Source organism: Pseudomonas sp. Sample_16 (genome assembly GCF_004307665.1).
GTDB lineage: Bacteria > Pseudomonadota > Gammaproteobacteria > Pseudomonadales > Pseudomonadaceae > Aquipseudomonas.
In genome coordinates this window covers 1-56,440 of the sequence record NZ_RCOB01000066.1, presented here as the reverse complement: position 1 = coordinate 56,440, position 56,440 = coordinate 1, and the positions used below count along the sequence as shown (strand labels likewise).

Below are 56,440 nucleotides of genomic sequence, written 5' to 3'. Positions count from 1 at the left end.
AGCTGTTGGCCTGCTTGCAACAATCGGCGTCCAAGATGCCCTTTGCCCGAGCACCAATCCAGCCAATGCCCGGGAGCATCGGCGAATTGCAAGCGGCTGGCGAAGGCTTCGATTTGTTGCCACTTGCGTCCCGGTACGTCGACATTCAATCGATGACCCGCTGTGGCGAGAGTATGGGCGGGCAGTTCACCCACGGCACTGAGTGCAGCAGACATCGCCGCCAATGATGCAAAGGGTTCCGGCGCGTTCAGAAGGGCTGGTTGGTTGTGAGCGTGTTCCGCATCTTCCAATGACCGCCCGCGTAGCCAGGCTGCCAGTTCCGGGTGGGACATTTCCCACGGCAGCTGAAGATGTGTGAACGGTCGAGGCTTCCACAGGGCCTGATGTTCTATCAGAAACGCATCCAGGCGCATGAAACGGGCGAGCAGGGCCTCGCCCGTCAATACTTGTGAGTCAACGTCCCTGGCAGGCATCGACGCGCAACCAGCGCTCCAGCAGCTTGAAGCCGCGTACCAGCACATAAGCCATCAACAGGTAGAACATGCCGGCGGCGAAGAAGATCTCCACCGGCAGGTAGGTCCGGGCGATGATGGTTCGCGCCATGCCGGTCAGTTCGAGCAAGGTCACGGTGCTGGCCAGGGCGCTGGCCTTGAGCATCAGAATCACTTCGTTGCTGTAGGCCGGTAGGCCGATACGCGCCGCGCGCGGCAGGATGATGTAGATCAGCGCCTTGGTCTTGGACATGCCCAGCGCTCGGGCGGCTTCGATCTCGCCCGGTGGAATCGCCTGAATGGCGCCGCGCAGGATCTCGGCGATGTAGGCAGCGGTGTGCAGGGTCATGGTCGCGGTGGCGCACCAGAACGGATCGCGCAGGTACGGCCACATCGAGCTGTTTCGGATCACATCGAACTGCGCCAGGCCGTAGTAGACCAGGAACAATTGAACCAGTAGCGGCGTACCCCGGAAAAAGAAGATGTAACCGTAGGGAAACGCCCGCACCCACCACAGGCGCGAAGAGCGGGCGATGCCCAGCGGAATCGCCAGCAGCAGGCCGGCGATCACTGCGATGGCCACCAGTTCCAGGGTCAGGGTGGCGCCTTGAGCCAGTTTCGGCAGCCACTTGATGATCACTTCCCAGTTCATTGGGTGCTCCTCGCGAAGCCGCGAGCGGCGCGTTTTTCCAGGAAGTACATGCCAGTCATGGCCAGAACGGTCAGGCCCAGGTACATGAACGCGGCGACCATATAGAAGGTGAACGGTTGTTTGGAGACGGTCACGCCGATTTGCGCGTGACGCATGATTTCTTCCAGGCCGATCACCGAAACCAGCGCGGTGTCTTTCATCAGGATCATGAACAGGTTGCCCAGGCCGGGCAGGGCGATGCGCCACATCTGCGGCATGATCAACTTGGTGAAAATGCGCCACTTCGACAGGCCCAATGCCACGCCGGCTTCACGATGGCCTTTGGGGATGGCGAGGATCGCGCCGCGAAATACCTCGGTGGCGTAGGCACCGAAGCACAGGCCCAGCGCAATCACGCCGGCGGCGAAGGCGTTGAGTTCAAGGTCGGGGTTGCCGAAAAACTCACCCAGGGCACGCATCAAATTGACCGTGCCGAAGTAGATCAGCAACACCCAGAGCAATTCCGGGATGCCGCGAACCAGGGTCGAGTAAGTGCCGCCAAGCCATTGCAGAGGCTTGTACGGGGAAGTCTTGGCCAAGGCACCGAGCAGACCGAGCACCAGCCCAAGGCACAGGGCCGAGAGTGCCAGTTTCACAGTCATCAGCGCGCCAGCGGCGAGCGCCGGGCCGAATCCGTAGAGGTCGATAATCATGGATTTCTTTTCAAATCGCGGCAGGCAATGCCAAGAACCGGCGCCGTCAGAAGGCGGCGTCGGTCCGGCAGGTCAGTATCAATAGATGCTGAACGGGAAGTACTTGTCGTTGATCTTCTTGTAGGTACCGTCAGCAACGATTTCTTTCAGCGCGACGTTGAGCTTCTCGCGGATCGGGTCGCCTTTACGTACGGCAATACCGATCTTGTCGCTTTCTTCTACCGGGTCACCCTTGAATTCATAGGATTTGCCGGCGTCGCTTTTCAGCCACTCGTAGTTGACGTATTTGTCGGCGAGGATGCCGTCCAGACGACCGGAAGTCAGGTCGAGGTAGGCGTTTTCCTGAGTGTCGTAGAGCTTGATGGTGATGTCGTCACCATAATTGTCTTCGAGGAAGGTGCCGGCGAGGGTTGCGCGTTGTGCGCCGATGATTTTGCCCTTCAGCGCAGCCTTGTCGGTTTTGAAATCGACGTTTTTCGGCGCGATGAATTGCAGTTTGTTGGAGTAGTACGGGTCGGTGAAGTCCACCGCTTGCTTGCGCTCGTCGGTGATCGACATCGAGGAGATCAGGAAGTCGAACTTCTTGGCGTTCAGGGCCGGAATGATGCCGTCCCAGTCGGAGGTGACAACGGTGCACTCGACTTTCATCTTGGCGCACAGGGCGTCGCCGATCTCTTTGTCGAAGCCGACGACATTGCCACTGGCATCTTTATTGTTGAACGGCGGGTAAGCCGCTTCGATGCCCATCTTCAGGGTTTCGGCCATGGCACCGGCGCTGAACGCGAGGGTGACGGCGGCAGCCAGGAAGACCTTTTTGAAGTTCTGCATGTGGGTAGCTCCGTTAGCGGTTGCTGGACATGAATTGTTTGCAGCGCGCCGAAAGCGGGTTTTCAAACACCTGCTGTGGCGATCCTTGCTCTTCTACCAGGCCCTGGTGGAGGAACACCACTTCGCTGGAGACCTGACGGGCGAAGCCCATTTCGTGGGTCACGAGCAGCATGGTGCGGCCTTCTTCGGCCAGTGCGCGGATGACATTAAGTACTTCCTGGACCATTTCCGGGTCAAGCGCGGAGGTCGGCTCGTCGAACAGGATGACTTTGGGTTGCATGGCCAGGGTGCGGGCGATGGCCGCGCGTTGTTGCTGGCCACCGGACAATTGCGCCGGGTAGGCATGGCGCTTGTCGGCGATGCCGACCTTGGCCAGCAGGGCTTCGGCCACTTCGATGGCTTCGGCCTTGCTCTGGCCGAGCACGCGGCGCGGGGCTTCGATGATGTTGTCGAGCACGCTCATGTGCGGCCACAGATTAAAGTTCTGAAACACAAAACCAATCTCGCTGCGCAGACGATTGATCTGCTTGCCGTCGGCGGCCACCAGTTCGCCGTTTTTCGCGGCTTTGAGCTTGAGCTCTTCGCCGGCCACCAGGATCTGGCCCTGATGCGGGTTTTCCAGCAGGTTGATGCAGCGCAGGAACGTGGACTTGCCGGAGCCGGAGGAGCCGAGGATCGAGATCACATCGCCGTCGCGAGCGGTCAGCGAGATACCTTTGAGCACCTCAAGCGAGCCGTAGCGTTTGTGCAAGTTGCGGATTTCAAGCGCGGGCGTGGCCTCAGCCATGTGCGTTCCTCATTATGTGTTTCGCTCCTGCTGTTGGTGGCCTTCCTGGCGAGGCGGCCAAGCTAGCATAGCGTTTCCAAGGCAGCCAACAGCGCTGGGGGCAGTAAACGGGTGGCATGTGGCAGGTTGTCGCATCGGCACAGCAGACTGTCGCCCCATCAACAACCGAACAGCCGTTTGAACCTGAGTTTCAATTCAAAAACCCAGTGGCTTTCACAAAAAGGGCGCGATGTTGCCAGCTTTGGCAGGGGGTGGGAAGCGCTAACCGGCCAAACGCACTTTTATTGTGCGCTGAGCGTTTTTGAAGTGTGTTTCTGTTGCCTTGATGCGTTCCTGAAAGTGGGTCGCGGGGTAACGTTCTGGCAAATTGCCATTAATCTCAATGACTTGCGAAGACTGTCCGGTCAGGATGAGATCACCGGATTAGAAGGTTTTGAAATATTTTGGCGCAATTATTGCGTGCAGATTCCGGAACGCCCCGTTTGTTTCTTTTTACAAGAGAGAATCTTCGGGAGCTGCACGCATTCGCTTTTCCTTACAAAGGTAGTTTCAATGAGCAGTACCCAAAGCTCTAACGGCCTCGAACAGGGGCTTAAACCGCGTCACGTGACCATGCTGTCGATCGCCGGGGTTATCGGCGCCGGCCTGTTCGTGGGCTCGGGCCACGCTATCGCTGCTGCAGGCCCTGCCGTGCTGTTGGCCTATGCCGCCGCTGGCATGCTGGTAGTGTTGGTGATGCGCATGCTCGGTGAAATGGCTGTTGCCTCGCCGGACACCGGCTCCTTCTCGACATACGCCGATCGGGCGATCGGTCACTGGGCCGGTTTCACCATCGGCTGGTTGTACTGGTGGTTCTGGGTTCTGGTGATCCCGCTGGAGGCCAACGCCGCTGCAACCATTTTGCATGCCTGGTTCCCGGGTGTGGACATCTGGGCCTTCGCTCTTGTGATCACCATGCTGCTGACCGTGACCAACCTGTTCAGTGTGAAGAACTATGGTGAGTTCGAGTTCTGGTTCGCCCTGATCAAAGTCCTGGCGATCATCGGCTTCATCATTCTCGGCGTAGCGGCAATCTTCGGCTTCCTGCCGAACAGCCAGGTCAGCGGCGTTTCGCACCTGTTCGATACCCAGGGCTTCCTGCCAAACGGCATGGGTGCGGTGTTGGGCGCGATCCTGACCACCATGTTCTCCTTCATGGGCACCGAGATCGTGACCATCGCGGCCGCGGAGTCGAAAAACCCTGGCAAGCAAATCTCCAAGGCCACCAATTCGGTGATCTGGCGGATCGGCTTGTTCTATCTGGTATCGATCTTCATCGTTGTGGCCCTGGTGCCATGGAACGACCCTGTACTGGCAAGCCTGGGCTCCTACCAGACCGTGCTTGAGCGCATGGGCATCCCGAACGCCAAGATGATCGTCGACATCGTGGTACTGGTTGCTGTGACCAGTTGCCTGAACTCGGCGCTCTACACCTCTTCGCGCATGTTGTTTTCCCTGGGCAAGCGCGGCGATGCACCAGCCGTTTCCACCCGCACCAACAAAAGCGGCACGCCTTACTGGGCGGTGATGTTGTCCACGGGCGCGGCATTCCTGGCCACGTTCGCCAACTACGTGGCACCGGCTGCGGTGTTCGAATTCCTGCTGGCCAGCTCCGGTGCCATTGCATTGCTGGTGTACCTGGTGATCGCGATCTCGCAACTGCGTATGCGCAAGCAGCGCATGGCTCGCGGTGAAAAAATCGTCTTCAGCATGTGGCTGTTCCCGGGCCTGACCTACGCGGTGATCGTCTTCATCGTCGCGGCCCTGACCATCATGTTGTTCCAGGACGCCCACCGTGTGGAAATCCTCGCAACAGGCCTGCTCAGTGTTCTGGTAGTGGCTTCCGGTTTGCTGGTGGCTCGCCGTCGCAAGCTGCAGAAGGCGGGTGCGGTGGTACTCAACTGATTCGTAGCGCATGACGCAAAAAAACGGCCGCTGTCAGTGATGACAAGCGGCCGTTTTTTTTATGTCTTCATTAAATTCAACGGGGATGCACCCAGTCCTCTACGCGTAACCCAGGAACCCGTTCAAATTCCCGCAGGTTGTTCGTGACTACGATGAACCCACGTGAGCGCGCGTGGCCGGCGATCATTTGGTCGTATGGGACGATGGGTGTTCCAGCCTTCGCCAGCTCGGATCGAATTATTCCGGTATGCGCGGCCGCTTCATTGTCGAAAGGCAGGACCTCAAGGCGGGCTGCCAAACCCTCGATGACGGTAAGGTTTTTTTCTGGTGCTGCTGACTTTTCGGCGCCGTAGATCAACTCCATGAGGGTGACAGCACTGATGCATAGCTGCCCGTCATGGCGGTTGAAGGCCTCTCTGACGATTTGCGGTTTGTTCTTGATGGTGAATATGCAGATGTTGGTGTCGAGCATGTATTTGATCATCAGAACGACTCGCGCTCCTGATCGGTGGGTTGGTCGCGATCAGGCATGAAGTCAGCACTCACGCTATCCCCGTCGAACCAGCTATCCCATGTTTCTTCGGCGGGGGTAATGAGGCGGGATCGGCCGATGGCGATTACGTTGACGCGTTTTACGTCGCTTGGCATGGCTACGGCTTTGGGAAGGCGAACGGCCTGGCTGCGATTGCTCATGAAAAGGGTGGTCTGTTCCATTTTTGCCTCCTCCGCCATTGTGGGGTGTACTCCAAAGAGTAGATTTTTTTGTGGATATGTCAATGGGATATACAAAGCGGGTGGTGAGTGAGGTCTCTGATCATTCTGACTGGCCGCTTCACAAAAAACGGCCGCTGTCAGTGGAGACAAGCGGCCGTTTTTTTTTGCCGAAACCCGGTAGTTATTCGGCTTTTTCTTCCGATGCTTCCAGCGACCGGCTGTAGATGTCCAAGGCATCGCCGAAGTCGGTGATGAATTGCGGCTCGCTCAGCCAGGCCTGGGCGGTTTCGCGGTCCATGCCGTCGGCCCACATGCGGTAATCGATCAGCATGTCGGCGGCCAGGTGAGTCGCGGCCATGCCTTCGTCTTCGGCGTTTTCCATGTCCAGCAGTTCTGGATGGTCGATGATGATGAAGGCCAGGTTGGTCAGCAAAACTGAGAGCATTTCACTGCGGCTGATGGCTTCCGCATCGCGCATCTTGCTGAACATCGCCAAGGTGTATTCCGGGATCGGCTCGGCGAGGTGGCCGAGATCATCGTCCAGGTTCGCGGGTTTTCTGCCGACCATGCGGATTTGCTTGGCTTTGGCTTTTGCGCGCTTGGCGCGTTTCTGTTGCTTGTTCAGGGAGGCCATGGGAGCTCAGTTCGGTTTCTGTTGGGTTTGCGCGGCGATAGCATCGGAGGCTGCCACGTAGTCGGCCTGGAAGGCCGGCGATTCGATCCACGCCAAGGCGCCGGCTTCGTCGGTTTCGGTGGACCATTGGCGATACTCGATCAGCGCCGCCAGGATGAAGTCCATCGCGCCTTCTTCGCCTTCCTGTTCGTAGACCAGTTCCAGCAACGGGTCTTCGAGGAAAGCTACACACATGGCTTGCTGGCTGACTTTCTCGGCGTCGATCATTTTCTTGAACAGTTCAGTCAGGTCGACTGACTCGAAGTCGATACGGTCATCGTTCGGGTCGAGTTCGACCGGCGCGGCAGCGCGTTGTGTGCGGTTCTGCTTGGCCTTGGCCTTGGCGCGGGAGGCGCGTTTTTGCTGCTTGTTGGCGGAGGCCATGGAGGTTGTTCCGTATGCGTTAAGTAGGATTGCTGCGTGGCACCGTCCGCCCGGGTGTGTCGGGGGGCAGCTCGCCGTTTTGCAGCCACGACAATGCGATGGGCCATAGTGTGGCTTGGTATGCGCTGCGAAAAAAGGCGAAATGTCCAACTTCTGTTTCGCCGATGTCTTGCGGGGCGATGCGCAAGTGGGTGTTTGTGCTGCCGGTGAAGTAACCGAGCAGGCGCTCGATGGCCGGGATCGTGCCGTAGGGATCGTCGCAGATGCTGATGGCGAGGGTTTGCGCGGTCACGCCAGCAAAGGGCAGGCGACCGGCGGTTGCGTGGATGACGCTGCCGCTGAAGCGTTTTTCGTAACGTGCAGTGGAGAAGCTCCAGTCACGGACGACACCGGCAGGCGTGTCTTCCAGCCAGCCAAGGCGTTTGCCGGGAAAGTAACCGAAGATCATCGTCAGCAGTGGCATCAGCACATGCCATTTACCAAACATCCGCCAGCGATGGGCCGGTGCATAGTCGCGCCAGTAGGCGAACTGCGCACCGACCGTCACCAGGCGCCGGATCGCATTTCCGGAGGCCCCCAGTCCTGCTGCACAGCCTCCAAAGCTGTGGCCCACCACATCGATGGGCTGATTCGGAAACTCGCGCTTTGCGCGCCGTAGCATCGCCTCGAAATCCAGTGCACCCCAGTCAGTCCATGAAGCCTGAAACCCTTTTAGTGACGGCGGGCGTGATTCACCTATACCGCGGTAATCATAGGTGATCACATCCAGGCCATTGGCGAACAGGTAGTCGGCGAAGCGCGAGTAGTGCCGGCAGCGAACCGAGGTGGCGGCATTGATGATGACCACCGGGCGAGAGCTATCGGGGGCAGCGTGCCGCCAGGTGAAACCGCCGATGATGAATCCGTCTTCTGCGGGTTGCTCGAAGGGCTCGGCAACGGCGTCAGTTACCAATGGCAGCTCGATTTGAACGGGGGCCAGAGGGGGCATGTCCTGCAAATTCATGGGCGCTGGACCTTTGCGGGGAGATGCCAACGATAGTCTTCAAGCTGCGGATGAACAATCCATGAGAGCCATCACGGTGTCTGATGGAGTCGCTCGTCAAGTCGAGCGCGCTCTCGATCAAGCTCTGCACGCAGTTCTTCCTCGCTCGGCAATATCAACTGGTACTTGCTGGCAAAAAGTTGTTCGTGACCTTCCAGAACCGAATAACGAACCACCGATTCATCTTTCTGCGCACATAAGATGATGCCGACGGTGGGACCATCTTCTGCTCCACGTTTGAGGTCGTCGTACATGCGTACATACATGTCCATCTGGCCGACATCCTGGTGTGTGAGCTCGCCCCGCTTGATATCGAATATGACAAAGCATTTGAGCAGGTAGTTGTAGAACACCAGGTCGATGAAGAAGTCCTTGCTGTCAGTGCTGATGCGTTGCTGGCGGGCGATGAAGGCGAAACCTTTGCCCAGCTCCAACAGGAAACCTTGCAGTTGTTCTATCAGTGCCTGTTCGATTTCGCTTTCCTGAAGCTTGCCGGCATGGGGCAGGCCAAGAAACTCCAGCACCACCGGGTCACGAATGAACTCCCGAGGGCTGGCCTTCATTTGCTGAATATGGGTGGCTGCCTCCAGCATCACGGGGGCGCGATCGCGGCTTGCAAGCAGGCGCTCGTAGTAAAGTGTGTTTATCTGGCGTTCCAGTGCTCGACTTGACCAGTTTTGAGTGGCGGACTCGTTCATGTACCACAGTCGGGCGCTTTCGCTGTCGACTCTCAATAGTCGCCGGTAATGAGTCCAGCTCAATTCGTGACGCAGTGCGTCACAAATTGGGAAGGCTTGATAAAACAGGCGCATATACCGAAGGTTGGAGGCATCAAAGCCCTTCCCAAACTGCGCTGTCAGCACTTTCGCTAGGGTCGGAAGTAACTGTTTGCCATAACCTGCCCGCCGAGCACCCTCCTGCTCGAATTCGACAATATGCCGACCAATCTGCCAACAGGTTTGCACTTGAATGGTGTCGACGGCCCGCAGCACCTTCTGGCGCGCCTGGCGTATCAGTTCGCCAAGATTGCCGACAAGCGAAGCGAGTTGCGGGTCTTTTGCGTCATCGGTTCTGAGGTCGTTCATGAGGTCTTCTGCGGCTGATTGATCAGGCAAAAGAGGATGGCAAGAGAGCTTGGGTCGAAGATGCAGGGCACGGCTGAGATATCGGAAGGAATCGCCTGGGCCGCAAGCAGGATCGATCTGACGGAAGAGCAAGTCTGCTGAGCAAATCACGTAGTACGTTTCGTAGTCAGCACAAGTACCAATCGATCTAAAACATCACCAATGCGCGGGAAATCAAAATTCAGGTAACGATTGGGCTTTTCAGAGCCCGGGAGTCGTCATCATGAAAATCCTCCATTCATTCATGTTGCCCCTCGCCGCCATCGGCATGCTGCTGTTTCCTGCAATGGCGCCCGCCGCAAGTCTTGAGCCCGTCGACAGCTCCGGCGTTCAGGTTCAGCGGCAGGAACAAAATGGCATCACCTATCTGTCCGGTGGGATTGGCGAGGATGAGGCAAAGGCTATCCAGCAAACGACTGGCTATAACCTGCACATGACCTTCGCGATCGGGGCGGAGAACAAATACATTCCCGATGTGGATGTGGTCATAGAGAAGGCCCAGGGGCAAACCGTACTGACACTGCACGACGCCGGACCACTGGTGTATGTGCAATTGCCAGCCGGGAAGTACAACGTCATCGCCACACGCAACGGCGAGGTGCGACGTGATGTTGCGGATGTCGGCAGCGGTGCGGCTCGTAACCTGGTCTTCCATTGGAATGGCGAGAGCTAGTGCGGTATTGCGAACAAAAAATTGATAGGCGCGGGAGGGGAGGGGCGCCTTGCCTTTCGATGCTCCGGGATTGAGCCTCATCAAACCGCAGGCATAAAAAAACCCTGAATCTTGCGATTCAGGGTTTTCGGTATTTGGTGCCCAGAGACGGAATCGAACCGCCGACACGGGGATTTTCAATCCCCTGCTCTACCGACTGAGCTATCTGGGCAACGGGGCGCATTAAAAGGGTTTTTCGGATTTACGTCAACGACTTTTTTAAAATTTCTTAAATTAATTCCGTCGCTTACGAAATTCGTGGGTTATTCGGCCGGCGGCACGTAGCCTTCGGCCTTGGCGTATTCCTCGCCGGAAAAGAACTTGTCCATCTCGCCCTGCAGATATTTGCGGTCTTCGGCGTTCATCATGTTCAGGCGTTTTTCGTTGATCAGCAGGGTCTGGTGTTTTTGCCAGTCGGCCCAGGCCTTGGCCGAGACGTGGTCAAAAATGTCCTGGCCTTTGGCGCCCGGGAACGGGGCGCGTTCCAGGCCTGGCAGTTCTTCGTTGTACTTGCGGCACATGATGGTGCGGGTCATGACGACTCTCCTGCGTTCAATACGGCGGCCGCGCGTTCGAGCAAGGTTTTGACCGGGGCGGCAAGGCCCAGGCGCGGCGGGGTGGCGAGGTTATACCAGAGCCAGTCGGCCTCGGCCACGTGATGACCGGCCTCCTGGACCTGGACCAGCCAGGGTTCGATGGACAACTGGAAATGGCTGAAGGTGTGCACCAGGCTCGGCAGCGATTGCTGTGCGCCCAGTTCCAGCGAGTGCTGCGAAGCCAAGTGTTGCAGGTCATCGAGGTCGTCGAGTTCCGGCAGGCTCCACAAACCGCCCCACAGACCGGTAGAAGGGCGACGGTAAAGCAGGATCGCGCCTTCGCCGTTGGCGAGCATCGGCATCAGCGTGCGCTTCTGCGGGATGGCTTTGCGTGGCTTGGGTATCGGGTAGCGTGTTTCCAGGCCGAGCATGTGCGCTTCGCAACCTTTCTCCAGCGGACACAGCAGGCAGCTGGGTTTGCTGCGGGTGCAGAGCGTTGCGCCGAGGTCCATCATCGCCTGGGTGTAGGCATTGACCCGATCATGTGGCGTAAAGCGCTCAGCGTTCGCCCAGAGCTGTTTTGCGACCTTCGGCTCGCCCGGGTAACCCTCTTGCGCGGTAAAACGCGCCAGTACGCGTTTGACGTTGCCGTCGAGGATCGGCGCACGCAGGCCCATGCTGATGCTGGCGATTGCGCCGGCAGTGGACAGGCCGATGCCCGGCAGATCAGTGAGTTTTTCCACATCCCGGGGGAATTCGCCGCCGTATTGCTCAACGACGATCTTCGCGGTCTTCTGCAGATTGCGTGCGCGAGTGTAGTAACCCAGGCCCGTCCACAGGTGCAGCACTTCATCTTCCGGCGCAGCGGCCAGGGCTTCGACTGTCGGCAGCGAAGCCATGAACCGGTCGAAGTAGTTGAGCACGGTGCTGACCTGGGTCTGCTGCAGCATGATTTCCGAGACCCACACCCGATACGGGTTGATGTCCTGCTGCCAGGGCAAGTCATGACGGCCGTGGCGGTCGAACCAGTCCAGCACCGCCATTGAAAACTGCTCGGCTCTCATCGCTTGAACAGCCCCTTGAGCGCATCCTTGAGTTCCGGGCTGACTTTGTCGCCCAGCTTCTCGTCGATTTTTTCGCTGATGCGTTCGCCGGCCAGTTTGCTCGCAACCTGTCCCATGCGTTCGTTGTCCAGTCGGCAAGCCTTGGCACCCAGTTCCAGCGGGCCACGGCAGCGCAGCGGCCACTCGATGCCGACGAATTTCTCACCCACCTGGCAAGCCGGGTCCGGCATGTCGCTCTTGTCGCCTTCGACAATGATGCCTACGCGGTAGTCCATGCCCAGCACCCGCAGATCGATATCACCGTCACCGTTGACGGTCATGCCCGGGATGCGCACTTTCAGGTCCGGGTTGCTGGCCACGCCGTTGCGGAAATTCAGGTTGCCCTTGAGTTCCTGGAACGGTGTGTCCTTGCCCCGTGGCTCGCCACTGAGCGATTTGCGGTTGAGCGTGGCGATGCCTTTGCACAATTGCTGCTCGAGGTTGGCATTGAGCAACACCCCATTGTTGATGACGAAACTGGCGTTGCCATTGAGGGTTTCGATCAGCGCTTTCTGGCTGTTGCCGCTGCCGGTCAGGCTGCTGTTGAGCGTGACCAGGCCTTTGACCGGCGGATTCTTGCCCTGGCTTTCGAGGATTTTTTCCGCCGGTACGCGGCTGATCTGCGTCTGCAAATTCAGCACGGGCGCTTGCTGGCGCACATCGAGGGTGCCCTTGGCGTCGAAGTTACCTTCGTACAAATCACCGCGCAGGCTGGTCAGGGTAAGCAAACCGCCTTGGCCGTTGGCCTTGAGTACGGCGTTGTGGATCGGCAGTTTTTCCAGGGTCAACTGGCCAAAAGTCAGATCGGCGTCCACATCCAGCTTGCTCAGTCGTTCCACCGGCAGCAGGCGCTCGCTGCTCCAGGCTTCTTTGGTCGGCGATGGCGGCAGCGGTGTGCTGCCGGCGCCCGCCATGGCATCGGCTTCGGTGCTGGCGACTTCGGCCTGACGCACTTGCTTGGTGCTGTTGGCTTCGGCCGACTTCGGCGCCAGATAGCGGTCGACGTTGAAAGTGTCTGCCTTGAGGGTTGCACGCAACGATTGCTTGGCGAAGTCTTCGACGGCAATGCGGCCGCTGAAGGTGCTGTCATCGACTTTCAGGTTGATGTCGTCCAGGACGAGGCTGGAAGGCGTGCCCGTAAGACGGGTAGCCAGTTCCACCTTGCTCAGGCTGCCTTCGCCCATGGCCGGCAATGTCTGGCCGATGCTGTCGACGAATTTTGCCAGGTCGAACTGGGCGACCGACAGGCCACCGCTGACTTGCGGGGTCTTGTCCAGATCATTGACCTTCAACTCACCCAGCGCACGCAACTGATTGGCGGAAACCCTGATGCCGGTCCACTCGGCGACATTGGCCGCCCGGTCCAGCAACAACTGGCCTTGGGCGGCGAAGGTCATGGTTTTGCCTTGAAGTGGATCGCCCGCCACTTCACCGGACAGTTTCATGTCTTCCAGTTTGTAGCGCTGCAAAGCACGTTCGAAACGCAGTTCGCCATTGAGCTCGGTGCGCACTCGCAGAACCGGCTGGTTAGTGCCGAGGAATGCAGTGAGCTTGACTGGAATGTTGGTGGAGTCATGCACCGGGCCGGTGCTCAGCTGGATACTTTCGGCGCTGAATTGCTTGCCGGTTTTTTCGTCGTTGTACTCAACGCGGGCGTTGTTGACGGTCAGGCTGTCAATGTCCAGGCGAATCGGCTGGGCCGGTTTATCGGCCTGTGCGGTGGTTTGCGGCTCGGGTTCGCTGGTGGTCGCCGGTGCGGTGTCCGGGTTCGCAGGCTTTGGTACCTTGCCGATGTCTTCCCAGTTGCCGTGGCCATCCTTGTCGCGGTTCAGGCGTAGATTGAGACCTTCAACGCGCACGTCGCTCATCTGCACTTCGCGGCGCAGCAGTGGCAGTACGCGGACCGACAGGCCGAGCATCTGCAGGTCGGCAAACGGTTCGGTGGGCTTGGCCAGGGTCGCGACACCAGCGTCGTGCAATTCAAGGCCGAGCCACGGAAAAAGGCTCCAGCCGATATCGCCATTGAGCGTCAGCTCGATGTGGGCCTTGTCGCGGGCAATCTGGCGAATCTCGTCTTTGTAGTCGTTGGGATCGAAGAGGTGGGTCAGGGCAAAGCCCAGCGCCACAATGATCAGCAACAGCCCGAGAAGTACCAGACCCAGGATTTTGCCGAACGCTTTCATGGGCGAGTCCTTGTAGTTAGTCGAATTCGAAATTTAGCCGGGGAGTATAGCGCTCCGAAAGAGACGACCGGTCAGTGATCACTCGGACCGAGTGTCGGGCGGCATGTTCAGTCGGCCGTTTGGCGATCGTCGGCAGGCGATTTCTGCACGCAAGAGATCGGATAACGTACAAAAAACTGATAGCACTTTGGTTTTTCTGTCACGTGCAAATGGTAACCTTCGCCCGTTCGTCGGTCCTTCTGCGACTTGATGCCGCACCAAAATGGAGCTTCATCGTAAAAAAACAGTCATGCGTGCGCATAAAGGCTGGGGATGAAGAGCACCTGGCGAACCATACTAATAATTGGGGGATACACAATGACCACGAGTATCGCGGCGGACGGCTACGCCGACCAGCCCGCGTTCCTGTCCAAGGAACGCATTATCGCCAAGCCCGGTTTCAACCGTTGGCTGGTGCCACCGGCCGCCTTGGCCATCCACCTCTGCATCGGCATGGCCTACGGCTTTTCGGTGTTCTGGTTGCCCTTGTCCAAGGCACTGGGTCTCAGCAAGCCGCTGGCCTGTGCGCCGGACATGAGCTTCATCGCTCAGGTTTTTTCCTCGCAATGCGATTGGCCGATCTCGATGCTCGGCTGGATCTACACCCTGTTCTTCATTTTCCTGGGTTGCTCTGCAGCGATCTGGGGCGGCTGGCTCGAGCATGCCGGACCACGCAAGGCCGGCGTTGTTTCGGCGCTGTGCTGGTGCGGCGGTCTGTTGATTTCGGCGCTGGGCATCTACACGCACCAGATCTGGCTGATGTGGATCGGCTCCGGGGTCATTGGCGGTATCGGCCTGGGCCTGGGCTACATCTCGCCGGTGTCGACCCTGATCAAGTGGTTCCCGGACAAGCGCGGCATGGCGACCGGCATGGCGATCATGGGCTTCGGCGGTGGTGCGATGGTCGGAGCGCCGTTGGCGACTGCCCTGATGAGCCACTTCGGCTCGCCAGAAGGCGTTGGCGTATGGCAGAGCTTCGTGGCGATGGCCGCGATCTACTTCGTGTTCATGATCGGTGGCGCACTGTCCTACCGCGTGCCGCCAACCGGCTGGAAGCCTGAAGGCTGGACGGCGCCTGCGAAAAAAGCGTCGAACGCCATGATCACCAACCGTCATGTACACGTGAACGTGGCATGGAAAACCCCGCAATTCCGTCTGGTGTGGCTGGTGCTGTGCCTGAACGTATCCGCAGGTATCGGCATCCTCGGCATGGCTTCGCCGCTGTTGCAGGAAGTGTTCGGCGGCAAATTGCTGGGCAACGATCTGCCGTTCGGTCAGCTGGATGCAGGTCAATTGGCTTCGATCGCCGCGATCGCCGCCGGTTTCACCGGTTTGCTGAGCCTGTTCAACATCGGTGGCCGCTTCTTCTGGGCATCGTTCTCGGACTACCTGGGCCGTAAAAACACCTACTTCGTGTTCTTTGCCCTGGGCTTTGCGCTGTACGCATTGATTCCGAATCTTGGCCACCTGGGCAACGTCGCGCTGTTCGTGGCCGCGTTCTGCATCATCCTGTCGATGTACGGCGGCGGTTTTGCCACCGTTCCTGCTTATCTCGCGGACCTGTTCGGTACGCAAATGGTCGGTGCTATCCACGGTCGCTTGCTGACCGCGTGGGCAGCGGCGGGTGTGTTGGGTCCGGTGCTGGTGAACTACCTGCGTGAATATCAGCTGAGCATCGGCGTTGAACGTGCCGCAGCTTACGACATCACCTTGTACATCCTTGCCGGCCTGCTGGTGCTGGGTTTCATCTGCAACCTGCTGGTGCGTCCGGTGGCCGACAAGTACTTCATGACCGACGCTGAACTGGCTGCCGAACAGGCGCTGGGCCACGACAAAGGTGCTGATGCCAGCACGTCGCTGGAGTGGAAAGCGGCGCCGGGCACCAAGCCTCTGGCAATTGCTGCCTGGCTGGCGGTGGGTATTCCGTTGGCGTGGGGTGTGTGGGTGACCCTGCAGAAGACGGCGGTACTGTTCCACTAAGTAAAAACGCAATACCCCTGTAGGAGTGAGCTCTGCTCGCGATACCGGTCTGACAGTCGACAGAAATGTTGAATGTGAGAGCCCTATCGCGAGCAGGCTCACTCCTACAGTTGTTTCTGATCGTTCCCATGCTCTGCGTGGGAATGCCTCCCGTGACGCTCCGCGTCACAGTCAAAGCGGACGCGGAGCGTCCAAGGCTGCACTCCCACGCAGAGCGTGGGAGCGATCAGTAGCCTGTCGTGCTTGTATGGACATGTCTACCCGCGACAGCCGGGGCTTCTGTCCGTCAGCCATATCACGTCGCGTGTTTCTGTTTCGGCCCCGCGTGCCTATAATGGATGCCTTTTTCGCCCAATGATTTTGCGGAGCTGGTGATGGCCGAACGTATGGCGTCTGTCGAGCGCGACACTCTGGAAACCCAGATCAAAGCCTCGATCAACCTCGATGGCACCGGAAAGGCCCGATTCGATATCGGTGTTCCTTTTCTTGAGCACATGCTGGACCAGATCGCCCGTCACGGGCTGATCGACCTGGATATTGTCAGCAAGGGCGACCTGCATATCGATGACCACCACACCGTGGAAGACGTCGGTATCACCCTCGGCCAGGCATTTACCAAAGCCATCGGCGACAAGAAAGGCATCCGTCGCTACGGCCACGCCTATGTGCCGCTCGATGAAGCGCTGTCGCGCGTGGTGATCGACTTCTCCGGCCGTCCCGGCCTGCAGATGCACGTTCCGTATACCCGCGCCACCGTCGGCGGTTTCGACGTGGATCTGTTCCAGGAGTTCTTCCAGGGCTTCGTCAACCACGCCAACGTCACCCTGCACATCGACAATCTGCGTGGGCACAACACCCACCACCAGATCGAAACCGTGTTCAAGGCTTTCGGCCGTGCGTTGCGCATGGCCGTGGAGCTCGATGACCGTATGGCCGGGCAAATGCCATCGACCAAGGGCGTTCTGTAATGCAGACAGTCGCGGTTATCGATTACGGCATGGGCAACCTGCACTCGGTGGCCAAGGCCCTCGAGCACGTGGGTGCCGGCAAGGTGTTGATCACCAGCGATGCCAACGTGATTCGCGAAGCCGACCGGGTGGTTTTCCCCGGCGTCGGTGCGATTCGCGATTGCATGGCGGAGATCCGTCGCCTCGGGTTCGACTCGCTGGTACGTGAGGTCAGCCAGGACCGGCCTTTCCTCGGTATCTGCGTCGGCATGCAAGCCTTGCTCGACACCAGCGAAGAGAACGACGGTGTCGACTGCATCGGGCTGTTTCCGGGCGCAGTAAAGTTCTTCGGCAAAGATCTGCACGAAGACGGCGAACACCTGAAAGTCCCGCACATGGGCTGGAACGAAGTGAAGCAGAAGGTCAGTCACCCGCTGTGGCACGACATTCCGGACATGGCGCGTTTCTACTTCGTGCACAGCTACTACATCGCTGCGGCTAATGCGCGCCAGGTGGTCGGTGGTGGTCATTACGGCGTCGATTTCGCCGCAGCGCTGGCCGATGGCTCGCGTTTCGCCGTGCAGTTCCACCCGGAGAAAAGCCATACCCATGGCCTGCAATTGCTGCAGAACTTCGCTGCGTGGGACGGTCGCTGGTAAATGGCTGTCAAGAAATCCAGGCCGCCGATCCTGACCCTCACTCCCGAACAGGAGAGCGAGGCCAACAGCAAGATCAAGCGATTCATGGAAGACCGCTTTGAACTCGACCTCGGCTCGTTCGAGGCGGCTGAGATTCTTGAGTTGTTTACCCGCGAAATTGCTCCGCACTATTACAACAGGGCGATTTTCGATGTGCAGACGCATCTCAAAGAGAGGTTCGAAAGCATCGAAAGCGACCTGTGGGCGCTCGAGAAAAACTGATTTCCGAGCCAAGCTGAACATTCGAATTTGAAGGTTTGCCAGATGCTGATTATTCCCGCTATCGATCTTAAAGACGGTGCCTGTGTTCGTCTGCGCCAGGGCCGCATGGAAGATTCCACGGTGTTCTCCGATGACCCGGTGAGCATGGCTGCCAAGTGGGTGGAGGGCGGTTGCCGTCGTCTGCATCTGGTCGACCTGAACGGCGCGTTCGAAGGCCAACCGGTCAACGGCGAAGTGGTCACCGCGATCGCCAAGCGCTATCCGAACCTGCCGATCCAGATCGGCGGCGGTATCCGCTCCCTGGAAACCATCGAGCACTACGTCAAGGCTGGCGTGAGCTACGTGATCATCGGCACCAAGGCCGTGAAAGATCCAGCCTTCGTCGCCGAAGCCTGCCGCGCTTTCCCTGGCAAAGTGATTGTCGGTCTGGACGCCAAGGACGGTTTCGTCGCTACCGACGGTTGGGCTGAAATCAGCACCATCCAGGTGATCGACCTGGCAAAGCAGTTCGAAGCCGACGGCGTGTCCGCCATCGTTTATACCGACATCGCCAAAGACGGCATGATGCAGGGCTGCAACGTACCGTTCACCGCCGCGCTGGCTGCTGCCACATCGATTCCGGTCATCGCTTCCGGTGGCATCCACAATCTGGGTGACATCAAGACCCTGCTCGACGCCAAGGCGCCGGGCATCATCGGCGCGATCACCGGCCGGGCGATCTACGAAGGCACCCTCGACGTCGCTGAAGCGCAAGCTTTCTGCGACTCGTACAAAGGCTGAGGACTGACCATGGCGCTGGCCAAACGCATCATCCCTTGCCTGGACGTGGACAACGGCCGGGTGGTCAAGGGTGTGAAATTCGAAAACATCCGCGACGCCGGTGACCCGGTGGAAATCGCCCGTCGCTACGACGAGCAGGGTGCCGACGAGATTACCTTTCTCGACATCACCGCCAGCGTCGACGGCCGCGACACCACGCTGCATACCGTCGAGCGCATGGCCAGCCAGGTGTTCATTCCGCTGACCGTCGGCGGTGGCGTTCGCACCGTGCAGGACATCCGCAACTTGCTCAATGCCGGTGCGGACAAGGTTTCGATCAACACCGCTGCGGTGTTCAACCCTGAATTCGTCGGCGAAGCGGCGCAGCATTTCGGCTCGCAGTGCATTGTCGTTGCCATCGATGCGAAAAAAGTTTCCGCTGCGGGCGAAACCCCGCGCTGGGAAATCTTCACCCACGGCGGTCGCAAGCCGACCGGCCTAGACGCTGTCGAGTGGGCAAAGAAGATGGAAGGCCTGGGAGCCGGTGAAATCCTCCTGACCAGCATGGACCAGGACGGCATGAAAAACGGCTTCGACCTTGGCGTGACCCGCGCCATCAGCGATGCCCTGGGCATTCCGGTGATCGCTTCCGGTGGCGTTGGCAACCTGCAGCATTTGGCCGACGGTATCCTCGAAGGTCACGCCAGTGCAGTCCTGGCGGCGAGTATTTTCCACTTCGGCGAATACACCGTTCAGGAAGCCAAGGCCTACATGGCTCATCGCGGAATCGTGATGCGCTGAACAAACCCATACAGGCCAGTGGACATCATGGCGGGCTCAAGGCACTCTTGGGCACGCCATGGATTTCGGTAGCCAGACATGCTCAAACGTCTTCGTTTTGCCCTCGCCAGTGCTTCCCTGTTGTTCGTCAGTGCGGTACACGCCGCAGACAACCCCAACACCGACATGGTGTTGCTGACGGAAAACTTCCCTCCGTACAACATGGCGAAGAACGGCAAGAATTTCGCCCAAGGCGAGAACATTGATGGCATCGCCACGGACATCGTCCGCGAAATATTCAAGCGTGCCGATATTACCTACAGCCTGACGCTGCGTTTCCCCTGGGAGCGAGTGTACAAACTCGCTCTGGAAAACCCCGGTTACGGTGCATTCGTGATGGCGCGGTTACCCGATCGCGAGAAGCTCTTCAAATGGGTCGGGCCGATTGGCCCGGACGACTGGATCATGCTGGCCAAGGCTGACAGCAAAATCACCCTCCAATCCCTGGACGATGCGCGAAAGTACAAAATCGGTGCGTACAAGGGCGACGCCATTGCCACGACGCTCGCCAAGCAAGGCTTGAAGCCTGTGGTGGTCCTGCGCGATCAGGACAACGCGAAGAAACTGGTCAATGGCCAGATCGATCTATGGGCTACCGGTGATCCGGCCGGGCGCTACCTGGCGCGTCAGGAAGGCGTGATCGGGCTCAAGACTGTGTTGCGGTTCAACAGCGCCGAGTTGTACCTGGCCTTGAACAAGGACGTGCCGGACGAAACCGTCGCCAAACTGCAGGCCGCGCTGGATCAGATGCGCCAGGAAGGCAAAGTTGACGAGATCATGTCGAAGTATCTGTAATTTTCACTGCGAGGCCATTTCAGGCAGGGTGCCCGGCGTCGTGCTTATGTTCACGGCACTGGTAAACACATTGTTCAAAGCCCCCCTTGTCAGCTTCGAATCGGCTGAAGCGACCCCGATGATGCAGAGCGCGTACGCGCCGCTTTGTGGGCCGATTTCACTGTTGATATAGGCGTTTTCTGTACTGATGGCCGGACTGTAGAAAGTAGGCACCTGACAATCCCGAGCGTTACGGACCATTTTATAGCGATAGAAGGGCGCCTTGAGGGAGAACCGGAAATCCCACTTGGGCAAGACCACCTGCCCATTCGCATTTTGCGTTTTATAGACATGTGATTTTAGTTTCCAGGGTTCCGTGACGGTCAGCTCTACCGGCTCCAACGAACAGTTCGGTGCCGCGAGGGTGAAGACGCCATCAATAAAGCACGCGTACAGGAAGCTGGCGCTGTAGCTGTAGTTGAATCGTGCGGCCTGACAAGACGTAGAGTGCTCACAATCGGATTGCGCCGGATGATTTCGCGATATCGCGACCTTACTGACGATGCCGGTAATTTCATTGGTGAGTCTGTTCAGCATCGGACTGCCAGAGCTTCCAGCGTGTAGATCGCAGCTGTTTTTCATGGCTAATGGGAACACTCCAGGGTGATCGATGAATGTTCCGGCGGTTCGTTCAGCGCAGGCACTCAAACGAAGCCCGGCTTCGGTAAAACCACCCGGCGCGCCAACGTTGAGCACATCCTGATTCTCGTAAGTCAGATGTGAGGCGAGCTTGAGCGGGTTGACCCCGGCCTGTATCAGCGACGCCAATGTCGCGTCTATCTCCAGCACGGCAAGATCGGTCCCGACCAGACTGCTCCACAAGGCAATTCGGATCGGGTACTGGCGCTTACGCTGTGGCACGTCATGAAAGTAATGGAAAGTGACGCTGGCGTTCAAAGGCAAATCGGTCCGCGCCGAACCGTATCTAAAAAACACGCAATGACCGCTGGTGAGCAAGTAGGCAGGGCCGGTGGCTCGACCCTGCCTGTTTCGCGTATCCAATAGGACGGCACTGCACGTCTCGCCTGATTGGAGGCTGAGTCGTCCCACACCGCTCCAGATTTCATAAAAATTATCGCTGTTGCGCAGCGCTCTTGACGGCGAGTCATTGACGGCGCCTTCGCCAAGGTCGCGTGCCTGCACTGCAGGATTGGCCAGGACAACCAGGGCGGCGAAACAAAAGAGCTTGAGGTATTTCATATCCATTCCTTGGTGATGAAATTCAGGGTGAGCGCTATCGTGGCACGGGCAAATGCACCTGCAGATGTATATATGTATCGCGAAACGGGAATGGATCTGCAGGTTACTGTGAAGTCGGCAGGCGGTACTGGCCGTCCTTGCCATGCGCCGCCGTGGCGCGATTACCGCGCACGCTGATCATCTGCCGGATATCGATCCACTCGATTCCCTGGGCCTTCAGCTTGGGCAACTCTCGCTCCAGCACTGCCAGTGTCTGCGGATACGGATGTCCGATCATCACTGCCGAGCCTTGTCGGTGTGCGAGGCTGATCGCTGTCTGGAGTTGGGCAAAAATAGCGTCTTCAGTGCGCTCATCATCCAGAAACACATCCCGAGAAACGCTCGCCAGATCGATCTTCTGCGCTTGCTGCGCCGCCACGGTTTGCGCACTGGTGCGGCTGTCGACGAAAAATTTGTGACGACGCTGCAGGTCGGCCATCAACCAGGCCATGGCGGCGGGTTGCGCGGTCATGCGGCTACCCATGTGATTGTTGATGCCGGCGGTGTAGGGAACCCTTTTGAACGCAGCGTTCAGGCGTCTCTCAAGCTCCTCGATGGGTAGATCGGGATGCCAGGCAAATGGTCCTGTGGCCGGGTCCATCGGCATATGCAGAATGACGATCTTGCCGGCGCGATGGGCTTCGCGGGCGAATTCGGTGGCGTGGGGGGTATCGGGCATGATCGCTGCGGTTACCGGGCCGGGCAGGCCCAGCACGCGGCGATCCCGGGGCAGGCTTTGCCCCAGGTCGTCGATGATCAAGCTCAGGTAGGCTTTTTGCGGCGCGGTAACGGCGGGGGTGGCGTTAGCCACGCACGCCAGACTGCACAACAGCGCCAGGGTCAGCCGAAGAAGCATCTCAGCGGCCGGACGTAATGCTCAGCCCTTTGAGCAGGCTCAGGGCCTGGGCCAACTGGTAATCGTCGTCCTGCGGCATCGGCTTGGTTTTGCCGCCGGAGCTGCTTGGCTTGTCGGCGCCGCCGTTACCATTGCCCAGGTGACCTTGCAGATCGGCTTCCTTGAAGTACTCGCTATCCTGCTCGTTGGTAATCTTGGCTCTGCGCACTTCGATGTCCGGGACGATGCCCTGGGCCTGGATCGAGCGGCCATTAGGCGTGTAATACAGCGCCGTGGTGATTTTCAGAGCGCGGTCGTTGTTCAACGGCAGCACGGTTTGCACCGAGCCTTTGCCGAAACTTGGCGTCCCCATGACCACCGCACGCTTCTGGTCCTGCAGGGCGCCGGCGACAATTTCCGAGGCCGAGGCACTGCCGCCATTGATCAGCACAACCATTGGCACGGCTTCACTTTCATCTTTGCCAGTGGCGTTGAAGCGCAGCTCTGAGTTGGCGATCCGGCCTTTGGTGTAAACGATCAGGCCTTTGGTGATGAAGTGGTCGACGACTTCAACCGCCGACTGCAGCACGCCGCCCGGATTGTTGCGCAGGTCGAGAATGATGCCTTTGAGCTTCTTGCCGTTGTCCTTGCGCAGCTTGGCCAGCGCTTTGGAGACCTCTTCGCCGGTCTTGACCTGGAACTGTGTGATACGGATGTAGCCGTAGCCCGATTCCAGCAACTGGCTCTTCACGCTCTTCACTTGAATGATGGCGCGGGCCAGGGTCACGTCGAACGGCGTGCCACCATCGCGAACCAGGGTCAGGGTGATTTTCTGGCCGATCTTGCCGCGCATCTTGTCCACGGCTTCGGTCATGCTCTGGCCACGGGTTGGCTGGCCGTTGATCTTGACGATGAAATCGCCCGCCTGGATGCCCGCCTTGGAGGCCGGCGTGTCGTCGATTGGCGACACCACTTTGATGAATCCGTCTTCGGCGCCGACTTCGATGCCCAGGCCGCCGAACTCGCCGCTGGTGCTTTCCTGCAACTCGGCGAAGTCTTCAGGCCCGAGATAGGCCGAGTGTGGATCAAGGTTGCTGAGCATGCCCTTGATGGCGTTTTCCAGCAGGGTCTTGTCGTCAATCGGGTCGACATAGGCGGCTTTGATCCGATCCATGACCTCGGCAAAGGTGCGCAACTCTTCCAGCGGCAATGGCGCCTTGGTGGTCGCAGCAGTGCCCGCAGGCGCAACCGCCGGGGCCGGTTGAGCGGCGAACGCCAGAGGCGCGCCGATCACCAGGGCGATCGTCAGGGCCAGCGAGGTAAGGCGGGACAAATGCAGCATGTCGAACGAACTCCTGAATTGGATGGCGCGCTTATCCTTGCGCGCGACACCATTGTGCAGGGTCACTCGGGTGACCCTGCTGACGAATCGCGAAATACAAGGCCGGTGTGTCTTGACCGCCGCTGCTACCTACAGTGGAGATGGATTCACCGGCTTTTACCACGTCACCCGCAGACTTGAGCAGTGTCTGGTTGTGACCATAAAGACTCAAAAAACCGTTGCCATGGTCGAGAATGACCAGCAACCCTGCGCCGCGCAACCAGTCGGCGAACACCACGCGACCGCCATGCACCGCATGCACGGTACTGCCGGCGGAAGCGCCGATCATCACGCCGTCCCACTTGGTCCGGGCGTCGTCGCCACGGCTTTCACCGAAGCGTGCCAACAGTCGACCATCGACAGGCCACGGAAGTTTGCCGCGAGTTGAAGCAAACGGACCGCCAAAGGTTTCGCCGGAGCTTGAGACCAACGCGCCAGGCGTTGATTTAACCGGTTTGCGTGGGGCGTCAGTCTCGTTTGCTTGAGCCTGGGCCTCACGTAAGCGCTTTTTTTCGGCTTCCTGCTGGGCAATCAGCGCTTTTTGTCGCGCTTCTTCTGCCTCACGAGCCTGGCGAGCCAGGGTTTCCTCAATGGTTTTAAGGACTTTAGACAGGTCTGCCTGATCCTGCTCGCGGGCCGCCAGTTTCTGGTCGCGGGCCTTCACGTCGTCATTGAGCTTGGCCAGGACTTGCTGGCGCTCTCGGCGGACTTTGTCCAGCTCGTCGCGCTGGGTGTCGAGGCTGCTTTTCTGTACCAGCAGTTGCGCTTGCTGCATGTCGATGTCTTTTTCGACATTGGCCAGTTGGCGCAGCGTTTCGTTGAAGCTCTTCAACTGTTCCAGGCGGGCCTGGCTCAGGTAGTCGTAATAGGTGAGGGTGCGGGCGAATTTCTCGGGATTCTGCTGGTTGAGCAGCAGCTTCAAATATTCCTGTCGGCCGTTCTGGTAGGCCGCGCGGGCCTGGATGGCGATCAGTCGCTGTTGTTCAGTGCGCGCGCTCTGGAGTTTTTTTTTCTCCGCATCGAGCCGCTGCAGCTCGGCTTCACTTTTCTTCAGCTCTTTTTGCAGGGCTTCGACCTGCTTCTCGAGCTTGCCCATTTCGGTCTCGGTGCCCTTGAGTTCTTTTTGCACCCCGGATTTTTCTTCCTGCAACTTGCCCAGCAGCTTTTTCAGCTCGGCAATGTCCTGACGCGTGGCGTCCAACTGTTGTTGGGTTTGCGCGCGCTCGTCAGCAAAGGCCGGTTGGAGCAGGCAAGTCAGAGCAAGGGCTATCAGGACGCGAAGCATAGAGGCGGGCGACACCAGGGAAAGGGACGGCCTAGTATGCCCGCCATGGGCAGCAAAAAAAATGCCCAATTGGGGCTGTGTGATAACTGGAGAGGGATGTGCGGGAAATTAGTCCTGAAAACCACCAGAAACCACTGTGGGAGCTGGCTTGTCGGGTCGCCGCATCGCAGCGATAGCGGCCTGGCAACAACATGAATGTTTGCTGTCAGATTGCTATCGCTGGCAAGCCAGCTCCCACAGGTATTAATGATGATTAGACGAGAATCGAAGTCCCGGTCATTTCCGCCGGTTTTTCCAGGCCCAGCAGCTTGAGCATGGTCGGTGCCACGTCCGCCAGCACACCACCTTCGCGGACCTTGAGGTCGCGCTTGCCGACATAGATGAACGGCACCGGTTCGGTGGTGTGTGCGGTGTGCGCCTGGCCGGTGGAGGCGTCGGACATTTGCTCGACGTTGCCGTGGTCAGCGGTGATCAGCGCTTCGCCGCCAACCTTTTCCAGCGCCTCGACGATTCGGCCGACGCAAGTGTCCAGGCATTCGACAGCTTTGACCGCCGCTTCGAACACGCCGCTGTGGCCAACCATGTCGCCGTTTGCGTAGTTGACGACGATCACGTCATAGCGCTGGTTTTCGATGGCATCGACAATGCGATCGGTGACTTCGGGTGCGCTCATTTCCGGCTGCAAGTCGTAAGTGGCGACTTTTGGCGACGGAATCAGGATGCGTTCTTCGCCCGGGAACGGTTCTTCGCGGCCGCCGGAGAAGAAGAAGGTCACGTGCGCGTACTTCTCTGTTTCAGCAATGCGCAGCTGGGTCTTGCCGTTTTTCGCCAAATAGTCGCCCAGCACGTTTTCCAGGCTGCCCGCGGCGAAGGCCGATGGCGCAGGAATGCTGGCGGCGTATTGGGTCAGCATGACAAAACCGGCCAGTTTTGGCTGGCGGCTGCGTTCGAATTCCTTGAAATCGTCTTCCACGAACACGCGGGTCAGTTCGCGGGCACGGTCGGCGCGGAAGTTCATGAACACCACCGCATCGCCGTCTTCGACTTTTACCGGTTCGCCAATCGAGGTGGCTTTGACGAATTCGTCGCTCTCGCCACGTTCATACGCAGCTTGCAAGCCTTCCTGGGCGGTGGCGGCGTTGAATTCGCCAGTACCGTCGACAATCAGGTTGTAGGCCTGGGATACGCGGTCCCAACGGTTGTCACGGTCCATCGCGAAATAGCGGCCGATGAGGCTGGCGATACGACCTTTGCCCAGCGCCTGGAAAGTGGCGTCGAGCAGTTCGATCGACGACTGCGCGCTTTTCGGTGGCGTATCACGGCCATCGAGGAACGCGTGCAGGTAGATTTTTTCGGCGCCACGCTTGGCGGCCAGTTCAGCCATGGCCACCAAATGGTCCTGATGGCTGTGAACTCCGCCATCGGACAGCAGACCCATGAAGTGCACGGCTTTGCCGGCGGCGACGGCTTTATCGACGGCAGCGCAGATGGTCGGGTTCTCGAAGAACTCGCCGTCGCGGATCGACTTGGTAACGCGCGTGAAGTCCTGATACACCACGCGGCCGGCGCCGAGGTTCATGTGGCCGACTTCGGAGTTGCCCATCTGGCCATCCGGCAAGCCGACGTCCATGCCGCTGCCCGAGATCAGGCCGTTCGGTACGGTGGCCCACAAGCGGTCCAGCACAGGCTTTTTCGCGGCAAAGATCGCGTTGGATTCAGGGTTGTCGCTGTGACCGAAGCCGTCGAGAATCATCAGGACCAAAGGTTTAGGCGTGGTAGTCATGGAATCCACTCGTGGCTGAGGTAAAAGGGGATGATGGAAAAAGGGAGTCGCAGTTTAAAGCGAAGTTCCTGCCGCGTCACCGCCGGACGGGGTTTGGCCCACCATAGTGGCTGTGTATACTGGCCGACATTTTAACGCCCTGGAACCTCCTTCGATGGTTGCTCACCTGATTGAATTTGCCACTAACCACTACATTCTCGTCGGTATCTTCGTCGTACTGCTGGCCGCGCTGATCGCTTATCAGATGCAGGGCGGCGGCCGTAGCCTGAGCACCGGTGAACTGACCGGCCTGGTCAACAAAGACGCGGGCGTGGTGATCGACATTCGTCCGGCGAAGGATTTTGCCGCCGGTCACATTGTTGGTGCGTTGAACATTCCGCACGACAAACTGACTGCTCGCGTTGGCGAGCTGGAAAAGCACAAGGCCAAGACCATCATTCTGGTCGACGCCATGGGCCAGACTGCGGGCACCCACGCTCGCGAGCTGATGAAAGCCGGTTTCACCGCCGCCAAGCTGTCGGGTGGCGTTTCCAGCTGGAAAGCCGACAATCTGCCGCTGGTGAAGTGATATGAGCAACGTCGTCGTCTACTCCAGCGATTACTGCCCTTATTGCTCCCGAGCCAAGTACCTGCTCGAGAACAAAGGCGTGGCCTTCGAAGAGATCAAGGTCGATGGCAAGCCGCAGGTGCGTGCTGCAATGGCTCAGAAGGCCGGACGTACCTCCGTGCCGCAGATCTGGATCGGCAGCACCCACGTCGGCGGTTGTGACGATTTGTTTGCCCTGGAGCGCGCCGGCAAGCTCGACGCACTGCTCAAGGCCTGAGTTCCATACCTTATAAAAGCCCAAGATCAGAAAGGATCTGAGATGACTGACCAACAGAACACTGCAGCCAGCGAAGAAGAAAACGCACCGCAATTCTCCTTGCAGCGCATCTACGTACGTGACTTGTCCTTCGAAGCCCCGAAAAGCCCGGCGATTTTCCGCCAGCAGTGGGAGCCGAGTGTCGGTCTGGATCTGAACACCCGTCAAAAGGCTCTGGAGAGTGACTTTCACGAAGTCGTACTGACCTTGTCGGTAACCGTGAAGAACGGTGACGAAGTGGCGTTCATCGCCGAAGTGCAACAGGCCGGTATCTTCCTGATCAAGAACCTGGACGACGCTTCGATGAGCCACACCCTGGGTGCGTTCTGCCCGAACATTCTGTTCCCGTACGCTCGCGAAACCCTGGACAGCCTGGTGACCCGCGGTTCGTTCCCGGCACTGATGCTGGCCCCGGTGAACTTCGACGCGCTGTACGCGCAAGAGCTGCAACGCATGCAGGCAGCGGGCGAGACGCCGACCGTTCAGTAAGCGTTCGATGCACTAACGAAAAAAGCGCCATCAAAGGCGCTTTTTTCTTGGGCGGGAGATGATCGTTCCCACGCTCCGCGTGGGAATGCAGCCCGTGACGCTCGGCGTCACTGGACGCGGAGCGTCCCTTGAGGCGTACCCACGCGGAGCGTGGGAACGATCTGTCTCTGCTTTATTTGAAGTCGTTCTGGCGCCAGGCTTCGTACACCGCCACCGCCACGGTATTCGACAGGTTCAGGCTGCGGCAGCCTTCACGCATCGGCAGGCGCAAGCGCTGTTCGGCGGGCAGGGCATCGAGCACGTCGGCGGGCAGGCCACGGCTTTCCGGGCCGAACAGAAAAGCATCACCGGGGACGAAACTGGCATCGTGAAATGGCCGTGAGCCCTTGGTGGTAAAAGCGTACACCCGTGGATGACCGAGGCTTTCCAGGCAGCTGGCAAGGTCCGCGTGGCGCTGCAGGGTGGCATACTCGTGGTAATCGAGGCCAGCCCGGCGCAGGCGCTTGTCGTCCATCTCGAAGCCCAGCGGTTCGATCAAATGCAGGTGGCAGCCACTGTTGGCGCACAGCCTGATAACGTTGCCGGTATTCGGCGGAATTTCTGGTTGGAAAAGGATGACGTGAAACATGCACGGCTCCGAAGGTAAAGATGAGCGGCATTCTACGCCGCAAGCCGACTCGCGTTCGAAACTATTCCCGCGGGTGATGATGTCGCTGGCCATTGTCGGGGTCATGGTGGGGCTGATGATCGGTCGCCTGACCACGCCCGACCCCAGCGTCATGCAGCAAATCGAAGTAAAGGGCGACGCACTGGTGGTGTGGTTCAACAACGAACCCAAGACCCACGGCGAGATCGTCGATGGCAGCGTCGCGTTGTTGTTCGAGGCCGAGGGCAAGGCGCAGCAAGGTCAGCTCAAGCTTAACGACAAGAGCGTGAACTGGCGGGTGCGGTTGAGCGATGGGGGGTTGTTGCTGACGGTGGTGGCGGCCCGTCCCCTGCAGGGTGAGTGGGCCGGTAGCGAGGTCGATGACCGCTGGCGGCTGGAGGTCCATCTCCGGGAGCAATAAAAGAGGGAATCCCCGGCCTGCCTGTACCAAGGTCCCCAAAACGGGAGGGTTCGCGCATGGCGTCGTGAACCCGGTGTAAAGAGGGAATCCCCGGCCTGCCTGTACCAAGGACCCCAAAACGGGATGGGCTCGTCGCTTGGTGCGGTGTGAGCCCGGTGTAAAGAGGGGAATCCCCGGCCTGCCTGTACCAAGGTCCCCGAAACTGGGTAGTGGTCTGAACCACTGAATGGACTATTGCAGGGGGCATGCCAGGTTTTCATAAGTTGAAACAAAAAGCCCTGTCGTGATGTGCAAAGCCCCGTAATCCGGGGCTTTTGTATTTTTTCGGCAGGTCTTCGATTGCGAACGCAGACGGGATTTCAGGGCAGTCACAGTGCGCGATTGCGGTTCACGGTGCATTGCGGCGGTGCATCCGGCCCCTAAAAGCATCGCGGGCAAGCCTCGCTCCTACGGGGCCTGAATGGCAGTAATCCCGTAGGAGCGAGGCTTGCCCGCGAATGGAGCTCAAGAGCGATGAAAATCAAGCGGTGAAACTAGCCCTCATCCCCCTCATCATCATCCCCGCCATCGACCTTCATGCCCAATTCCTTGATTTTGCGAGTCAGGGTGTTGCGCCCCCAACCCAGCAATACGGCGGCATCACGGCGACGGCCAGCGGTGTGTTTGAGGGCTGTTTCGATCATGATGCGCTCGAAGGCCGGAACGGCGCTGTCGAGCAGGCTCGACTGACCGCGTGCCAATGCCTGGTCGGCCCACTGGCGCAGTGCTTGCTCCCAGTTGGTCACTGGCGCCGAATCCTGCGGCAGGCTCAGCAGCTCAGGTGGCAGGTCGCCGATATGCACTTCGCGGCCCGAAGCCATGACCGTGATCCAGCGGCAAGTGTTCTCCAGCTGACGCACGTTGCCCGGCCACGGCAGATTCTTCAGGTATTCCTCGGTTTCGCTCTTGAGCAGCTTTGGTTCCACGGCAAGTTCTTGCGCGGCACGGCTGAGGAAGTGCTTGGCCAGGGTCGGGATGTCTTCGCGGCGGTCCGACAGGCGCGGGATATGGATGCGGATTACATTGAGGCGGTGGAACAAGTCCTCACGGAATTTCCCGGCGTGCACCAGGGTTTCCAGATTCTGGTGAGTGGCGGCGATGATGCGCACATCAACCTTGACCGGCACATGACCGCCAACGCGATAGAACTCGCCATCGGCCAGTACGCGCAGCAAGCGGGTCTGGGTGTCGGCCGGCATGTCGCCGATTTCATCGAGGAACAGCGTGCCGCCATCAGCCTGCTCGAAGCGGCCGCGACGCAGGTTGGCGGCGCCGGTGAACGCGCCTTTCTCATGACCGAACAGTTCCGACTCCATCAGGTCTTTCGGGATCGCCGCCATGTTCAGCGCAATGAACGGCGATGCCGCACGAGGGCTGTGACGATGCAGGGCGTGGGCCACCAGTTCCTTGCCGGTACCCGACTCGCCGTTGATCAACACAGTGATGTTGGAGTGGCTCAAGCGGCCGATGGCGCGAAACACTTCCTGCATCGCCGGTGCTTCGCCGATGATTTCCGGGGTGCGGGTCAGGGTCGGAGCGACTTCCAGGCCTTGTTGCTCCTGGGCGTGCTGGTTGGCGCGCTTGACCAGGGAGACGGCTTCATCGACATCGAACGGCTTGGGCAGGTACTCGAAGGCACCGCCCTGGTAGGACGCGACAGCGCTGTCCAGATCGGAGTGCGCGGTCATGATGATCACTGGCAGCCGCGGGTGCTGTTCGCGAATCCGCGCCAGAAGGTCCAGGCCACTGGCGCCGGGCATGCGGATGTCGGAGATGATCACGTCCGGCTGCTGGCGCGCCAGGCGGCTCATCACGCCATCGGCGCTGTCAAAGCTCTGCGTGGTCATGCCTTCCTGTTGCAAGGCTTTTTCCAGGACCCAACGGATAGAACGGTCGTCATCGACGATCCACACGGTTTCACTACGGCTCATGTCGATGTGGCTCCTTGTTCCAGTGGCAGAAAGATCGAGAACGTGGTGTGGCCGGGGTGGCTGTCACACTCGATCAGGCCCTGGTGCTGGCTGATGATGTTCTGGGTAATGGCCAGGCCCAGCCCGGTACCGTCCGGACGGCCGCTGACCATGGGGAAGAAAATGGTTTCCTGGAGTTCCGCAGGAATGCCCGGGCCGTTGTCGATGATTTCGATCTTGGTCACCAGGCGATGGCGCACGTGGCCGATGGTGAACTGACGCATGGCACGGGTACGCAGGCTGATGCGGCCCAGGCGCAGCTCGTTCTGGCTACTGATGGCCTGCATTGCGTTACGCACGATGTTCAGCACGGCCTGGATCATTTGTTCGCGGTCGATCAGCACGTCGGGGATGCTTGGGTCATAGTCGCGCACCAATGTGATGCAGCCTTGGCTTTCGGCCTCGACCAGATGGCAGACGCGCTCCAGAACTTCGTGGATGTTGCACATGGCCAGCGAGGGCAGCTTGTTGGAACCGAGCATGCGATCGACCAGGTTTCGCAGGCGGTCAGCTTCCTCGATGATCACATTGGTGTAATCGCGCAGGCTTTCTTCCGGCAGTTCGCGGGCCAGCAATTGCGCCGCGCCACGAATGCCGCCCAGCGGATTCTTGATTTCGTGGGCCAGGCCGCGCACCAGCATCTTGCTGGTTTCCTGCTTCGACAGTTGCGCCTCTTCCTTGGTGATGCGCAGCAGGCGATCGCGGGGATGTACCTCGAGCAGTAATAACGTATCGCCATTGCTGAGGATCGGTGTGACCGCGTAATCGACCGTCAGGGTCTGGCCGGTGAGGGCGGTGAGCATCGCTTCGCGCTTGGTGAACGGGTGCGCCTGCTGCACGGCCTGACGCAACGAATTGAGCGCCTCGGTGGATTCGGTGAACAACTCGCTGATGAACTGCCCATGGCTGCGCTGGCCGCTGATGGCCAGCAGCATTTCCGCCGCCGGGTTCATGTACTCAAGGCGCAATTCGGCATCGAGCAGGATGGTCGCGGTGGTGAGGTTGTCGAGTAGCAAACGGTGGAGTGCGTCGCTAATGGTCATCGGGACCTCTTTTAGGGCAAAGCATGCGCAAGAAAAAAGCGCTGACGCGAGGAAAATGCAAAAACCAAACCAAGGCTCCGAAAAGAAGCGTGGATCGCCCGAAATGGGCGTTCGGCGCTCGATTGAGTGGCGCTCTGCCACCTTCGGCGAGTAGTTTCGAACCAAAATGGGTTGGAATTTGGCGAAGGTGCAACCAATCGCACCAATATAGTGCGCAAACCTGAGCCAATTTAGAAGAAGCGTAAAAACGGACTTTTTTCTTCGACTGGCTTCTCGGCAAGCGGGCATTCCGGCCGTTGGCCATAGTCATCGATTGCGCACGGTTTGACCTTGCGCTTTTGCGCCAGGGACATGCGCTGCATGTGGAAAGGCTGATTGGCGGTACGTTCAACGGTTCGGCCGTGTTCGTCGAGGACCTCCACGGACAGCTGGTGGGTGCCGCGGTCGATGTTGGTCAGCGGGAATACCGGGCTGATACCGGGCTCGGCCGTGGGTTGGCCATCGAGCAATAAGCGGTAGCGATGGCCTTTTTGCAGGCCTGGCTCACTGGTGATACTGACGATGATTTCGCCAGCAGTGCTGCGTACAGTGGCATCGGGCTCCGGCACCAGAATGCGCAGCAGGTCATAGTGGAACAGAGGTTTTTGCTCTGGATTCTTTGCGCTGCGCGCTGGTGCGGAGTCTGGGACGGCCATTCGGTTACTGGTTGCCAGCGGGACACGCTTGGCATTGCCGGGTCTGGGCTGATCGGTAAAGACCCGATTGCCTTGGGCGTCGATGTAAGTAAACACCTGCGCCGAAGCGGGCAAGGCCAACAGCAGGCCGATCAGCAACCAACCCTTCAAGGCTTGTGCACCCGTTGCACGGTAAACGTCACACTGGGACTTTGCTGGACCACGGTTTCCCCGTCTATTACTTGCACCGCCAGGCTGTGCAGGCCGCGGTCGATGTTCACCAGTTGCAGGATCGGCACATTGCCGGGCTGACCGTAGGGTTGGTCATCCAGGACCAGTCTGAACAGGTGCGGGCCTTGCAATCGCGGTTTGATCAACACATTGACGGTGAAGGTGCCGTTGTTCGCGCGCAGGGCTTCGGTGGTGGGCAGGCCAGTCAGCTCCAGTACTTCGTAGGCATTGCGCGATTGCTCGTCCGTATTGGTTGGCGTGGTTGACCCCGGAGCTGTCTGGGGTTCAACGCTGTTGAGTGGCGGCAGCTCGACCGGCTGGGCCGGTACTCCGTCGGGCGGTTGATTGCTGTACGCGGTATTGCCATCCGCATCGGTGTATTTGTAGATCTGGGCCACCACGGGAAAAGCCAAAGGCAGCAGCAAAAGCATAAAAAGTGGCCGCATTCAGCCTCCCTGTGGGCAGCGAGAATTACTCCGACAATGGAATTCCTTGGCTGCCAGCATAGAACACAATCAGTTCTACCGGCTTGTCACCGGTTTTTCCACGATGCGTGGTGTCGACCATTTCAGCCAGCGCCTCGCCCTGTTTGAAGTGCTGGACCAAGCCATTGTCCTTGCCCTCAACCGTCAACTCGCCCGCGAGAATGTAGGCCGCGTTGGGGATTGGATGAGTATGCCAGTCGAGTTCAGTGTTGGCCGGTATCTTGAGTTTGAGCAGTGTCAGTTCAGGGGCGGCTGCGGGGTAGCGAGTGTAGGGGGTGTTGTCCCAGGAGGTGCTGCTTTGCAGGAGAATTTTCCGTTCGATGCCTGCCGGTTGCGATGCCGGGCTGCAGCCCAGCAATGCAGTAGTCAAGGTGGCGAGCAGGGGAGTCAGCAGGTAGGTCTTCATTGTTTTATCCGTTGAGTTCGGGCAAGACGGAGCAGGCTACGAACAACTTGAGCGGATTGATGCCGGACGATGCTGTGAATGTCCGAGGAGAAGGGGATAACCGCTGTCGGAAAATGACCAAAAAAAAGAGGCCTCCCGAAGGAGGCCTCTTTTTAGTCACGCCGCTTGCGCAGGCGCTACCGGATCAGCAGCTGTAGTACAGCTCGTATTCCAGTGGGTGTACGAAGGTGCGGACCTTGATTTCTTCTTCGCTTTTCAGAGCGATGTAAGCGTCGATGAAGTCGTCGGAGAAAACGCCGCCTTTGGTCAGGAACGCACGACCTTTGTCCAGCTCTTCCAGGGCTTCTTTCAGGCTGCCGCAAACTTGTGGGATCTCTTTCGCCTCTTCAGGCGGCAGGTCGTACAGGTTTTTGTCAGCTGCATCGCCAGGGTGGATCTTGTTCTGGATGCCGTCCAGGCCAGCCATCAGCAGTGCTGCGAAAGCCAGGTACGGGTTGGCAGCCGGATCCGGGAAGCGTGCTTCGATACGACGGGCTTTAGGGCTCGACACGTAAGGAATACGGATCGAAGCGGAACGGTTACGGGCCGAGTAGGCCAGCATTACCGGGGCTTCGAAACCTGGAACCAGACGCTTGTAGGAGTTGGTCGCCGGGTTGGTGAAGCCGTTCAGGGCCTTACCGTGCTTGATGATGCCGCCAATGAAGTACAGAGCGGTGTCGGACAGACCGGCATAGCCTTCGCCTGCGAAGGTGTTCTTGCCATCCTTCCAGATGGACATGTGTACGTGCATGCCCGAGCCGTTGTCGCCGTACAGAGGCTTAGGCATGAAGGTAGCGGTACGGCCGTAGGCGTCAGCAACGTTGTGCACAACGTATTTCAGGGTTTGGGTTTCGTCGGCTTTCTTCACCAGGGTGTTGAACTTGACGCCGATTTCGTTCTGGCCGGCAGTTGCCACTTCGTGGTGGTGAACTTCGACGGTCAGGCCCATTTCTTCCAGTGCGTTGCACATGGAGGTACGGATTTCGTGGTCGTGGTCGAACGGTGGAACCGGGAAGTAGCCGCCTTTGACGCCAGGACGGTGGCCCTTGTTACCGCCTTCGATGTCCTGGTCGGACATCCAGGAACCTTGTTCGGAGTAGATCTTGAACATGGAGCCGGAAATGTCGGACTTGAACTTCACTTGGTCGAAGATGAAGAACTCTGGCTCTGGACCGGCGAATACGGTGTCGCCGATACCGGTGGCTTTCAGGTGCTCTTCAGCGCGCTTGGCGATCGCACGTGGGTCGCGATCGTAGCCTTGCATGCTCGAAGGTTCGATGATGTCGCAGACCAGGATCAGGGTCGGCTCTTCGGTGAACGGGTCGAGAACGGCGGTGGAGTCGTCCGGCATCAGGATCATGTCGGAGGCTTCGATGCCTTTCCAGCCGGAGATGGAAGAGCCGTCGAACATCTTGCCGACTTCGAAGAAGTCTTCATCCAGCGCATCGCGAGCCGGCATGGTCACGTGGTGCTGAGTGCCTTTGGTGTCTGTGAAGCGCAGATCAATCCACTTGACGTCATGATCTTTGATGAGTTGAACCGACTTCGACATAGTGTCCTCCGGGTGGCTTAGGGCTGGTAGTGGATGCCCTTAAATGTTTGTGATGCCGGCGCGAATACTCTGCCAAGGCAACCTGCCTCACAAGGGAGCAAATTGCATGCCAGTGCCCCACCATGGGTTTTTTGCCCCAAATTCACGCTTATAAAGGTGCAAGGCGCCTGAAAGAACAAATTATCGCCCTACAATGTGGCGCCTAAAGCTAAAAATGACCTCTTTTGGTGCGGGCAAAACCTTCTGCACATTAACTGGTTAAACCTTGAGCAATTTCCGCTATAATCCGCGCCCCCCTTTTTCGGCAGGCCCTGCGCGCGCTGTTTCCATGAAATTAATCGTAAAAGTCTTCCCCGAGATCACCATCAAGAGCCGCCCGGTACGGATGCGTTTCATCCGCCAATTGGCCAAGAACATCCGTGCCGTGCTCCGCGATCTGGACCCGGCCGTGGTGGTGAACGGCGTGTGGGACAACCTCGAGCTGGAAACCCGCGTCAGCGACCCCAAGGCCCTGAAAGAGATGGGCGAGCGTCTGAGCTGCATGCCGGGCATCGCACACTTCCTGCAAATCGACGAGTACCCGCTGGGGGATTTCGACGACATCGTTGAAAAGTGCAAGCAGCACTACGGCGATGCGCTGGCCGGGAAGATTTTTTCGGTGCGTTGCAAGCGCGCGGGCAAGCACCCGTTCAGCTCGATCGACATCGAGAAATACGTCGGCAGCCAGTTGCGTCGTCAGTGTGGTGCCGCCGGAATCGACCTGAAAAAGCCTGAAATCGAAGTTCGCATCGAAGTTCGCGACCAACGGTTGTTTGTGATCCACAGCCAGCACAACGGCATCGGCGGTTATCCGCTGGGCGCGTTGGAGCAGACGCTGGTGCTGATGTCCGGTGGCTTCGATTCCACTGTTGCGGCTTACCAGATCATGCGACGCGGCCTGATGGCCCACTTCTGCTTCTTTAATCTGGGCGGGCGTGCCCACGAACTGGGCGTCATGGAAGTCGCGCATTTCATCTGGAAGAAGTACGGCAGCTCCCAACGCGTGTTATTTGTCAGTGTGCCGTTCGAAGAAGTGCTGGGAGAAATTCTCGGCAAAGTCGATAACAGTCATATGGGCGTAGTATTGAAGCGTATGATGTTGCGCGCTTCGTCCCAAATTGCCGATCGACTGCACATTGATGCGCTGGTGACCGGCGAGGCGATCTCCCAGGTATCGAGCCAGACATTGCCGAACCTGAGCGTGATCGACTGCGTGACCGACAAGCTCGTCTTGCGACCGCTCATCGCCAGCCACAAGCAGGACATCATCGATCTGGCCAACGAAATCGGCACCGCCGATTTCGCCCGGCACATGCCGGAATACTGCGGCGTCATCTCGGTCAACCCGAAGACCGCAGCCAAGCGCCATCGCGTCGAGCATGAAGAGAAAGAATTCGATATGGCGGTACTCGAGCGAGCGCTCGAAAACGCCAAACTGGTGCCGATCGATCGCGTGATCGATGAATTGGGCCAGGATTTGCAAATTGAAGAAGTCAGCGAAGCGCTGGCCGGTCAGATCGTCATCGATATCCGTCACCCGGACGCCGCTGAAGACGACCCGCTGGATCTCGCTGGCATCGAGGTACAAACGATGCCGTTTTATGCACTGAACGCTCGTTTCAAGGAACTGGACCCTACTCGCCAGTACCTGCTTTATTGCGACAAAGGCGTGATGAGTCGCCTGCATGCCCACCATTTGCTCAGTGAGGGGCATGCCAATGTGCGCGTTTATCGACCGAGCTAAGTGCCCGGGGCTGTTTGCCTGTGGCTTGCGTCACCGGCCCCCCGACGCCGCCGTCAAGCTGTAACGGCAAGGCCTGACTCTACTGTAAATCGCTGCCAAGACTTGTCAGCGCACCGAATCCTCTGATCGAGATACACAAGTGATCGAAAATCTACGCAACATCGCCATCATTGCTCACGTTGACCATGGTAAGACCACCCTGGTAGACAAACTCTTGCGTCAATCCGGCACTCTGGAGCGCAACGAGCTCAACGACGAGCGCGTGATGGACTCCAACGACCAGGAAAAAGAGCGCGGTATTACCATTCTGGCGAAAAACACCGCCATCAACTGGAACGGCTACCACATCAACATCGTGGACACCCCGGGCCACGCCGACTTCGGCGGCGAAGTTGAACGCGTAATGTCGATGGTTGACTCCGTTCTGCTGCTGGTTGACGCTCAAGACGGCCCTATGCCGCAAACCCGTTTCGTGACCAAGAAGGCTTTCGAAGCCGGCCTGCGTCCGATCGTGTGCATCAACAAGGTTGACCGTCCAGGCGCGCGTCCGGACTGGGTTCTGGACCAGATCTTCGATCTGTTCGACAACCTGGGTGCCACCGAAGAACAGCTGGACTTCAAAGTCGTCTACGCCTCGGCCCTGAACGGTATTGCCGGTCTGGACCACAACGAAATGGCTGAAGACATGACCCCGCTGTACCAGTCGATCGTCGACAACGTACCGGCGCCGGCTGTTGACCGTGACGGTCCGTTCCAGATGCAGATCTCCGCACTGGACTACAACAGCTTCCTGGGTGTTATCGGTGTTGGCCGTATCGCTCGTGGTCGCATCAAGCCGAACTCCCCGGTTGTTGCTATCGGCGCCGACGGCAAGAAGCGTAACGGTCGTATCCTGAAGCTGATGGGTCACCACGGTCTGCACCGTGTAGACGTTGAAGAAGCTGCTGCAGGCGACATCGTGTGCATCAGCGGTATGGACTCGCTGTTCATCTCCGACACCCTGTGCCACCCGGACACCGTTGAAGCGATGAAGCCGTTGACCGTCGACGAGCCAACCGTTTCCATGACCTTCCAGGTAAACGACTCGCCATTCTGCGGTAAAGAAGGCAAGTTCGTGACTTCCCGTAACATCAAGGAACGTCTGGACAAAGAGCTGCTGTACAACGTTGCACTGCGCGTTGAAGAAGGCGACTCGGCTGACAAGTTCAAGGTTTCCGGCCGTGGTGAGCTGCACCTCTCGGTACTGATCGAAACCATGCGTCGCGAAGGCTTCGAAATGGCTGTAGGCCGTCCGGAAGTGATCATCCGTCTGGTTGACGGCGTGAAGCACGAACCGTTCGAAAACGTCACCATCGACCTGCCGGAAGAATCCCAGGGCAAGGTGATGGAAGAGATGGGCCTGCGTAAAGGCGACCTGACCAACATGGTGCCGGATGGCAAGGGCCGTGTACGTCTGGAATACAACATCCCTGCTCGTGGTCTGATCGGTTTCCGTAACCAGTTCCTGACCCTGACCAACGGTGCTGGCATCCTGACCTCGATCTTCGACCGTTACGACGTGATGAAGTCCGGCGACATGTCCGGCCGTCAGAACGGCGTTCTGGTTTCGGTTGAAACCGGCAAGGCGCTGACCTACTCCCTGGAAACCCTGCAGGCACGTGGCAAGCTGTTCGTAGAACACGGTCAGGAAATCTACAACGGTCAGATCGTTGGTCTGAACAGCCGTGACAACGACCTGGGCGTTAACCCTACCAAGGGCAAGAAGCTCGACAACATGCGTGCTTCGGGTAAAGACGAAACCATCGCTCTGGTTCCACCTGTTCGCTTCACCCTGGAACAGGCTCTGGAATTCATCCAGGACGACGAGCTGTGTGAAGTGACGCCTAAGTCCATCCGTCTTCGCAAGAAGATCCTGGACGAAAGCGAGCGTACCCGCGCTGCCAAGAAAGCCAAGGCATAAGATTTAGCCCGGCTTGACGAAAACGCCCCCGGTCGAAAGGCCGGGGGCGTTTTTGTTTGTCCGGGATATGTGTGGTGTTTTGCTGGCCCCATCGCTGGCAAGCCAGCTCCCACACGATTTGAGTCGTACATGAAATTTGTGTACGACAACAATCACTGTGGGAGCTGGCTTGCCAGCGATGGCGGCCGATCAGCCGCCAAAAAAATCAGGAACTATCAGAACCGCTCGATCGACCGCGAATTCTGCTCGCGCACCACTTCCTTGGGCTTGTAAGCGCAATACCCTGGCCGCGGGCCGATTTTCGGGTGGTTGCGGCAGGTATCCGGGCGCTTTTCATAAATAGTGCACAGACGGCTCTTGCGATCCAGGTACAGGCAATCGTTGTTGCTCATGCGCTGGAGGGTGAAGATTCCCGACTTCTGGTTAAAACGCTCGACCAGACCTTCCTTTTGCAGGCGCTTGGCGATGTTCTTCGGCGGATCACCCATCTCGAACTCATCGACCACGCCGATACGGATCAGATCCTTGATCTTGACCTCGACCGGCAGGGTGCAGCAGCTGGATATGCACGAACCGCACATGGGGGCAGAATATTTTGCCCAGGTATCGAGTCGGTCGATCTCCGCGGCGGCGATCAGGTTGGGCTTCATCATCGGTTGTTACCAGCGTGTGCATCAGGGCGCGCGATCATACCGGGACTGGTGGATTTTTGAACAACCTTTCGCCAGATTTTTTCATCGGCGTGCGGCGAACCGCTAATCCGGCACGGCCCCTGCATTGATTCCGGTACACGACAATGTATTGCCGATCTGTTTCGCACTTGCGGGAAAAACTGCCGAACCAGAGCCTCTACCACCTGTCAGACCGTCTAGGCTCAGACAACTCAACGCTCGCTCGAGGTCCTATCGATGACTCAAGAACCACTTGTTCGCGAAGCAGAGGTGGCCGCATTCCGCGACGCCGTCTTGACCAAACTCACCTATGCGGTGGGCAAAGACCCGGATCACGCCTTCGACCACGACTGGTTCGAAGCCATTGCCCTGGCAGCGCGTGATCACATGGTCGAGCACTGGATGGACCACACGCGTCAGATTTATCGCAAAGGTCAGAAGCGCGTTTACTACCTCTCCCTGGAATTTCTCATCGGTCGCTTGCTCTACGACAGCCTGAGCAACCTTGGCCTGCTCGACGTCGCGCGCGAGGCCCTGACCGAACTCGGCGTCGACCTCGAGCGCATCCGCCTGCTGGAGCCCGATGCCGCGCTGGGCAACGGGGGCCTCGGTCGTCTGGCGGCGTGCTTCATGGAAAGCATGTCGACCCTGGGCATCGCCGGTCATGGCTACGGCATTCGCTATGAACACGGCCTGTTCCGTCAGGCGATTGTCGACGGCTGGCAGCAGGAGCAAACCGAACACTGGCTGGATTTCGGCAACCCTTGGGAGTTCGAGCGTCCGGAGGTGGTATATCCGATCGGTTTTGGTGGCAGCGTCGAGACCGTGACCGATGAAAGTGGCAAGTCCAAGCAAGTCTGGCACCCGGCGGAAACCGTGCGGGCCATTGCCTACGACACACCCGTGGTCGGCTGGCGAGGAGCGAGCGTGAACACCCTGCGACTGTGGCGCGCACGGGCCATGGAAGACTTGCACCTTGAGCGTTTCAACGCCGGTGACCACCTTGGCGCAGTGGCCGAAGTGGCCCGCGCCGAGAGTATCTCCCGCGTGCTGTATCCGGCGGACAGCACCGAAGCCGGCCAGGAACTGCGTCTGCGTCAGGAATACTTCTTTGTCGCGGCATCATTGCAGGACTTGCTGCGTCGCCATCGCAACATGCACACCTCGGTACTGACCCTGGGGGATCATGCGGCGATCCAGCTCAATGACACGCACCCATCGATTGCCGTTGCCGAGCTGATGCGCCAATTGGTCGACGTCTACGACGTGGCCTGGGATGCCGCCTGGCAGGTTACGGTCGACACGCTGTCCTACACCAATCACACGCTGCTGCCCGAAGCGCTGGAAACCTGGCCGGTGGGGTTGATGGAGCGCATGCTGCCACGTCACATGCAGATCATTTACCTGATCAATGCCCAGCACATCGATTCGTTGCGCGCCAAAGGCATTCACGATTTCGACGTGCTGCGCGCGGTGTCGCTGATCGAAGAAGACAATGGCCGCCGGGTACGCATGGGCAATCTGGCGTTCCTGGGCTCCCACAGCGTCAATGGCGTGTCCGGTTTGCACACGCAACTGATGCGCAAAACGGTGTTCTCCGAGCTGCACAAGCTCTACCCGGAGCGGATCAACAACAAAACCAACGGCATTACCTTCCGCCGCTGGCTTTATCAGGCCAACTCCGAGCTGACCTCGATGCTGGTCGATGCACTCGGCCCGGATCTGCTGGATAACCCCGAAGCGCGATTGCTCGATCTTGAGCCGTTCGCCGAAAAAACCGCGTTCCGCAAGGCGTTTGCCGAGCAGCGTTTGCACAGCAAAAAAGCCCTGGCGTATCTCATTCACGAACGGCTGGGCGTGGCGGTCAACCCGGCGGCGATGTTCGATGTGCAGGTCAAACGGATCCACGAGTACAAGCGCCAGTTGCTCAACCTGCTGCACACCGTGGCGTTGTACCAGGCGATTCGCGCCGAGCCGGAAATCGATTGGGTACCGCGGGTGAAGATCTTCGCCGGTAAGGCGGCGGCCAGTTATCACCAGGCCAAGCTGATCATCAAGCTGACCAACGACATCGCCCGGGTGGTGAACAACGATCCGACCGTGCGTGGCTTGCTCAAAGTAGTGTTCCTGCCCAATTACAACGTCAGCCTCGCCGAGAGCATCATTCCGGCGGCTGACTTGTCCGAACAGATCTCCACCGCCGGTTTCGAGGCGTCGGGCACCAGCAACATGAAATTCGGCCTCAACGGTGCGCTGACCATCGGCACGCTGGACGGCGCCAACGTGGAGATGTGCGAGCGCATCGGCGCCGAGCATATGTTCATCTTCGGGCTCAGCGCGCAGCAGGTGGAAGCGCGCAAGCAAAACCACGAGTTCAGTGCAGTGCCGGACATCGCTGCGTCTCACCGGCTCAACGATGTGCTGCAAGCGATTCGTAGCGGGGTGTTCTCGCCGGATGATCCGTCGCGGTACAGCGGGCTGATCGATTCGCTGGTGGATTACGACCGTTTCCTGGTCTGCGCCGATTTCGATTCCTACTGGAACGCGCAGATGCGGGTCGAAGCCCATTGGCACGATTCCAAGGAGTGGTGGCGTTCGGCGGTGTTGAACACCTCGCGGATGGGCTGGTTCTCGTCTGACCGGACGATTCGCGAGTACGCCACGGATATCTGGAAAGCGCTGGAGTAAGTCTTCGGTCGGATCGATATACTGACGCGCCGCAAAAGATCGCAGCCTTCGGCAGCTCCTGCAAAATCGCGAATTAAAGCGTTTTTGCAGGAGCTGCCGAAGGCTGCGATCTTTTGGCCGTGGCTACGCTAATCTTTCTGGATTGCGCTCAAGGATATCGACCATGCAATGGATGTTGACGCTGATTGGCCTGGTGCTGGGCTGGATACTCGACGAGTCGTTCAGCGATGCACTGCTGGGCGCGCTGCTTGGCTTGGCAATCGGCCAGGCGATTCGAGTTGGCCGTCTGGCTTCGCAGGCCGACTCGCAACGCCTTTTGTTGGAGCAGGCTCAAGTTGCGTTGCATGCCGTCGAGCAACGGCTGGCGGTGTTGGAGGTGTCTGGCGCCAAAGCCCCCGAAGTCACTGCGCCTGTCATCAGCGAAACCGACCCCATCCCCGGCACAGCGGCTTCGCATCCCCCTGTTGAGCTGGTCTGGGAGCTTCCGCCCGAACTCGAACCCCTCAGCACCGCGGCCGCCACCGTAAACCATCCCGCACCATCATTTGATGCCTGGAAACCTGCGCCGGACGTTCGCGATTCGCAACAACCGGCCCCACCTCGCGGCCCCAATTTCATCGAACGCGCTATCAATGGCGCTCGAGCATGGCTGTTCGGTGGCAACACCGTACTGCGAGTGGGCGTGGTGCTGTTGTTTCTCGGTCTGGCGTTCCTGCTGCGCTACGCAACTGAAGGCATGGTGGTGCCGATCGAGCTGCGTTATGCCGGTGTCGCGGCGGCGGCATTGGGGCTGCTTGGCCTTGGATGGTGGCTGCGGCGTCGTAACAACAATTATGCGTTGATGTTGCAAGGCGCCGGGGTTGCGGTGCTGTATCTGACGGTGTTTGCAGCGATGCGATTGCATCCGCTGCTCGACCCTTCGGCGGCGTTCGGGCTGCTGGTGGCGGTCACCGTGTTTTCGGCGATTCTGGCCATCACCCAGGACTCCTTGGGGCTGGCCTGTGCGGCGGCATTGGGCGGTTTTGCCGCGCCGATCCTGGCGTCTACCGGTAGCGGTAGCCACGTCGCGTTGTTCAGCTATTTTGCCTTGCTCAATGCCGGCATCCTGGCCATCGCCTGGTTCAAGGCCTGGCGAACGCTGAACGTGATCGGCTTTGTCGGCACTTTCGGCATTGGTTTCGCCTGGGGTGCGCGCACCTACACGCCGGAACTGTTGTGGAGCACCGAGCCGTTTCTGATTCTGTTCTTCCTGATGTACCTGGCCATCGGTCTGCTGTTCGCCCGCCGCAAGTTACTCGAGCTCGGCGACGCGCCCGAGGGCGGTGGCCGTGAGGCTCTACTGCAGTGGTCGGCACGCAAGGGCGACTATGTCGACGGTACCTTGCTATTCGGTCCGCCGCTGGTGGGCTTCGGCTTGCAGTTCGCCTTGGTGCAACACTTGGAATTCGCCGCCGCGTTCAGTGCCTTGGCGCTGGGCATCATCTACATGGGCCTGGCCCGTCTGCTGTTTGGCGGCCGAACGTTGCTGCTGGCAGAAACCTGTCTTGCCCTGGGTGTGATTTTCACCAGCCTGGCGATTCCACTGGGGCTAGATGCGCGCTGGACAACAGCAGCATGGGCCGTAGAGGGCGCCGGGATTTTCTGGCTGGGTCTGCGTCAGCAACGACCGTTGGCCCGAGCATTCGCCTTACTGCTGCAATTGGGCTCGGCACTGACGTTTCTCAGCGAGCTGGGCGCGGGTGAGAATAGTCTGCTTGAAGGTGCGCCCTTGGGCGCGCTGTTGCTTGGCGTCGCGCTGTTGTTCAGTTTCTACTCATTGCATAAAGCACTGCCCGGGCAGACTTCACCGTGGGAACGCAAAGGCGTACCGCTGTTGGCCTGTCTTGGCCTGTCGTTCATCTATCTGCTGGCGCCGCTGTTTTTCTTCGCCGAAGGCACGACGATCAGTTGGGCGCTGGCCGGGTTGATCACGTTGTTTGTCGGCCTGCGTCTGCCGTCGCGCACGTTTGTGTTCACCGCCATGGCCGTTCAGTGGCTTGGGGGCATGTTGTTCCTGGTCGCCGCGCCCTCGTTCTATGAAGACTTGCGCCCCATGGCCCACGGTGGATTCTGGACGCCGCTGCTACTCGGCCTGACAGGGCTGGTCGGGGCCTGGCGCTTGCAAACCGGCAACGCCGTCACGGTGTTTGACGGGCTGACTCTGCAACGTTTGTCTCAGGCGTCGCTGATTTGGGGCGCGGGTTGGTGGTCGCTGGCATGGGTCAGCGAGGTGCTGCGGTTTGCCCCGCTTGAACTTCAAGTGACGTTGCTGCTGGCGGTCGCACTATTGAGCGCAACGTTGTGGGCTGTGTTGGCCTTGCGTCTGAATTGGACGTCACTGGGTTTGCTTTGCACGTTGCTGATCCCGGCTGCCGGTGTGGTTTTGCTCGCCGCGTGGCATTCGCGTTATCACCCGGCGGCCAATTTGGGGTGGCTGGCGTGGACGGCATTGTTCGTTGTGCATTTCATTTCGCTGCGTCGCCTGGCTCCGATGCTGGCAGCGCGGGTGCTCAGTGTCGCCCATGTGCTCGGTTGCTGGCTGCTGATCGGCGTACTGGCCCTGGAATTGCGTTACGGACTTTTGCTGCTGTCCGAGCAGTACAACGCCTGGCGCTGGTTGGGTTGGGCGATTCTGCCAAGCCTGTATCTGGTGCTGGTGGCCGCGCCCCGACAGTGGCCGTGGCCGATGTCGGACCATGCGCGCGAATACCGTGTGTATGCCGCCGCGCCCTTGGCCTTGTTGATGCTCGGCTGGTTCTGGTTGGCCAACGCTGTCAGTGACGGCATGGCTGAGCCGCTGCCCTACGTACCGCTGATCAATCCGCTGGAGCTGGGTTTGTTGTTTGCGCTGTTCGGCGTTTACGTCTGGTCACGCAACGCGCTGACGCAACTGCAGTTCAACAAGGACTACGTCGCCCGCGCCACACAGCTGATCGCTGGCGTCTCGTTGTTCGTGTTCTTTACTGCACTGGTGATGCGTGCGGCACACCATTGGGGCGGGGTGCCGTTCCAGCTCGATGCGTTGCTTGAATCCATGCGGGTGCAGGCCGGTCTGTCGATCATTTGGACGATGATCGCTCTGAGTCTGATGATCGGCGGCCATTTGCGGCATCGCCGTGAAGTCTGGCTGATCGGCGCGGCGCTGATCGGCGTGGTTGTGGCGAAACTGTTCTTTGTCGAATTGAGTAACCGTGGCGGGCTGGCGCGGATCGTGTCGTTTATTGGCGTTGGCGTGTTGCTGCTGGTGGTGGGCTACTTTGCCCCGTTGCCGCCCAAGCGTGCCGAGGCTGCGGAGGATGCCGAGAAACCGGCCCCGCAAACTGGAGGAGTGTCGTCTTGAGTCAGAAGCTGAACCTGTGCTGGTTGGGCGTGGTAGCCATGGGGATGGCGCTCTCGGCTGGCGCCCAGGAAAAACTCGCAGACTTCACCACACAAGTGCCGTTGTCCGTCAGCGGTGAGGGGCCGTGGTATCGACTTGAGCTGCCCTTGATCGTGCAACTGAATGCCCGGCAAACCGACCTGAGCGATGTGCGCGTGTTCAATGCCAATGGCGAACCACAGGCCTACGCGCTGGCGCGGGCCACCCCGCAAGCTGAAGACGGCCGCACGCTGACCGACGTCAAATGGTTCCCGCTGTACAACTCGGTAGACGCCACCGAGCATGCGCCGAGCGTGCGCGTGCAATCGACTGCCAACGGCGCGTTGGTCGAAGTGCAGCCCTCCACTCAGTTGGAGGCGGGCGAGGAAGCGTTGCGCGGCTGGCTGCTCGACGCCAGTGCCATCAAGGCGCCGTTGCAGCAGTTGGTTCTTGACTGGACCAGCGAGCGCGATGGCTTCCAGCGTTTTACCATCGAGGCCAGTGACGATTTGCAGCATTGGCAGTCATGGGGAGAAGGGCAGGTCGCGCGGCTGACTTTTGCCGATGAGCGAGTCGAGCAACACGAAGTCGCTCTGCCCGGGCAGTCGGCGCGCTACTTGCGATTGCTGTGGGAGGCACCGCAATTGGCGCCGACCCTGACGTCGGCGCAACTGCAAAGCAGCCGCAGTCTGCCGTTGCCGTTGGTCTGGTCGCAAGCGTTGGCCGGCAGCAGCGTGAAGGCCGGCGAGTACACCTGGCAATTGCCGATGAGCGTCAGCGTCGAGCGAGTGCAGGTCGAACTGAGCCAGGCCAACAGTCTGGCGCCGGTCACGTTGTCCGGTCGTCGCGATGGTAGCCTGCCGTGGCAACCTCTGAGCAACGGTCTGCTTTATCGCCTGACCCAGGGCAGTCAGGATGTGGTTCAGGATCAGTTGCAATTGTCGGGGCAGACCGTGCAGCAATTGAAGCTGACCGTGGACGAGCGCGGCGGTGGATTGGGGGCGCAGGTGCCGGTAATAAAGTTCGCCGTGCGGGCGACGCACCTGGTCTTTCTGGCGCGAGGGCCGGGGCCTTATACGCTGGCGCTGGGCAACTCGACGGTGAAGGCGGCAAACCTGCCATTGTCGACCCTGATACCGGACTTCAACGCGGCGAAACTGGCGACATTGGGCAAGGCTGCGGTGGATGCCGGGGTTGTGGTTACGCCTTCGGCTACGCCAGGGCCGGCAGTGGTGGGCACCGACTGGAAGAAATTCGGCCTGTGGGCGGTGCTGTTGCTCAGCGTATTGTTCCTGGCGGCGATGGCGTTCAGCCTGTTGCGCAAACCACCGGTCAAGCCCTGAAACCGGTTGCTTGGCACCCGATCGCGAGCAGGCGGGCTCCTGCATGAATATCGAAATTGGCGCCCGTCGACGCCTCATATCTGAGCCGTTTCCTACTACGCTAAACCCGGAGCATGAACTCTCTTCAGCCGATCACGTCTGATAGGAGGAAATGCGCCCCGACTCGCGTTAAACTGCGCGGGTTTTTAGCCCCCCCATTCCTCCGGAGCCTTCCATGTCCCGCGTTACCTTGAGTCGCTATTTGATTGAGCAGACCCGTAGCAACAACACTCCTGCCGATCTGCGCTTCCTGATCGAAGTGGTGGCGCGTGCTTGCAAGGAAATCAACCACGCCGTGTCCAAAGGCGCCCTCGGCGGCGTTCTGGGCAGCATGGGCACTGAAAACGTCCAGGGCGAAGTGCAGAAAAAGCTCGACGTGATCTCCAACGAGATCCTGCTCGAGGCCAATGAATGGGGCGGTCACCTGGCCGGCATGGCGTCCGAAGAAATGGATAACGCCTACCAGATCCCGGGCAAATACCCGAAAGGCGCCTACCTGCTGGTATTCGACCCGCTGGACGGCTCTTCGAACATCGACATCAACGCCCCGGTCGGCACGATCTTCTCGGTACTGCGTTGCCCGAACGAATACCTGAGCCAGAACGAACCCCTGAACGAAAAAGCCTTCCTGCAGCCAGGTACCCAGCAAGTGGCCGCCGGTTACGCGATCTACGGTCCCCAGACCATGCTGATCCTGACCCTGGGCGACGGCGTCAAAGGCTTCACCCTGGACCGTGAAATGGGCAGCTTCGTACTGACTCACGAAAACATCACCATTCCGGAAGCCACCCAGGAATTTGCCATCAACGCCTCCAACCAGCGTCACTGGGAAGCACCGGTGCAGCGCTACGTCGGCGAATTGCTGGCAGGCGATGAAGGCCCGCTGAAAAAGAACTACAACATGCGCTGGGTCGCCGCGATGGTGGCCGACGTGCATCGCATCCTGACCCGTGGCGGTCTGTTCATGTACCCGCGTGACAGCCGCGAGCCGTCGAAGCCGGGCAAGCTGCGCCTGATGTACGAAGCCAACCCGATGTCGTTCCTCGTGGAACAAGCGGGTGGCGCCTCCACCGATGGTCACCAGCGCATCCTCGACATTCAGCCGGAAGGCCTGCACCAGCGCGTAGCGGTGTTCCTCGGTTCGAAAGAAGAAGTGGCCCGCGTCACGGCTTACCACAAGGAGTAAATCATGACTGCGCCCTGGCAGCCGTTGCTCGAATGGTGGTTCGGAACGTCTGAATCAGCCAAGCAAGTGGCGGCACAGAAGGGCAAGTTGTGGTTCGGCAAGCGTGACAGCCAGGACCTCGAAGCGCGCGAGCGTTTCGGGGACTGGGTCGAGCAGGCATTGACCGGTGGATTGACCGAGTGGACGCAACGTCCCGAAGGTTGGCTGGCCCTGGTGCTGTTGCTCGATCAACTGCCGCGAATGATCTTTCGCGATTCTCCCAAAGCGTTTTCCGGCGATTCCCGGGCACAGCAACTCGTTGCCCAAGGCATTGCGGCGGACTTCGATCGGCAATTGCCGCCGATCCAGCGGGTGTTCATCTATCTGGTGTTCGAGCACAGCGAAAACCTCGCGGTGCAGAACGAAGGTGTCTCGCGGTACATCGAGTTGGTGGCGCAACAGCCGGAAAGTGACCAGGCGCTGTTTGCCGATTACCTGGACTACGCCCAGAAGCATCAGAAAGTGATCGCGCAGTTTGGGCGGTTTCCGCATCGCAATGCGGTGTTGGGAAGGGAGTCTACGCCTGAGGAGTTGGCGTTTCTCTCCAGACCGGGTTCACGATTCTAGTATTTCGTTAGTGCTGAGGCTGCCATCGCTGGCAAGCCAGCTCCCACAGGGTTTTGCGTCGTACACAAAAATTGTGTCCGCTGCAAAACATTGTGGGAGCTGGCTTGCCAGCGAAAGGGCCGGTGTGGGCACCTTAGATCCTGAAACTCCCCACCAACTGCTTCAACCGTGCCGCCTGCTGCTCAAGATCGGCACACGCGCGCAAGGTCGCCTGCAGGTTCTCTACACCTTCCTGGTTCAGTGTGTTGATCTCGGTGATGTCGACGTTGATCGATTCCACCACAGCCGTTTGCTCTTCGGTCGCCGTGGCGACGGACTGGTTCATGCCGTCGATTTCGCCGATGCGCTGGGTCACGCTACCCAGCCGCTCACCGGCCTGGTTGGCGATGCCGACGCTGCTTTCGCTCTGGCGCTGACTGTCGGTCATGATGCCCACGGCCGCGCGGGCGCCGACTTGCAGTTCTTCGATCATGGTCTGCACTTGCTGCGCGGAATCCTGGGTGCGATGGGCCAGGTTGCGCACTTCGTCGGCGACCACTGCGAAACCGCGCCCGGCCTCACCGGCCCGCGCTGCTTCGATGGCCGCGTTAAGCGCCAGCAGGTTGGTTTGCTGGGAGATGCTGGTGATCACTTCCAGAATCTGTCCGATGTTCACCGTATTGCTGTTGAGCGTCTCGATGTTGCCGCACGAATCGCTGATCTTCGCCGAGAGCTGCTGCATCGCCGCAATGGTTTTATCCACCACTTGCTGGCCGTCTTCGGCCAGGCTGCGCGCATCGCTCGAATGCTGCGAGGCGAGGGCGGCGTTCTGGGCGATTTCCTGGGCGGCGGCGCCAAGCTGATTGATCGCCGCGGCCACGCTGCTGGTGCGCGAGGCTTGCTGGTCGGAGTTGTACATCGACGAATTGGAAGCTGCGACAACGCGCAGGGCGACTTCGTTGACCTGACCGGTGGCCGAGGACACTTCGATGATCGAGGTGTGAATGCGCTCGACGAAGCGGTTGAACGACAGCCCCAGCGCACCGAATTCGTCGTGGCCATGAATGGTCAGGCGTTTGGTCAAGTCACCTTCGCCTTCGGCGATGTCGTGCATGGCGCGGCCCATGGTCAGCAGCGGTTGCATCAGCAGGCTGATCAGCATGCCCAGCAATGCAATGATGATCACCACCGCAATCACCATGGCAATGATGGCCGAGGTGCGGAATTCGCTAAGCATCGAGAACGCGGTGTCCTGGTCGAGCACCAGTGCCACGTACCAATCGGCCGACGGCACCCCGTTGACGTGAGTAAACGAGATGAACTGGCGCTTGCCATCGATCTCGACCTCTTTCATGCCGGGGCTGACCTTTGGCGCACCGTTGGGGTAAGCCTCGGTCAGGTTCTTGAGTACCAGCTTGCTGTCCGGGTGGATCAGGATCTTGCCGTCAGCGCCGACGATGAAGGCATGTCCGTGACCGCCGAAGTTCAGCGAGTTGATGATCTCACTGACGCTGGACAGGTCGATATCGGCGCCGGCCACGCCGATCATCTGGCCTTGGCGCTGTACCGGCGTTGCAACGGTAATCACCAGTTTGCCGGACGAAGCGGCGATGTACGGTTCGGTGACGATGGTCTGTTGCGCACTGTTGGCAGCCTTGTACCAGCCACGGGCCCGTGGGTCGTAATCAGCTGCGCGGTTGCCTGCCGGAACCGAGAACATCACACCGTCGGCACCACCGAAGTAACTCAGCTGGAAATTACCAGTGTAGGCGGGCAGGTCGATGATGCGTTTCAGGCTGGCCGGGGCATTGCCATCGGCAGTGACTTGCTGGGCCATCGATTGCAGCAACTGCATGCGGCTTTCCAGCCAGGTCTGGATGTTGCTGGTGGTCAGGCTGCCGAGTTCCTGCATCGATGCTTCGGTGCTGCTGCGCAAGGTCTGCCGTTGGCGATAGTCGTTGAACAGGATGAAACAAGCGAATGCGACGGCCACCACGAGGGCGGCAGCCAACAAGATCTTGTGGCTGAACTTCATGTTTCGGGTCATTGGATGAGCTACCGCAGGGAATCTGGTCAACAAAGGAGGGGCAATGGCCACAGGCGTGGCTTTGCGTTGCATTTGTGTCGACTGGGCGGCGCCAAAGATTAGGCGAATGTGCGCAAAACCGACGAAATACTCGATCGCCATGCAAAGTGGCTGATTTGCCGGGTAGAGGCAGACGAGCGGCCCAACAAATAGCCGGTCGCTCAGGGAACCAGATTAGGGTTTTCTCTTCTAAGGTTCAGTTTGGCAGTCATGCCATTCCCCACCGCCTCTGGAGTTCACATGTCGCTGCGATCCATCGCCCTGCTTTCGTTCTGCGTGTTGTTGGCTGCGTGCAGCAAAGTCAATCAGGAAAACTACTCGAAGCTCTCGGCCGGCATGGCCAAGGCCGAAGTTGAAACCCTGTTGGGCAAACCCGCCGATTGCTCCGGCGCACTCGGCATGTCCAGTTGCACATGGGGCGACAAGAACAGCTTTATCAGCGTGCAATTCGCCGGTGACAAAGTGTTGATGTTTTCCGGCCAAGGCCTGAAGTAAACCGGGGCGAAGTGCCCACGGGAGAAAAACAATGAAGCGGTTATTGATGATGCTTTTTGCCGGCCTGGTATTGGCCGGTTGTGCCACTTCTGGCCAGGATCCGTTGGCGCCCAAGACAGCCAACAGCGTCAACCTCAAGCGTTACCAGGGCACCTGGTACGAGTTGGCCCGTCTGCCGATGTATTTCCAGCGCGATTGCGCGCAATCCGAAGCCCATTACACGCTGTTGCCCGATGGCAACGTCGCGGTGCTGAACCGCTGCCTGACGGCGCAGTGGCAATGGGAAGAGGTCAAGGGCACGGCTTATCCACAGGTGCCGGGTAAAACCGACAAGTTGTGGGTCGAGTTCGATACCTGGTTTTCGAGGCTGATTCCGGGTGTGGCGAAGGGCGAATACTGGGTGCTGTATGTCAGCGATGACTACAAGACAGCCATTGTCGGTGACCCAAGCCGTCGCTATTTGTGGCTCCTGTCACGCACACCGACCGTGAACGGTGTGGTGCGTGAAGAACTGCTGAGCAAGGCACGCCAGCAGGGCTACGACACCACGCGACTGATCTGGCGAGCGTCGGATACGCAGATGGCCAAGACCTCGAACTGATCACTGCGCTACTGATCATTCCCACGCAGAGCGTGGGAATGATCAGCGGGGGTTAACCCAACAAATCGCGCAGGACTTGGGTGAATGCCCGGTTGCTTTCCTCTTCGCCCGCATGCCGCCCGTCACGCACAACCCACTGGCCATTGACCAGCACATCCCGCACCTGCCGATCGCCACCGGCAAACAACCAGCGATTCAAGATCCCGTCGCCACTGGCCGTTGCCAGATACGGGTCGTTGCCGTCCAGCACCAGCCAATCCGCACGCTTGCCCACCTCCAGCACACCAATCGGTTGACCCAGCGCCTGCGCGCCGCCATCGAGCGCCGCGTCGAACAGCGTGCGCCCGACCATCGGTTGCTTGGCGCCATACAAGCGGTTGCGCCGCTGGTCGCGCAGACGTTGGCCATATTCCAGCCAACGCAATTCCTCCACCACGCTCAGCGATACATGACTGTCGGAACCGATACCCATGCGGCCGCCCTGGGCGAGGAAGTCCACTGCCGGGAAGATCCCGTCGCCCAGGTTGGCCTCGGTGGTCAGGCACAGACCGGCAATGGCCCGGCTCTTGGCCATCGACGAGACTTCTTCGGGATTGACGTGGGTGGCGTGAACCAGGCACCAGCGCTGATCGACGTCGACATGCTCATAAAGCCATTGCACCGGACGTCGACCGCTCCAGCTCAGGCAATCGTCGACTTCCTTCTGTTGTTCGGCGATGTGGATGTGCACCGGGCAGTGCTGGTCGCTGGCCGCCAGCACTTCGCTGATCTGCTGTGGCGTGACCGCACGTAGCGAGTGGAAGCACAAACCGAGTGTCTGCGCCTTTTGCTGCGCCAATATGGGCTGCAATCGCGACTGCAGCTTGAGGTAGTTTTCAGTGCTGTTGATGAAACGGCGCTGACCTTCATTGGGTGTCTGACCGCCGAAACCAGCATGGCTGTAGAGCACCGGCAGCAGGGTCAAACCAATTCCCGCCGAACTGGCCGCCTGGCTGATGCGCTGGGCCAGCTCGGCAGGGTCGGCATAAGGCTGGCCACTGGTGTCGTGGTGTACGTAATGAAATTCCGCCACCGATGTGTAGCCGGCCTTGAGCATCTCGATGTACAGCTGACGGGCGATGACCCCGAGTTGCTCCGGGCTGATTTTTCCGACGAGGCGGTACATCAAGTCGCGCCAGGTCCAGAAACTGTCGTTCGGATTACCCGCCACTTCCGCCAGCCCGGCCATGGCCCGCTGGAAGGCGTGAGAGTGCAGATTCGGCATGCCGGGCAGCAGCGGACCGCTCAACCGTTCGGCGTCATCTGCATGGGAATTGGCCTGGATATGGGTCAATACGCCGTCGGCGCTGACCTCAAGACGTACATTGTTGGCCCATCCACTAGGCAGCAGCGCGCGTTCGGCAAAGAAGGCGGACATGGTTCAGCACCCCATCGTGTGTTATTTGTATATACATATACAGACGTTTGCCTGCCCGGTAAACTCCGGCAAGCTAGCGATATTCACTAAACGACCAAGGATTAACCGTGCCGACTCCGCCTCCAGTCTCTCCGTTGGCCGCGAACATGGGCGACAGTCCGGCGCCCTTGTACGCCCGCGTCAAACAAATGATCACCCAGCAAATCGACAGTGGAAACTGGCCGCCGCACTATCGCGTGCCGTCGGAAAGCGAGCTGGTCAGCCAGCTGGGTTTCAGCCGCATGACCATCAATCGCGCCTTGCGCGAGATGACCGCCGACGGTCTGCTGGTGCGTATGCAAGGCGTGGGTACGTTCGTCGCCGAACCTAAAAGCCAGTCCGCGCTGTTTGAAGTGCACAACATCGCCGACGAAATCGCCTCTCGCGGTCATCGCCACACCTGCAAGGTCATCACGCTTGAAGAAGAGGCTGCCGGTTCCGAGCGCGCCCTGGCCTTGGACATGCGTGAAGGGCAGAAGGTGTTCCACTCGCTGATCGTGCATTTCGAAAACGATATTCCGGTGCAAATCGAAGACCGTTTCGTCAACGCACTGGTGGCTCCGGATTACCTCAAGCAGGACTTCACCCTGCAAACGCCATACGCCTATTTGAACCAGGTCGCGCCGCTGACCGAAGGCGAGCACGTGGTCGAGGCGATCCTGGCCGAGCCGTCCGAATGCAAATTGTTGCAGATTGAAAAGGGCGAGCCGTGCCTGCTGATCCGTCGCCGCACCTGGTCCGGGCGTCAGCCGGTGACTGCTGCCCGTTTGATCCACCCCGGTTCCCGTCATCGTCTGGAAGGTCGGTTCCATAAATGAGCAGTCTGAAAGTTTTACGCGCCAAAGATTACCCGCGCATGCCGTGGAAAAACGGCGGCGGCAGCACCGAAGAAATTACCCGTGATGCCGGCACCGGTCTGGACGGGTTTGGCTGGCGCCTGTCGATTGCCGACATTGGCGAGTCAGGCGGGTTTTCCACCTTCGCCGGTTATGAGCGAATCATCACCGTGTTGCAGGGTGACGGCATGACCTTATCGGTTGACGGTCAGCACACGCGGTCGTTGTTACCGCTGGACCCGTTTGCCTTCAGCGGAGAGAGCAAGGTTTCCTGCACATTGCTCGGTGGGCCGATTCGCGATTTCAACCTGATCTACGCACCGCAGCGTTATGGCGCACGGTTGCAGTGGTTGAGTGGTGAGCAGCGGTTTTTCAGCGAGGCGGGCACGGTGTTGGTGTTCAGCATCAGCGAAGCACTGGAAGTGAAGGTCGGTGACAGCGCTTCGCAACTGGATCGGCATGATTGCCTGCAACTGGACGGTAACACCGGCCTGCTGGAAATCTCCGTCAACGGCCCATGCTGCGTGATCGAACTGACCACACGCTGATTCCCCGGCCAATGAGCCTCTCTGTGGCGAGGGAGCTTGCTCCCGCTTGGCTGCGTAGCAGTCGTCAATTCAACTAGTCGGGTACATCTGACCGATCTCGATTGAATGGTTACTGATCGTTCCCATGCTCTGCGTGGGAACGCATCCCGTGACGCTCCGCGTCACAGTCGCAAGAAGCGGACGCGGAGCGTCCGTGACGGCGTTACCACGCAGAGCGTGGGAACGATCATCTGATTCGAAACTGCGCACCAACTTGTTACCTAACGCCCCAGCGTGGCGCAAAACCACGCTCAAGTAACAAGCCCTCTCTCCTGCCACAAAGCCCTGCGAAAAATTTCATCTTCCTCAGACCCCTTGATCTACAGGCTTTCCAGGCCGATTCAGGATTTTTCTTGAACACACATCCAGCAAGTTGGCCGCTTGATTGCATATGCTTGTATGTACAAGTAAAGACGTATGCGTATGAGTCACGGAGACTCAACCGTCGTCCACTGATTCGCCGGTGTGCACTGATGCTCATCGGCTTGCTCGCCCACTGCCTGGGTTGGTTTTGGATTGATTGCTGAGGAGTTCTGTTCGTGACTAAATTTCGTGACGTTGAAATCCGCGCTGCCCGCGGTAACACGCTGACCGCCAAGAGCTGGCTGACCGAAGCGCCGCTGCGCATGCTGATGAACAACCTCGACCCGGAAGTCGCCGAGAACCCGAAAGAACTGGTGGTTTACGGTGGCATCGGTCGTGCGGCACGTAACTGGGAATGCTACGACAAGATCGTCGAAAGCCTGACCAATCTGAATGACGACGAGACCCTGCTGGTGCAATCCGGCAAGCCGGTCGGCGTGTTCAAGACTCACGCCAATGCCCCGCGCGTGCTGATCGCCAACTCCAACCTCGTACCGCACTGGGCGAGCTGGGAACACTTCAACGAACTCGACGCCAAAGGCCTGGCCATGTATGGCCAGATGACCGCCGGCAGCTGGATTTACATCGGCAGCCAGGGCATCGTTCAGGGCACATACGAAACCTTCGTCGAAGCCGGTCGCCAACACTACAACGATGATCTGAAAGGCAAGTGGGTACTGACCGCTGGCCTGGGTGGCATGGGGGGCGCCCAGCCTCTGGCTGCAACCCTGGCCGGTGCTTGCTCGCTGAACATCGAATGCCAGCAGGTCAGCATCGATTTCCGCCTGAAAAGCCGTTA

At 59.2% G+C, this 56,440-nt stretch carries 53 protein-coding genes, 1 tRNA gene and 1 pseudogene (1 of these 55 cut by a window edge); 25 read left to right on the top strand and 30 right to left on the bottom strand.

Annotation, left to right across the window (positions count from 1 at the left end; all coding sequences use genetic code 11):
- The 5 genes from D8U69_RS09435 to D8U69_RS09415 form a co-directional block, all read right to left on the bottom strand.
- Positions 1-473: the start of a methyltransferase gene (locus D8U69_RS09435; RefSeq protein ID WP_130907183.1), read on the bottom strand. The gene continues 757 nt to the left of window position 1, outside the view; 473 of the gene's 1,230 nt are visible here — the first part of the coding sequence; the start codon lies at positions 471-473; its stop codon lies off the left edge, out of view.
- The gene (locus D8U69_RS09430) at positions 454-1,143 is read right to left on the bottom strand and encodes an ABC transporter permease (RefSeq protein WP_056852182.1); all 690 of its coding nucleotides are present in this window, start codon (positions 1,141-1,143) and stop codon (positions 454-456) included. The genes D8U69_RS09435 and D8U69_RS09430 overlap by 20 nt, the downstream gene beginning before the upstream one ends.
- The gene (locus tag D8U69_RS09425) at positions 1,140-1,835 is read right to left on the bottom strand and encodes an ABC transporter permease (protein ID WP_056852183.1); all 696 of its coding nucleotides are present in this window, start codon (positions 1,833-1,835) and stop codon (positions 1,140-1,142) included. The genes D8U69_RS09430 and D8U69_RS09425 overlap by 4 nt, the downstream gene beginning before the upstream one ends.
- 78 nt (positions 1,836-1,913) lie before the next feature.
- Entirely contained in the window at positions 1,914-2,663 is a 750-nt protein-coding gene (locus D8U69_RS09420; RefSeq protein WP_056852184.1) for an ABC transporter substrate-binding protein, read from the bottom strand.
- A gap of 13 nt (positions 2,664-2,676) precedes the next feature.
- Positions 2,677-3,450, bottom strand: coding sequence for an ABC transporter ATP-binding protein (locus tag D8U69_RS09415; protein ID WP_007972784.1), 774 nt, complete (start codon positions 3,448-3,450; stop codon positions 2,677-2,679).
- A 552-nt stretch (positions 3,451-4,002) separates the two neighbouring features.
- On the opposite strand from D8U69_RS09415, the gene gabP reads away from it, so the two are divergent.
- Positions 4,003-5,394 carry a GABA permease gene (gabP, locus tag D8U69_RS09410; protein ID WP_130907182.1) on the top strand — a complete coding sequence of 464 codons (1,392 nt, stop codon included), beginning with the start codon at positions 4,003-4,005 and terminating at the stop codon, positions 5,392-5,394.
- A gap of 76 nt (positions 5,395-5,470) precedes the next feature.
- Here the strand turns inward: gabP and vapC are convergent, their stop codons facing one another.
- From vapC to D8U69_RS09380, 6 genes are all read right to left on the bottom strand, one after another.
- On the bottom strand, positions 5,471-5,878 hold the full coding sequence (vapC, locus tag D8U69_RS09405) for a tRNA(fMet)-specific endonuclease VapC (RefSeq protein WP_130907181.1): 408 nt from the start codon (positions 5,876-5,878) through the stop codon (positions 5,471-5,473).
- A complete protein-coding gene (gene vapB / locus D8U69_RS09400; protein WP_130904477.1) occupies positions 5,878-6,108 on the bottom strand; it encodes a type II toxin-antitoxin system VapB family antitoxin in 231 nt (76 codons plus the stop codon). Before vapB ends, vapC begins: the two co-directional genes overlap by 1 nt.
- Positions 6,109-6,289: 181 nt before the next feature.
- The gene (locus tag D8U69_RS09395; protein WP_130904476.1) at positions 6,290-6,742 is read right to left on the bottom strand and encodes a hypothetical protein; all 453 of its coding nucleotides are present in this window, start codon (positions 6,740-6,742) and stop codon (positions 6,290-6,292) included.
- 6 nt (positions 6,743-6,748) lie between these two features.
- Entirely contained in the window at positions 6,749-7,165 is a 417-nt protein-coding gene (locus tag D8U69_RS09390; protein WP_056852188.1) for a hypothetical protein, read from the bottom strand.
- Positions 7,166-7,184: 19 nt separating this feature from the next.
- Positions 7,185-8,168 carry an alpha/beta fold hydrolase gene (locus D8U69_RS09385; protein ID WP_056852189.1) on the bottom strand — a complete coding sequence of 328 codons (984 nt, stop codon included), beginning with the start codon at positions 8,166-8,168 and terminating at the stop codon, positions 7,185-7,187.
- Positions 8,169-8,239: 71 nt separating this feature from the next.
- Positions 8,240-9,292 (bottom strand): PDDEXK nuclease domain-containing protein, encoded by a 1,053-nt coding sequence (locus tag D8U69_RS09380; protein ID WP_130907180.1) that lies wholly within the window; start codon positions 9,290-9,292, stop codon positions 8,240-8,242.
- A 262-nt stretch (positions 9,293-9,554) separates the two neighbouring features.
- On the opposite strand from D8U69_RS09380, the gene D8U69_RS09375 reads away from it, so the two are divergent.
- The gene (locus tag D8U69_RS09375; protein ID WP_056852191.1) at positions 9,555-10,004 is read left to right on the top strand and encodes a hypothetical protein; all 450 of its coding nucleotides are present in this window, start codon (positions 9,555-9,557) and stop codon (positions 10,002-10,004) included.
- Positions 10,005-10,139: 135 nt separating this feature from the next.
- Here the strand turns inward: D8U69_RS09375 and D8U69_RS09370 are convergent.
- From D8U69_RS09370 to D8U69_RS09355, 4 genes are all read right to left on the bottom strand, one after another.
- Positions 10,140-10,215: transfer RNA gene (locus D8U69_RS09370), tRNA-Phe, on the bottom strand.
- 91 nt (positions 10,216-10,306) lie between these two features.
- Positions 10,307-10,579, bottom strand: coding sequence for an oxidative damage protection protein (locus tag D8U69_RS09365; RefSeq protein WP_130907179.1), 273 nt, complete (start codon positions 10,577-10,579; stop codon positions 10,307-10,309).
- Positions 10,576-11,643 carry an A/G-specific adenine glycosylase gene (mutY, locus tag D8U69_RS09360; protein ID WP_130907178.1) on the bottom strand — a complete coding sequence of 356 codons (1,068 nt, stop codon included), beginning with the start codon at positions 11,641-11,643 and terminating at the stop codon, positions 10,576-10,578. Before mutY ends, D8U69_RS09365 begins: the two co-directional genes overlap by 4 nt.
- Complete coding sequence (locus tag D8U69_RS09355; protein WP_130907177.1) at positions 11,640-13,865, bottom strand: AsmA family protein; 2,226 nt, start codon at positions 13,863-13,865, stop codon at positions 11,640-11,642. Before D8U69_RS09355 ends, mutY begins: the two co-directional genes overlap by 4 nt.
- A gap of 357 nt (positions 13,866-14,222) precedes the next feature.
- Here D8U69_RS09355 and D8U69_RS09350 point away from each other — a divergent pair, with 357 nt between their 5' ends.
- From D8U69_RS09350 to D8U69_RS09320, 7 genes are all read left to right on the top strand, one after another.
- On the top strand, positions 14,223-15,884 hold the full coding sequence (locus D8U69_RS09350; RefSeq protein ID WP_056852197.1) for an OFA family MFS transporter: 1,662 nt from the start codon (positions 14,223-14,225) through the stop codon (positions 15,882-15,884).
- 374 nt (positions 15,885-16,258) lie between these two features.
- A complete protein-coding gene (hisB, locus tag D8U69_RS09345) occupies positions 16,259-16,852 on the top strand; it encodes an imidazoleglycerol-phosphate dehydratase HisB (protein WP_007939452.1) in 594 nt (197 codons plus the stop codon).
- Positions 16,852-17,490, top strand: a complete 639-nt coding sequence (gene hisH / locus D8U69_RS09340) for an imidazole glycerol phosphate synthase subunit HisH (protein ID WP_008080553.1) — start codon at positions 16,852-16,854, stop codon at positions 17,488-17,490. Before hisB ends, hisH begins: the two co-directional genes overlap by 1 nt.
- On the top strand, positions 17,491-17,751 hold the full coding sequence (locus D8U69_RS09335; protein ID WP_056852198.1) for a DUF2164 domain-containing protein: 261 nt from the start codon (positions 17,491-17,493) through the stop codon (positions 17,749-17,751). It begins immediately after the preceding gene.
- Between the two features lie 42 nt (positions 17,752-17,793).
- Positions 17,794-18,531 (top strand): 1-(5-phosphoribosyl)-5-[(5-phosphoribosylamino)methylideneamino]imidazole-4-carboxamide isomerase, encoded by a 738-nt coding sequence (gene hisA, locus D8U69_RS09330; protein ID WP_015093076.1) that lies wholly within the window; start codon positions 17,794-17,796, stop codon positions 18,529-18,531.
- A gap of 9 nt (positions 18,532-18,540) precedes the next feature.
- Positions 18,541-19,311, top strand: coding sequence for an imidazole glycerol phosphate synthase subunit HisF (gene hisF / locus D8U69_RS09325; RefSeq protein ID WP_056852199.1), 771 nt, complete (start codon positions 18,541-18,543; stop codon positions 19,309-19,311).
- 78 nt (positions 19,312-19,389) lie between these two features.
- Entirely contained in the window at positions 19,390-20,145 is a 756-nt protein-coding gene (locus D8U69_RS09320; RefSeq protein WP_056852200.1) for an ABC transporter substrate-binding protein, read from the top strand.
- Between the two features lie 3 nt (positions 20,146-20,148).
- Here the strand turns inward: D8U69_RS09320 and D8U69_RS09315 are convergent, their stop codons facing one another.
- From D8U69_RS09315 to gpmI, 5 genes are all read right to left on the bottom strand, one after another.
- Entirely contained in the window at positions 20,149-21,384 is a 1,236-nt protein-coding gene (locus D8U69_RS09315; protein WP_130907176.1) for a trypsin-like peptidase domain-containing protein, read from the bottom strand.
- A gap of 103 nt (positions 21,385-21,487) precedes the next feature.
- Positions 21,488-22,279 carry a divergent polysaccharide deacetylase family protein gene (locus tag D8U69_RS09310; RefSeq protein ID WP_130907175.1) on the bottom strand — a complete coding sequence of 264 codons (792 nt, stop codon included), beginning with the start codon at positions 22,277-22,279 and terminating at the stop codon, positions 21,488-21,490.
- Position 22,280: 1 nt separating this feature from the next.
- Positions 22,281-23,600, bottom strand: a complete 1,320-nt coding sequence (locus D8U69_RS09305; RefSeq protein ID WP_056852203.1) for a S41 family peptidase — start codon at positions 23,598-23,600, stop codon at positions 22,281-22,283.
- A gap of 31 nt (positions 23,601-23,631) precedes the next feature.
- Positions 23,632-24,924 carry a murein hydrolase activator EnvC gene (locus D8U69_RS09300; RefSeq protein ID WP_130907174.1) on the bottom strand — a complete coding sequence of 431 codons (1,293 nt, stop codon included), beginning with the start codon at positions 24,922-24,924 and terminating at the stop codon, positions 23,632-23,634.
- 253 nt (positions 24,925-25,177) lie between these two features.
- The gene (gene gpmI / locus D8U69_RS09295) at positions 25,178-26,707 is read right to left on the bottom strand and encodes a 2,3-bisphosphoglycerate-independent phosphoglycerate mutase (protein ID WP_056852205.1); all 1,530 of its coding nucleotides are present in this window, start codon (positions 26,705-26,707) and stop codon (positions 25,178-25,180) included.
- Positions 26,708-26,861: 154 nt separating this feature from the next.
- Between gpmI and D8U69_RS09290 the strand changes: the two genes are divergently transcribed.
- The 3 genes from D8U69_RS09290 to secB are packed head-to-tail and all read left to right on the top strand — an operon-like array spanning position 26,862 to position 28,059.
- The gene (locus tag D8U69_RS09290; RefSeq protein WP_056852206.1) at positions 26,862-27,275 is read left to right on the top strand and encodes a rhodanese-like domain-containing protein; all 414 of its coding nucleotides are present in this window, start codon (positions 26,862-26,864) and stop codon (positions 27,273-27,275) included.
- A gap of 1 nt (position 27,276) precedes the next feature.
- A complete protein-coding gene (gene grxC, locus D8U69_RS09285; RefSeq protein ID WP_008058538.1) occupies positions 27,277-27,531 on the top strand; it encodes a glutaredoxin 3 in 255 nt (84 codons plus the stop codon).
- Positions 27,532-27,573: 42 nt separating this feature from the next.
- Complete coding sequence (gene secB / locus D8U69_RS09280) at positions 27,574-28,059, top strand: protein-export chaperone SecB (protein WP_056852207.1); 486 nt, start codon at positions 27,574-27,576, stop codon at positions 28,057-28,059.
- 172 nt (positions 28,060-28,231) lie between these two features.
- On the opposite strand, the gene D8U69_RS09275 is transcribed toward secB, so the two are convergent.
- Entirely contained in the window at positions 28,232-28,687 is a 456-nt protein-coding gene (locus D8U69_RS09275; protein ID WP_056852208.1) for a tRNA (cytidine(34)-2'-O)-methyltransferase, read from the bottom strand.
- Here D8U69_RS09275 and D8U69_RS09270 point away from each other — a divergent pair.
- On the top strand, positions 28,686-29,126 hold the full coding sequence (locus D8U69_RS09270; RefSeq protein WP_056852209.1) for a hypothetical protein: 441 nt from the start codon (positions 28,686-28,688) through the stop codon (positions 29,124-29,126). The two genes, D8U69_RS09275 and D8U69_RS09270, sit on opposite strands and share 2 nt — an antisense overlap.
- Positions 29,127-29,659: 533 nt before the next feature.
- Here the strand turns inward: D8U69_RS09270 and ntrC are convergent.
- From ntrC to glnA, 6 genes are all read right to left on the bottom strand, one after another.
- Positions 29,660-31,096, bottom strand: a complete 1,437-nt coding sequence (ntrC, locus tag D8U69_RS09265) for a nitrogen regulation protein NR(I) (RefSeq protein ID WP_056852210.1) — start codon at positions 31,094-31,096, stop codon at positions 29,660-29,662.
- Entirely contained in the window at positions 31,093-32,178 is a 1,086-nt protein-coding gene (gene glnL / locus D8U69_RS09260) for a nitrogen regulation protein NR(II) (protein ID WP_130907173.1), read from the bottom strand. Before glnL ends, ntrC begins: the two co-directional genes overlap by 4 nt.
- 230 nt (positions 32,179-32,408) lie before the next feature.
- Positions 32,409-33,023, bottom strand: a complete 615-nt coding sequence (locus D8U69_RS09255; RefSeq protein WP_130903876.1) for a DUF4124 domain-containing protein — start codon at positions 33,021-33,023, stop codon at positions 32,409-32,411.
- Entirely contained in the window at positions 33,020-33,529 is a 510-nt protein-coding gene (locus D8U69_RS09250) for a DUF4124 domain-containing protein (RefSeq protein ID WP_056852213.1), read from the bottom strand. The genes D8U69_RS09255 and D8U69_RS09250 overlap by 4 nt, the downstream gene beginning before the upstream one ends.
- A gap of 25 nt (positions 33,530-33,554) precedes the next feature.
- On the bottom strand, positions 33,555-33,974 hold the full coding sequence (locus D8U69_RS09245) for a cupin domain-containing protein (protein ID WP_056852214.1): 420 nt from the start codon (positions 33,972-33,974) through the stop codon (positions 33,555-33,557).
- A 184-nt stretch (positions 33,975-34,158) separates the two neighbouring features.
- Entirely contained in the window at positions 34,159-35,565 is a 1,407-nt protein-coding gene (gene glnA, locus D8U69_RS09240; RefSeq protein WP_056852215.1) for a type I glutamate--ammonia ligase, read from the bottom strand.
- 328 nt (positions 35,566-35,893) lie between these two features.
- Between glnA and thiI the strand changes: the two genes are divergently transcribed.
- Positions 35,894-37,348, top strand: coding sequence for a tRNA uracil 4-sulfurtransferase ThiI (gene thiI, locus D8U69_RS09230; RefSeq protein WP_056852216.1), 1,455 nt, complete (start codon positions 35,894-35,896; stop codon positions 37,346-37,348).
- Positions 37,349-37,487: 139 nt separating this feature from the next.
- On the top strand, positions 37,488-39,308 hold the full coding sequence (gene typA / locus D8U69_RS09225) for a translational GTPase TypA (RefSeq protein ID WP_046815270.1): 1,821 nt from the start codon (positions 37,488-37,490) through the stop codon (positions 39,306-39,308).
- A gap of 215 nt (positions 39,309-39,523) precedes the next feature.
- Here typA and D8U69_RS09220 read toward each other — a convergent pair whose 3' ends face one another.
- Complete coding sequence (locus tag D8U69_RS09220; protein ID WP_056852217.1) at positions 39,524-39,961, bottom strand: YkgJ family cysteine cluster protein; 438 nt, start codon at positions 39,959-39,961, stop codon at positions 39,524-39,526.
- 255 nt (positions 39,962-40,216) lie between these two features.
- Between D8U69_RS09220 and D8U69_RS09215 the strand changes: the two genes are divergently transcribed.
- The 5 genes from D8U69_RS09215 (at position 40,217) to D8U69_RS09195 (ending at position 49,238) form a co-directional block, all read left to right on the top strand.
- On the top strand, positions 40,217-42,667 hold the full coding sequence (locus tag D8U69_RS09215) for a glycogen/starch/alpha-glucan phosphorylase (protein ID WP_056852218.1): 2,451 nt from the start codon (positions 40,217-40,219) through the stop codon (positions 42,665-42,667).
- A gap of 163 nt (positions 42,668-42,830) precedes the next feature.
- Positions 42,831-46,046 (top strand): DUF2339 domain-containing protein, encoded by a 3,216-nt coding sequence (locus D8U69_RS09210; RefSeq protein WP_130907172.1) that lies wholly within the window; start codon positions 42,831-42,833, stop codon positions 46,044-46,046.
- A complete protein-coding gene (locus D8U69_RS09205; RefSeq protein ID WP_130907171.1) occupies positions 46,043-47,407 on the top strand; it encodes a DUF3999 domain-containing protein in 1,365 nt (454 codons plus the stop codon). Before D8U69_RS09210 ends, D8U69_RS09205 begins: the two co-directional genes overlap by 4 nt.
- Before the next feature lie 214 nt (positions 47,408-47,621).
- Entirely contained in the window at positions 47,622-48,632 is a 1,011-nt protein-coding gene (locus D8U69_RS09200; RefSeq protein WP_015093094.1) for a class 1 fructose-bisphosphatase, read from the top strand.
- Positions 48,633-48,635: 3 nt separating this feature from the next.
- A complete protein-coding gene (locus D8U69_RS09195) occupies positions 48,636-49,238 on the top strand; it encodes a DUF924 family protein (protein WP_130907170.1) in 603 nt (200 codons plus the stop codon).
- A gap of 133 nt (positions 49,239-49,371) precedes the next feature.
- Here the strand turns inward: D8U69_RS09195 and D8U69_RS09190 are convergent, their stop codons facing one another.
- On the bottom strand, positions 49,372-51,264 hold the full coding sequence (locus tag D8U69_RS09190; protein ID WP_206663065.1) for a methyl-accepting chemotaxis protein: 1,893 nt from the start codon (positions 51,262-51,264) through the stop codon (positions 49,372-49,374).
- Positions 51,265-51,543: 279 nt separating this feature from the next.
- On the opposite strand from D8U69_RS09190, the gene D8U69_RS09185 reads away from it, so the two are divergent.
- Positions 51,544-51,798: a hypothetical protein gene (locus tag D8U69_RS09185; RefSeq protein WP_056725770.1), complete on the top strand. Its 255-nt coding sequence runs from the start codon at positions 51,544-51,546 to the stop codon at positions 51,796-51,798.
- 31 nt (positions 51,799-51,829) lie between these two features.
- Positions 51,830-52,399 carry a lipocalin family protein gene (locus tag D8U69_RS09180; RefSeq protein ID WP_056852223.1) on the top strand — a complete coding sequence of 190 codons (570 nt, stop codon included), beginning with the start codon at positions 51,830-51,832 and terminating at the stop codon, positions 52,397-52,399.
- A gap of 52 nt (positions 52,400-52,451) precedes the next feature.
- Here the strand turns inward: D8U69_RS09180 and D8U69_RS09175 are convergent, their stop codons facing one another.
- Positions 52,452-53,816, bottom strand: coding sequence for a formimidoylglutamate deiminase (locus D8U69_RS09175; RefSeq protein WP_130907168.1), 1,365 nt, complete (start codon positions 53,814-53,816; stop codon positions 52,452-52,454).
- Between the two features lie 146 nt (positions 53,817-53,962).
- On the opposite strand from D8U69_RS09175, the gene hutC reads away from it, so the two are divergent.
- The 3 genes and pseudogenes from hutC to D8U69_RS09155 form a co-directional block, all read left to right on the top strand.
- Positions 53,963-54,673 (top strand): histidine utilization repressor, encoded by a 711-nt coding sequence (gene hutC / locus D8U69_RS09170; RefSeq protein ID WP_162135916.1) that lies wholly within the window; start codon positions 53,963-53,965, stop codon positions 54,671-54,673.
- Complete coding sequence (locus tag D8U69_RS09165; protein ID WP_130907167.1) at positions 54,670-55,239, top strand: HutD family protein; 570 nt, start codon at positions 54,670-54,672, stop codon at positions 55,237-55,239. The genes hutC and D8U69_RS09165 overlap by 4 nt, the downstream gene beginning before the upstream one ends.
- Before the next feature lie 578 nt (positions 55,240-55,817).
- Positions 55,818-56,440: pseudogene (locus D8U69_RS09155) on the top strand (urocanate hydratase); the annotation flags it as partial.

Bases quoted from the DNA above. Each gene is read 5' to 3' on its own strand.
- D8U69_RS09350 (WP_056852197.1), top strand. From the start codon at position 14,223: ATGACCACGAGTATCGCGGCGGACGGCTACGCCGACCAGCCCGCGTTC.
- secB (WP_056852207.1), top strand. From the start codon at position 27,574: ATGACTGACCAACAGAACACTGCAGCCAGCGAAGAAGAAAACGCACCG.
- D8U69_RS09380 (WP_130907180.1), bottom strand. From the start codon at position 9,292: ATGAACGACCTCAGAACCGATGACGCAAAAGACCCGCAACTCGCTTCG.
- D8U69_RS09220 (WP_056852217.1), bottom strand. From the start codon at position 39,961: ATGATGAAGCCCAACCTGATCGCCGCCGCGGAGATCGACCGACTCGAT.
- D8U69_RS09200 (WP_015093094.1), top strand. From the start codon at position 47,622: ATGTCCCGCGTTACCTTGAGTCGCTATTTGATTGAGCAGACCCGTAGC.
- hutC (WP_162135916.1), top strand. From the start codon at position 53,963: ATGGGCGACAGTCCGGCGCCCTTGTACGCCCGCGTCAAACAAATGATC.
- D8U69_RS09180 (WP_056852223.1), top strand. From the start codon at position 51,830: ATGAAGCGGTTATTGATGATGCTTTTTGCCGGCCTGGTATTGGCCGGT.
- vapC (WP_130907181.1), bottom strand. From the start codon at position 5,878: ATGATCAAATACATGCTCGACACCAACATCTGCATATTCACCATCAAG.
- mutY (WP_130907178.1), bottom strand. From the start codon at position 11,643: ATGAGAGCCGAGCAGTTTTCAATGGCGGTGCTGGACTGGTTCGACCGC.
- D8U69_RS09245 (WP_056852214.1), bottom strand. From the start codon at position 33,974: ATGAAGACCTACCTGCTGACTCCCCTGCTCGCCACCTTGACTACTGCA.
- D8U69_RS09415 (WP_007972784.1), bottom strand. From the start codon at position 3,450: ATGGCTGAGGCCACGCCCGCGCTTGAAATCCGCAACTTGCACAAACGC.
- vapB (WP_130904477.1), bottom strand. From the start codon at position 6,108: ATGGAACAGACCACCCTTTTCATGAGCAATCGCAGCCAGGCCGTTCGC.
- D8U69_RS09355 (WP_130907177.1), bottom strand. From the start codon at position 13,865: ATGAAAGCGTTCGGCAAAATCCTGGGTCTGGTACTTCTCGGGCTGTTG.
- D8U69_RS09395 (WP_130904476.1), bottom strand. From the start codon at position 6,742: ATGGCCTCCCTGAACAAGCAACAGAAACGCGCCAAGCGCGCAAAAGCC.
- hisB (WP_007939452.1), top strand. From the start codon at position 16,259: ATGGCCGAACGTATGGCGTCTGTCGAGCGCGACACTCTGGAAACCCAG.
- D8U69_RS09430 (WP_056852182.1), bottom strand. From the start codon at position 1,143: ATGAACTGGGAAGTGATCATCAAGTGGCTGCCGAAACTGGCTCAAGGC.
- hisA (WP_015093076.1), top strand. From the start codon at position 17,794: ATGCTGATTATTCCCGCTATCGATCTTAAAGACGGTGCCTGTGTTCGT.
- D8U69_RS09190 (WP_206663065.1), bottom strand. From the start codon at position 51,264: ATGACCCGAAACATGAAGTTCAGCCACAAGATCTTGTTGGCTGCCGCC.
- D8U69_RS09195 (WP_130907170.1), top strand. From the start codon at position 48,636: ATGACTGCGCCCTGGCAGCCGTTGCTCGAATGGTGGTTCGGAACGTCT.
- D8U69_RS09185 (WP_056725770.1), top strand. From the start codon at position 51,544: ATGTCGCTGCGATCCATCGCCCTGCTTTCGTTCTGCGTGTTGTTGGCT.
- gpmI (WP_056852205.1), bottom strand. From the start codon at position 26,707: ATGACTACCACGCCTAAACCTTTGGTCCTGATGATTCTCGACGGCTTC.
- D8U69_RS09390 (WP_056852188.1), bottom strand. From the start codon at position 7,165: ATGGCCTCCGCCAACAAGCAGCAAAAACGCGCCTCCCGCGCCAAGGCC.
- D8U69_RS09310 (WP_130907175.1), bottom strand. From the start codon at position 22,279: ATGCTTCTTCGGCTGACCCTGGCGCTGTTGTGCAGTCTGGCGTGCGTG.
- grxC (WP_008058538.1), top strand. From the start codon at position 27,277: ATGAGCAACGTCGTCGTCTACTCCAGCGATTACTGCCCTTATTGCTCC.
- D8U69_RS09250 (WP_056852213.1), bottom strand. From the start codon at position 33,529: ATGCGGCCACTTTTTATGCTTTTGCTGCTGCCTTTGGCTTTTCCCGTG.
- glnA (WP_056852215.1), bottom strand. From the start codon at position 35,565: ATGTCGAAGTCGGTTCAACTCATCAAAGATCATGACGTCAAGTGGATT.
- D8U69_RS09320 (WP_056852200.1), top strand. From the start codon at position 19,390: ATGCTCAAACGTCTTCGTTTTGCCCTCGCCAGTGCTTCCCTGTTGTTC.
- D8U69_RS09335 (WP_056852198.1), top strand. From the start codon at position 17,491: ATGGCTGTCAAGAAATCCAGGCCGCCGATCCTGACCCTCACTCCCGAA.
- hisH (WP_008080553.1), top strand. From the start codon at position 16,852: ATGCAGACAGTCGCGGTTATCGATTACGGCATGGGCAACCTGCACTCG.
- D8U69_RS09300 (WP_130907174.1), bottom strand. From the start codon at position 24,924: ATGCTTCGCGTCCTGATAGCCCTTGCTCTGACTTGCCTGCTCCAACCG.
- gabP (WP_130907182.1), top strand. From the start codon at position 4,003: ATGAGCAGTACCCAAAGCTCTAACGGCCTCGAACAGGGGCTTAAACCG.
- thiI (WP_056852216.1), top strand. From the start codon at position 35,894: ATGAAATTAATCGTAAAAGTCTTCCCCGAGATCACCATCAAGAGCCGC.
- ntrC (WP_056852210.1), bottom strand. From the start codon at position 31,096: ATGAGCCGTAGTGAAACCGTGTGGATCGTCGATGACGACCGTTCTATC.
- D8U69_RS09210 (WP_130907172.1), top strand. From the start codon at position 42,831: ATGCAATGGATGTTGACGCTGATTGGCCTGGTGCTGGGCTGGATACTC.
- D8U69_RS09305 (WP_056852203.1), bottom strand. From the start codon at position 23,600: ATGCTGCATTTGTCCCGCCTTACCTCGCTGGCCCTGACGATCGCCCTG.
- D8U69_RS09165 (WP_130907167.1), top strand. From the start codon at position 54,670: ATGAGCAGTCTGAAAGTTTTACGCGCCAAAGATTACCCGCGCATGCCG.
- D8U69_RS09365 (WP_130907179.1), bottom strand. From the start codon at position 10,579: ATGACCCGCACCATCATGTGCCGCAAGTACAACGAAGAACTGCCAGGC.
- D8U69_RS09385 (WP_056852189.1), bottom strand. From the start codon at position 8,168: ATGAATTTGCAGGACATGCCCCCTCTGGCCCCCGTTCAAATCGAGCTG.
- D8U69_RS09175 (WP_130907168.1), bottom strand. From the start codon at position 53,816: ATGTCCGCCTTCTTTGCCGAACGCGCGCTGCTGCCTAGTGGATGGGCC.
- D8U69_RS09375 (WP_056852191.1), top strand. From the start codon at position 9,555: ATGAAAATCCTCCATTCATTCATGTTGCCCCTCGCCGCCATCGGCATG.
- D8U69_RS09315 (WP_130907176.1), bottom strand. From the start codon at position 21,384: ATGAAATACCTCAAGCTCTTTTGTTTCGCCGCCCTGGTTGTCCTGGCC.
- glnL (WP_130907173.1), bottom strand. From the start codon at position 32,178: ATGACCATTAGCGACGCACTCCACCGTTTGCTACTCGACAACCTCACC.
- D8U69_RS09275 (WP_056852208.1), bottom strand. From the start codon at position 28,687: ATGTTTCACGTCATCCTTTTCCAACCAGAAATTCCGCCGAATACCGGC.
- D8U69_RS09270 (WP_056852209.1), top strand. From the start codon at position 28,686: ATGCACGGCTCCGAAGGTAAAGATGAGCGGCATTCTACGCCGCAAGCC.
- D8U69_RS09425 (WP_056852183.1), bottom strand. From the start codon at position 1,835: ATGATTATCGACCTCTACGGATTCGGCCCGGCGCTCGCCGCTGGCGCG.
- D8U69_RS09420 (WP_056852184.1), bottom strand. From the start codon at position 2,663: ATGCAGAACTTCAAAAAGGTCTTCCTGGCTGCCGCCGTCACCCTCGCG.
- D8U69_RS09290 (WP_056852206.1), top strand. From the start codon at position 26,862: ATGGTTGCTCACCTGATTGAATTTGCCACTAACCACTACATTCTCGTC.
- hisF (WP_056852199.1), top strand. From the start codon at position 18,541: ATGGCGCTGGCCAAACGCATCATCCCTTGCCTGGACGTGGACAACGGC.
- D8U69_RS09215 (WP_056852218.1), top strand. From the start codon at position 40,217: ATGACTCAAGAACCACTTGTTCGCGAAGCAGAGGTGGCCGCATTCCGC.